Here is a 57,671-nt window from a genome sequence, read left to right on the forward strand (position 1 = left end):
AACCGTTGATGACTTCAGAGCCATCCCAGCGGTTTTTGTTACGGTCGGCATTATAGTGATCTCCAACGAAGAAGATGCTGCCGCCCGTTTCAACATATTGTTTGAGTGCTGCTTGTTCGGATGTTTTGAAAGGAATTTGAGGCTCTGCAATAACGAATACGTTATACTCTTTCAGATCATCATAGGTAAATGGAGTTGTCTTGCGAAGTTCTTTGACATAATAACCATCATTCGCGAGTGCATTCCCGAAGTCGGAGAAACCTCCATCAATGACCCAGTCTGCAGCTCCAGCCGTTTGGCCGTGAGAGTTGTCGAACAATACTTTTTTACCTGCATTTTGGTTCACAACCTTTGCCTGGATGAACGGTGCCGGGTCTGTCGGTCCTTCCGCATGAACCGATGCATCTCCGTTCCATAATCCGACCTGAAGCGGCAAAGCCATGGACAATGCCAGGAGTGATTTTAAAAATACTCCTCGCATACCTGTTAATTTACCCAACCAAATCCCTCCCAAATATTAGTTGATTCATGAGTTCGTCCATATTCTACCACATGAAAATCTCACATAGTCATAACAATTTGTAAAAATTAACTCGATATTTGTAAAATTGGGTCTTTTGACATATCTATAGGTATTTCGGTCCTGTCTTTATTTATCCAATCTACCCTCGTATATTGATTTCGGCATAAAAAAAGCCATCTCTTATGAGATGACTTTGGCCCGAATTCGATTGACGGCATGGAAGACAGAGGATTTAATCATGCCTTCACTGCGATTCACCAGCTCTGCCGTTTCCTTAATGGAGTATCCATGGATGAGGCGAAGTTCTAATATTTTACGATGTTCGGTGTTGTTGATATGGGAGACAAGATCATGAACACCTTCGCTAATTTCAAGGTGAGAAGTATCGACGTGGTGGGTAGGTACCTCCAGACGACTGTCTCGTCTGAGTGTACGGGTCCGCCTGCGGAAGCTATCCATCGCCAGGTTACGGGCAATGCGTTTGAGATAATAGAGAAGCCGATCTTCAGGGATATCCACGGTAACGTTCATCAATCGAATGAAACAATCCTGTGCCAGATCTTCTGCGTCTTGCGGTTGTTTGACGATATGGGATAGATACCTTGTGATTTCTGATTTATAGTTGACATAAGCATCATTAATTAGTGTGCTGTTCATATGATGTGAATCCCCCTTGGATACAGATCAGGCTTGGGTCCGGTCTGGTATGAGTCTCTTATGATCCAAGTATATCGGGATGTTGTTTCCAAAAGGTTCAGAGTTGTATCGTAGTTGTAACATTTCGTGCTTCCCTCTATTCAAGCATACGGCTTGGGATACAAAATATAGGCAGATGAAGGAAATTCATAGAGCAGGGAGATTACGAGGGTATCATGAGACAAAAAGAGATTTTAATTATTGAGGACGAGGAGTCCATTCGCGATATTTTGTCCTATTCGTTACGTAAGGAAGGATTTGAGATCAAGGAAGCAGCTACGGGAAAAGAGGGTCTGGATCTGCTTCGGGATTCGAAGCCGGATCTGATTCTGTTGGACCTGATGCTGCCAGATATGAGCGGTTTTGATGTGTGCAGACAACTATCTGTGAATTCCAAGATACCTGTCATCATGATTACTGCAAAGTCGGACATGCTGGACAAGGTACTTGGCATGGAGCTGGGGGCAGATGACTATATCACGAAGCCTTTTGATATCCGTGAGGTGGTTGCGCGCATTCGGGCAATATTTCGCCGGATTGATCTCATCAGTGAGACACTGGAGAATCAATCCTATGAGGTGGTAAGGCTTGGCAAACATATTGAGATTCGCAAGGATGAACGGGAAGTGTGGAAAGACGGGGAACGCGCAGGACTCACCAATAAGGAATATGACCTGTTGTTATTTCTCGTGACCCATCATCGTAAGGTGCATACACGTTCTGAACTACTGGACAAGGTATGGGGATTTGATTTTGCGGGGGATACCCGAACCGTGGATATTCATGTACAACGGATTCGCAAGAAGTTGGATAGTGGTGCGCAGGGCATTTCGATGATTGAAACCGTATTTGGTGTAGGGTATAAGCTGAATATTCAGGTACAGACATGAAGTGGACGATCCAGTTCAAAATGGTGGTGTTATTCTCGGTCATTGTCTTTATCGGATTCTCTGTTCTGTTGATTCTGTCCAATAAGGTGGCACAGGAGAATATGTACCGGGAAGTGCATGAGGATATGGTGCAATCCAAAAGAAATCTGGACATCGCGCTGAATCAGTACTTCCTGATTCATAACAAACGCATGAGCAGAGACTCGCTCGAAGCAGGGAGTCGCGAGCTCGCGGAGCAGATTGGATCAGCCGTTGGCGGGAAGATTACGGTATACCGTCCCGATGCTTCGCCTTACGGATCTGCTGGCAGCGAGGTTAATGTTGCCAAGCGATCTGACCATCCTGATGTGGAGCAAGCCATACAATCCCGGATCGCTTACACCACCGTTGTGGATAAAGGTCGGGTCATCTCCAGTCTGTCCTTCCCACTTCAGATGGATCAACAATTGATTGGCATTGTACAGTTGGAAAAGGATTACACGGATTTGTACAAACGCAATCTTCGGTTCCAGAATACGATCAAGCTGTTTGCAGCGGTTATTTTCGTATTTGTATTTATCGGGTCCATCTTTATTTCCCGGAAAATTACACAACCCATCCGTGTACTCACGAAACGTTCTGCGGAAGTGGCTCAGGGAAGTCTGAATGCGGACATTCAGATTACAACCAAGGATGAGATCGGTGAATTGGCTTCAAGTTTCACCGTCATGATTAATCGGGTACGGGAGCAGATTGATGTGATTGAGCGAGAGCGGGACGAAGTAAAACAAGTGCAGGCGCGAAGCAAAGTCTTTTTTGACAATGTGACGCATGAATTGAAGACACCCTTAACAACGATCCTGGGGTACGCCCAGATTTTGCGGGATAACGGATTTACCGATCAGGACTTTTTTGACAAAGGCATGAATTATATTATCAAGGAAAGCCAGCGTCTCAACACGATGGTTGCGGATATTCTGGAGGTCTCTGTCTCCTCTGCGGTCATTCAGGCGTACCGTTTCGAACGTATCGATGTATCGGATATTATCCGTGAAGCTTGCGAGGATATGTCGATTAAGGCCAGTAAGTACAATATAGGGATTCATTATGAGCTGGAGGAACACCAGTATCTTCAGGGAGATCGGGATAAGCTGAAGGAGGTCTTCCTCAACGTTCTGGATAACTCGGTCAAGTACAGTGATGTGAACTCCATCATCGAAGTGCAATCCTTCCGGTTAGGTGATTCCATTGCTATTGTGATCCGTGATCAGGGAGAAGGAATTGGTGCTGAAGCGCTCCAGCATGTATTTGAACCCTTTTACCAGGATAAAGGAATCAACAGGGCCGAGAAAGGCAGTGCCGGGCTGGGACTGTCTATTGTGAAGAACATCGTTGAGCGTCATGGAGGAACAGTGGAGATGAAGAGCATCATGCGGCAAGGGACACAAGTAAATATCAGTCTTCCGGGGGAAATGAACGCATGAGACATCCTGGATTTTGGCGTAAACACCGAGACATATTGATGCTGTCCGGGCTGTTGATCACATTTGTCAGCGGGATTTTTGGGATTGGAAGTCTGTTCAGTATTGGAAATCTCAAGCCTAGAACAGTAATTTTGCCAAGTGAGCAATTCAACAGTCGTCTGGCGCCACCACCGAGCAGTACGATTCAGATCGAGTCGGCGACCAAGATTCCGAATGACTTTGCGATCTTTGATTTTGAAGTGGTAGACCGGAACACGATTATATTGAATCAATCGGAACCTTCCTATTCAGGGCTTCAGCTGTCTCTCCTGCATCTGGATGATAATGAAGTGAAGAATATTGCGAGTAATACGGATTATGGCTTTGCAATCAGTCCAAATCACAAGAAAATCATATATTCCCAGTACCGGGCGGGTCAGGCGCAGAAGACATCGTATGAGTATGTGATTGAGGATGGGAAACGTCGCAAGCTTCCGAACGACAACTCGTATTATCGAGTGTTTGTAGGGAACGAATCCTACATTGGTCAGGATGATCTGTTATTTAAACAAGTTGATCTGAGCCAGGGGACGAGTCATATCATCTACACGTATGAAGAGCTGATGGACATGTTCACAGGATCGAAACAAGGGAAAAGTTCGAATGATACGTTTATCGTAATGGATGTGTTGCAGGTTAGCGAAGATCTGAAGCAGTTTTATATGCTGGTGATGCTGAAAGACAAGTATGCCATCTATCGTGTATCGCTTGGGGACGGGCATGAAGTGAAGGCGTATGCTGCAATGGAAGACATTCTACAATTCAAGTTGCTGAAAAATGGTGACATGCTCATCCAGGGAACGATGAATAAGGTACAGGGACTATATCGGTATCGTGCAGCGCAGGAGCAATATGATCTGGTATTAAAAGGTTCTATCTGGAACTTCGAACTGGATGCAGATGAATCGCGAATAGCTTACTTTTACCCGATGGACAATCAGAATCAGAAGAGTGAGTTGCATGTTGCTTACCTGAATGACAGCAAGCTTTCGTCAGATACGGTGATCTACCGCAATATTGATAACTTTACTAATCTGAAGTGGAATAACGATGAGCTATTTGCAGTGGGCAGTACGATGGATAAAAGTGAGTTGTACCGCTTTAGTTTCAGAGCCTGGTAAGCTGTGGAAGGTATACGAATATAAGACCTTGGTCTGGTGGAGCTGGCGATATCTCCTCTGCGGACAAGGTCTTTTTGTTATGACATTTTACAAGTTGGATACAACTCCGGTCAGCCCGGATACATCTCCACCCTATAATTAAATAGAAATGTGCTACGCGAATCTTTTTGAACAACCTCTGTACATATTTAGCAAGTAGAAAGGAAGACATGTAGCAATGCTTCAAGTTGAACAATTATCCCACTCGTTCCGCAATGGCCAGGGAACCGTGCCGGTGCTTCAGGATATCAACCTGACGATTGAAGAAGGCAAGATGGTAGCCCTGCTTGGCAGTTCTGGTTCGGGGAAGTCCACGCTGCTGAATCTGATGGCGGGGCTGATGAAACCGGATCAGGGCAAGATTCTAATTGCGGGACAAGATATTGTGCGTTTCAGTGAAAATCGCCTGGCTGAGTTCAGGCGCAGTCACATCGGGTTTATTTTCCAGTCCTATGAGCTGCTGTCTAATCTTACGATCCGGGAAAATGTAGAGTTACCTTTGGTGTTCATGGGCATCAGCCCTTCGAAACGCAAAGCAAAAGCATTGAAGTTGCTGGAACAGGTTGGACTGAGTGAAAAAGCAAACTTGTTCCCGTCTCAGTTGTCGGGCGGTCAACAACAACGTGTCAGTATTGCACGCTCGCTCATTACCGAACCTTCGGTGATCTTTGCAGATGAGCCTACCGGGAATCTGGATACCGAGACGGAGGAAGAGATTATTGCGATTTTGCAGCAGCTTAACCGGGATATGAATACCACCTTTGTCATTGTGACACATGAAGCAGAGGTCGCGGAGCAGATGCAGGTCGTACTGACACTGCAACATGGCATACTGGTCGAAGAAGCAGTAAGGGAAGTTTGAGGCAAAAGGAGAGGAAATGTGAGAATACGGGATGTAGTACGTATGGCCTGGGGACAGATCATTCGCAGAAAAATGGTCACACTGCTGTGCATGATGGGGCTGTCCATCGGCTCTGCCGCCATGATCATTGCACTTAGCGTGGGGCAGTCCGTACAGACCTACAGCGAGAAAACATTGAACGACAATTACAAGATGGATGAAATCACGATTACACCCAATGAGGGCATACGTACTGGCAACGGCAAGGGGAATGGTCAGACATCGAAGTTTGAACGGGGAGCATTGACGTTGGAAAAGATTCAGATTATCCAAAGACTTCCTCATGTTGTTGCCGTGGCTCCCATGTTAAAGCTGGATTCGCTGGAAATGGTGCTTCCGGATGGTCGCAGCACGTATGTTGAGGTCATTGGTACCCAGCTGGAGACCTTGGGCGGGTTTGGATACAAGTACGCTGAGGGACGTGGGGCAGAGGATGGTCGTATGGCGGTAACCAGTTATGGGGCTGCATTCGGACTCGTGGACCCCAAAGTAACTCAGAAGTTATTCGAGCAGTTGAATGCTGATCCGTATAACACTGAGCTTTTGGAGCAGTTTACGGAAATGTCCGCCAAGCAGGATCAGCTGGTTCAGCAGCTGGTTCAGTTCCGATATGAAGATTATGCAAATGCGAGCAAAACCAAAATGAGTGGCTCTATACGCGTGTCTGGAGAGTTGACGAAGCCTTCCAACATGGATGAGATGAGTGCTCAAAATGATAAAAAGGTATTTCTGCCGCTCGATACAGCTCGTGCATTGCAGGATGAGCTTGGATTACAGCAGGCCGACAGCAGTGCGGCCAAACATCTTAACTCGGCTCTGGTCAAGGTTGAGGACAAACGTTATGTATCTCAGGTGGAAGAACAGATTAAAAAGCTGACGTTAAACACACAGAGTAATCTGTTCCAGGAGGAAGCGATGGCAGGTCAATTGGCGATGTACCAGAAAGCGGCATTGGGGATCGGTGGTTTTATCATGCTGCTGGCCTCATTATCCATTATTGTAGCGATGATTATGTCTACGCATCAGCGTCGTAAACAGATTGGTGTGATGAAGGTGCTGGGTGCAAATCTATGGCAGATCCGCCAGATGTTTATTACGGAAGCAGCGATGCTTGGATTGATGGGCGGCGTGGCTGGTGTTGGGATTGCCTTTGCTGCCCTCGGCGGGGTGAACAGCCTGCTGGCGAGTCAGATGGCAGATCAGATGAATGGTCCGATGACCGTCGTTATTCAGCAGTCGGCTCTGCCACTTGGCATCGTTTTTGCTATTCTGGTTGGCATTGTATCAGGTATATATCCGGCAATCAGCGCATCTCGGACCAATGCATTAACTGTGATCAAATCAATGTAATTTTATCAGTGAAAGGGAAATTGGGCACATGAAGAAATGGATTAAAATCATTATCACTGTTGTACTTTTGGCAGGTGCAGGGTACTGGCTGTATGAAAAATACAAGCCAAAACCGGAGGCGCCTATAGAGATTCCGCCCCCGATTACCTTTGATGTGACACAGGAAACGATGACGCAATCGATACAGGTGAAGGGGAAATCCGTATACACCGATCAGACCGATATCTTCGCTCCGTATGCTTCCAACATCAAGCAGTGGCACGTGAAAAGTGGTGAGCAGGTGAGCAAAGGGGATATCCTGTTTACTCTGGACACATCCACATTACTAACGGAAGTAGAACAACTGCAGAGCGATCTGGAGAAAGCCCAGTTGGAAAATAAGATGAATCAGGTTAGCCTGGATCAGGCGAATATGAGCGAGGCGCTTGGCGTGACGGAAGAGGAGCGCAAGAAGGCATTTGCAGATCGAGAAGGTAAACGCCTGACCAATGAGTTGAATCAAAAAGCGCTGGTCCTCAAGGAGAAGGAGATACAGAAAAAGCAGGCAGTAATAAGTAAGTCTGTTGTGTATGCTTCTGCTTCCGGTATATTTCAGATGAATGAAGAGGACAGCAAGACACGTGCAGTGACGGAAGGACAGCTAATCGGGTCCATTACAAATATCAGCAAACTGAAATTCATGACGATTGTTGGTGAAGAAGAAATGTTCAGGCTTAAGGTGGGGATGCCGGTTAAGGTACGAATGACAGCGCAGAAAGACCTGGAATTCACCGGGAAGGTGAGCAAGGTATCCAAATTCGCCCGCAAGAGTACCGATACGGACCTCAAGCAAGCTTCCCAGTTTGACGTGGTCATTGATCTGAAGCCGGACGCCAGAATGTATGGAGGCGTGAGTCTGGAAGGGGATATTGAGACGATGCGTAAGGATAAAGTGACGGTTGTGTCCAGCCTGGCGATCATGCGAGATCAGACCGAACCTTACGTACTGTTAGACAAAGGGAACGGACAGACAGAGCCGCTGACCATCCAGGCTGGAATGGAATCGGGGGACAAGACGGAAGTGGTTAGTGGCTTGAAACCGGGAGACATTGTCGTTTTGCCCTAGACGTAGGAATTTAAGAACAAGGCATCGTATGTAGTGACGATCTAGATGAGCGGGTTTATTCGGCATTGAAAAACACGAGGTTCATTGTGGCAGATTGCCAGGATGAACCTCGTGTGTCTTTTGGAGCAAGGGATGTCCAGAATCCTGCCTGAATTATGGGAAAAAATATAATTAAATTTATATAATTCAATTTACAGTAATATTTACATGACGTATAATCAGAACATAAGGAGGTGACACCGAACATCATGTTTGTAGATGGATAGGCGAAGGCCTTTTTTTTAACTGCTTAAAGAAAGCGCTTACCCAATTTGGGATTCAGACATCCCGTAAGTCATTGTTCACACTTCTTCATGTCTAACACACGTTCAACCACACCCACCATATTATACTCATTCACATGATTAGCCCTCACACACCATTTGTTTGCTCAAGATTCCAGTCATACAACCATTTCTTTTGGAGGTGATACAACCAACTCATCCGAACGTTCTCTTCGTGCTAAGCATCATAATGACACAGAGGATCAGACATGAGTACAACCCAATCTAACTAAAGGAAAGGTGGAACTATGAAGACTAAATTGAAAACCAAATCGAGAGGTAAGAAGATCCTGCGCAAAGGTGTAAAGCAAATGTTGGCAGCAACGCTGCTCGCTGCGGGGATTTTCCCTGGATTGTCTCCAGGCTTGACTCAGGCGGCTGAAGCACATGTGGATAATCCATTTGTAGGGGCAACCGCTTATCTGAACCAGGACTACTCGGCTCTCGTGGATACGTCCATTGCGCTGACCAACGATGCATCGTTGAAGGCCAAGATGGAGACAGTCAAATCGTATCCAACCGCAGTATGGATTGACCGGATTGCTGCAATCTATGGCGGCTCGGACAACGCTGGTCGCAAAAGTGTAGAGCAACATCTTGATGCCGTTCTCGCTCAAAAGAAACCGGGTACGCCAATAACGGCTTCATTTGTTATTTACAATCTGCCCGGACGGGATTGTCATGCACTTGCATCGAATGGTGAACTTCCACTAACACAGGCAGCACTGCAGACGTATAAAACGGATTATATTGATGTCATAGCAGATATCTTCGCAGATCCGAAGTATCAGGATATTCGTATTATTGCTGTCATTGAACCGGACAGTCTGCCTAACCTTGTAACCAACCTGAGTACACCAGCTTGTGGTCAAGCCAGCTCAACAGGTATCTATGAGGCGGGTGTGAAGTATGCATTGGACAAGCTGCACGCCATTCCGAATGTGTACAACTATCTGGACATCGGCCACTCCGGCTGGCTTGGATGGGATAACAACCGTTCTGCAGCAGTCGCGCTGTATACAAGTGTTGTGCAAGGAACAGCCGCAGGTCTGAGCAGTGCAGATGGCTTCATTACAAATACAGCAAACACTACACCGCTGGGGGAGCCGAACCTGTCTAACCCTGATCTCAATATCGGTGGACAACCGATTAAATCGGCCAAGTTTTATGAGTGGAATCCTTATTTTGACGAAACCGATTTCACTGCTGCGCTGTATGCCGATTTCGTACAAGCTGGCTGGCCAAGCAGCACAGGTTTCCTGATTGATACTAGCCGGAATGGGTGGGGCGGGGTAGACCGTCCAGCATCTGCTACGGGCAGCAACATCAACGATTATGTGAATTCCGGACGTGTAGATCGCCGGGAGCATCGGGGGAACTGGTGTAATGCCAGTGGCGCAGGTATTGGTGAAGCACCTAAGGCTGCACCAGGACCAGCGCATCTGGATGCTTATGTATGGGTGAAACCTCCGGGTGAATCCGATGGCTCCAGCTCCGAAATTCCGAATAACGAAGGTAAAGGGTTCGACCGGATGTGTGATCCAACCTTCACAACTCGGGATGGTGTATTAACAGGTGCGTTGCCTAATGCTCCGGTATCGGGTCACTGGTTCCATGATCAATTCGTGGCACTGGTGAAAAACGCATTCCCTGTACTGCCTGCCAGTAACGGTGGAGGCAATCCTCCGGGCGGAACAACAGCTCCGGCAGCACCAGCAGCATTGACGGCTACTGCCGGTAATGCTCAAGTCTCCTTGACGTGGACTGCATCTACAGGTGCAACGAGTTATAGTGTGAAGCGGGCACTGAGTGCATCAGGTCCATTCACAACAATTGCAGCTAACGTGAGTGGAACATCTTACAGCAACACCGGTCTGATCAATGGTACAACCTATTATTATGTGGTAACGGCAACAAATGCAGTAGGTGAAAGTGTTAACTCTGCAACAGCAACAGCTACACCTGTTGCAGGTGTAACGGCGCCAGCTGCACCGACTGCTCTCACAGCAACTGCAGGCAATGCACAGGTGAGCCTGACGTGGACCGCTTCTACAGGTGCAACAAGTTATAATGTGAAACGCGCGCTGAGTGCAACAGGTCCGTTCACAACGATCGCGGCGAATGTGAGTGGTACGTCCTACACGAACACTGCCCTCACGAACGGCACAACGTATCATTATGTGGTAAGTGCAGTGAATGCAGCAGGGCAAAGTGCCAATTCCGCTGTAGCTTCCGCGACACCTCAAAGTGTCGTTGTACCAACGAGTGATCTTGTCGTGCAATATCGTGCTGGAGATACCAATGCTCAAGATAGCCAGATCAAACCGTATTTCAACATCAAAAATCTGGGTAGTACTGCTGTGAATCTGAGTGATCTGAAGATCCGGTACTACTTCTCCAAAGAAGGCTCGGCTGCGATGGATTCTGCCATAGATTATGCTCAAGTTGGTGGAGCCAATATCCAGCGGACCTTCACAGACTCGTATGTAGAACTGAGCTTCACATCTGGCGCTGGCAGCATTCAGGCTGGTGGACAGACTGGAGACATCCAGCTTCGCATGTACAAAACAGACTGGTCAAACTTTGACGAGACCAATGACTACTCCTTCGATCCAACGAAAACATCCTATCAGGATTGGAACAAGGTAACGCTCTACCAAGGTGGAAACCTGGTATGGGGCATTGAGCCTTAAACTTTACTTGTAACTGTCTTAACCGCGATCCTCAGTGTTTTAGAGGATCGCGGTTTTTTGCTATGCATTACAAAGAGTCATTCTCGATTGAAGTACTTGATCAACTGAGGAACGTAGTGGAGGGGACGAAATCGATTCTGAAGAAACGAAGTGTTCGCCTTTATCACCGGATTTTACCCTTGGAAAGGGGATGGAAGAAAATCCGGGGATAACAGCGATCATAAGAACGATTCGTAACCGGAACGGATATCCCTCACAGCTGCAAGTTCTTTTTCTCAAATGACTCTAAAAACACTGATTATTGATCGTTTTGGACGGATATTTGCCTAGGGTCTGGCAGGCAGGATGTCTATAATAGAACCCGATGGGCGGGATCACCACGCTCGGATTGGAAAGAGAATGGAAGGGGGACCGCACTCTGGTAGTCGGGCAAGCTGATTTCTCTTTTTTAATTTTGTAAGCGTAATCATTATGGCGAGTCTGGTCTTTTGAAGAAGGTCTGTACGAATGATCGAACGTCTAATCATCATCGATGTGTATATGCGTCACCTATTCTGTCTCAAGGAGCGTGAAGGTGGATGAACTCAGGAACAACAGTGCCGGTACATAAGGGATCGGTGTCAGGTCGGCAATCCGGTCGCAGGAAGGCAAGTATGCCACTTGCAGCCAAGGTGCTCTCTTCGGCACTCAGCGTAGCTTTGCTCATTGGAGGAACAGCTGGCGTTACGGGAGCGGAAGCTTCCAACGGTAATGGGGCGACGGAGGCTGGCCTGCAATCAAATAAGGGGGGCAGTCACGTGAAAGAGATTCAACTGGAATATCTGGATCGCGGTCTGGTGGCTGCATCGACATCCGAAGGTGTTTTTCTCAGTTGGAGATTGCTTGGTGACGAGGCCACAGGGTATAGCGACAAAGGGCTGACAGGTACGGACTTTAACGTCTATCGTGATGGCAAAAAGATCGCTACCGTCACTGACAGCACCAACTATGTAGATTCCGCGGGTAAATCGTCTTCCCGTTATGAAGTGGCAGCGGTGAACAAGAAGGGTAAGGAGAGCAAACGCAGTGCATTCGTCAAACCTTGGGCGAACGGGTATGTGGATATTCCACTGCAAAAACCCGCTGATGGCGTGACGCCTGCGGGAGAAGCTTATACGTATTCCGCCAATGACATGAGCGTGGGTGATGTGGATGGGGATGGTCAATATGAGTTTTTCGTCAAATGGGACCCTTCCAACGCCAAGGACGTATCGCAAAAAGGATACACCGGTAAAACCTATATTGATGCTTATACCCTGGACGGACAATTGCTGTACCGGATCGATCTTGGGGTCAATATCCGTGCAGGTGCTCACTATACACAGATGCTCGTTTACGACTTCGACGGGGATGGCAAAGCCGAGATGATGTTCAAGACCGCTCCGGGCACGAAGATTATCCAATATAACAAAAAAGGAAAAGTAACCTCCGAGAAATACATCACGCTTCCGAAGCAGGATCGCAAGGCAGGGTACTCAAACGAAGATGATTATCGTTTAAGTGCGGATGGTTACTACGATCATGTGGTGGATATGTTCAGAAACTGGCATAAACACGACGAGGTGGTGAAGGGGAACTGGCCTGCAACATTGGAAGAGGCTTTTGGAATGGAGAAAAAATATAACTACCCATTATCTCAGCAGGATGCCGAGAGTCTGGCCGACTACTTCATTGATGTATATGCAGTAGAACGCAGCAACCGCAATGAGCTGCGCAAGTTCGAAGGTTTTATTGTGGATGGACCGGAGTATGTTACGGTATTTGAAGGTAAATCAGGCAAAGAGCTGGAGACCATTCCCTATGAACCTGAACGTCATGATGACGGCCTGATGTGGGGCGATTATGCCATGGCACGGATCGAACCGGGGAATCGTGTGGACCGTTTCCTGGCAGGCGTGGCGTATCTGGACGGCAAGAAACCGTCTGCAATCTTTGCACGCGGATATTATACACGTTCAACGATGGTTGCCTACAATTGGGACGGCAAGAAGCTGAAAAAGGAATGGAAAGTGGACAGCGGCTGGACACCGATGAAGAACCCGTTTAATGATGGGCCACATGGTGTGGATGGCACGGATCCGCAGTATGGCTCTATTACTACTCAAGGTGCGCACTATTTCAGCGTGGCGGATGTGGATGGAGATGGCAAACAGGAGATTATCTATGGCTCGGCTACGATTGATCATGACGGCAGCGTGCTGTACAGCTCCACAGACCTGATGCCTGCCGAGAGTGCTGCACCGGGAACGATTGCCCGTCTGGGTCATGGGGACGCACTTCATGTAGCAGATATTGACCCGGATCGTCCGGGACTTGAGATTTTCATGGTTCACGAGGGTGGCCCTTGGGCGCCATACGGCTATTCCCTGAGGGATGCAAAGACCGGAGAAGTAATCTATGGTGGGTACACAGGGAAAGATACCGGACGCGGCATGGTGGGTGATGTTGATCCGACTCGTCGTGGGCTGGAGACATGGGCTGTAGGATTATGGACAGCTAAGGGTGAGAAAATCAGTGATCAGATGCCGGGCACAAATATGAATATCCGCTGGGCTGGCAACATGACGACACAGATCGTTGATGGTGCGATTGATGTTACCCCAACCATCAAAGACTGGAATCGTGGCACGGTGCTGACGGCAACAGGCACATTGACCAACAATCACACCAAAGGTACGCCTTCTCTCGTGGCTGATATCTTCGGGGATTGGAGGGAAGAGATGCTGGTGAGAACCACGGACAGTTCAGCGATTCGTATCTATCTGAGTACCGAGAAGACAGACCGCAAGTTGTACACGCTGATGCATGATGCGATGTATCGTGTGGGCATTGCCGGACAGAACAGTGGATACAACCAGCCGTCCTATCCGTCCTTCTACATGGCATCGGATATAGACTGGTCCAAAGTAACGCTGCCTAAGTTCTACACGCCAGGTAAGGGTGGGAAGTAAACAAACTGGATGAGCAATAACTAGCAATAGCAACATAACATGTGTCCATGATCAGACTGTAATGTAACGCAGCGTCGTTAGTTTTAGGCGTTGGCTTCGAAGCTTGAAAGCTCTGGAATCCCCATGTGTCTCGGCACATGGAGGTTTCAGAGCTTTTTTACATAAGGATCTGCGGGCAGAGCTTGGCGTGTTCCCAGCCATCCGTGTTACATCATTCTTTTACATCGTTGGAGTCTAGATGCTTGGTAGAAGCGAACGCTTTAATAGTGTAGTTTCCTTTATCATGGATCAATGTGGTAATGGAGCACTCGGGGATCAATTGGTTCTGCATAGCTATAAAATCGGAATGCCAGACGTTAAGCTCGCGCTCGGTTAAGGTTTGCACCAGAAAATCAGTAATGAGTCCACCATGTGCAACCACAATAATGTTACTGTTCTCTGGCTCTTCATTAGCTAATTCGGTTAGGAGGGAGGCCAGACGCTCACCAGCCTGTTTGGCCGAGTCTCCCACGGGTGGGATGTAATCTGGGTCAGACGTACATCGATCCCACATCGCAATGAATTCTTCGAATGACTGATCCGGGCAATCGCCCCAATTGGCACGTTCGCGCAGGCGAGGATCTTCGGTTATATGGGAATGGGTGTGGCGGGCAATCATACTTGCGGTTTCTTGGGCTCGTCGAAGTGGACTGGTAAGGATTTTAGTAACGGGAGAGATGGCTTTGGCAAAATGAAGTGCTGTGACTTCGGCTTGTAAAACCCCTTCCGAAGTGAGGGGAACATCCCCGATTCGTCGTTCTTTGAGACCATGTCTCACCAAATGAAAGGTGGTACTCATGAGTGGAAACCTCCTTAAGTATAGACAGTCATATATATTAATTAGATAATATGCTAATTATACGTTTATCTAATTAAATAATACAATGAGGCTTTTAACTAAGACAGTTTATATCGAACATACAGAATTGTTACAATAGAGAAAAGTGAGGATCGATCGTTGAAGGACTGGAGGTATGGATATGAGCATCACGAATCGCTGGACAGGAAGCCTGTATCAGGAGGCGTTGCGAACAGAGGATTGTGGACCGCGTTTTTACGCGTACTACTATAAGCAATGGGACAACTATCGTATGTCCTATCACCATCATGATTCGACGGAGATCATGTATATTATTTCGGGAATGTGCCGGGTGGATGTGCAGATGCCGGATGGGGGCTCGGAGCAGGCCGTTTTGAAAAAAGGACAGTTCATCATGCTCGACGCAGGTGTCCCGCACCGTTTGCTGGTGGAAGATGGTGTCCCTTGCCGGATGCTCAATGTGGAGTTTGGATTCTCAGGCTCACCTCCCGGACAGCTATCCATCCGTCAGCTAGCGCTGGAGGAGGAGGAAGTTCACACTCTACTCACTACTGCTTCGCCATATCTGGTACTGCCTGACCCGGAAGAAGTGTATCACATTATGAAAAGTCTGGTGTTGGAACTCGATCAGCGTGGTCTGCATGAGCAAGGAAGATCAACCGTGCCGATGAAGATCATTCCACCAGAGGAAAGGTCGCATCATCGCGAAGCACGCAATCTCTCGTCACCAGAACAGGGCATGTTGGTGCGTACGCTGTTTATCCAGTTGCTGGTCCGTGTTGCGCGTCTGCGCGGCGAAATGAGCCGGAGTGCGCCAGATCAGGCGGAACTGTATGTCAAACGAACCATTGAATTCATGCATCACAATATGGATCGCAACATTCAGATGAAGGATATTGCGGCAGCAGTTAATCTGCATCCAGGCTATTTACATCGCATTTTTCGTCAGCACACGCAGCGGACACCTACCGACTACCTGACGATGCTTCGCATGGAGAAGGCCAAGATGCTGCTTCAGCAGACGAATATCCCGATTTCGGAAATCTCTGACTATGTCGGAGTAGGCAGTCGTCAGTATTTTCATATGTTATTCAAAAAATATACAGGCCATACGCCAGTTGAGTTTCGCTCCTCTATGGAAAGACATGTCAGTCAGTACCCACCGGATGAATAGGCCAATAGCTGTTTATTTCGAATGCAAATGGATTATTGGATCTAACGTATAAAAGTTAGGATTTTTGACAACAAGATCTTGAACAGGTCATGATTTTGATAACGCTTCCCTATTTGCGGTTGGTACAATGATCTCATGAAGAGAGTCATTAACCGAAGCGAAAGATTCGGATTAGGGGAGGACATTGGCATGTCGTTTAAAGTGGCGTTTATCGGGGCAGGAAGTATCGGATTTACAAGGGGATTGCTGCGGGATTTGCTCACGGTACCGGAGTTTAACAACATTGAAATTGCGTTCTGCGATATTAGCCAGCACAATCTGGACATGGTGACTGAGCTGTGTCAGCGGGATATCCGTGAGAATGGATTGAATATTCAGATTCAGCCGACAACAGATCGTAAAGAAGCGTTGAAAGATGCGAAGTATGTACTGTGTACCATTCGTGTCGGGGGACTGGAAGCATTTGCAACCGATGTGGATATTCCACTGAAATATGGGGTAGATCAATGTGTTGGCGATACGCTGTGTGCAGGCGGCATTATGTATGGACAACGGGGAATCGCCGAGATGCTGGACATCTGTAAAGATATTCGTGAACAGAGCGCACCCGACGTGCTGCTCTTGAACTATTCCAATCCGATGGCGATGCTCACATGGGCCTGCAATAAGTATGGCGGTGTACGGACGATCGGACTGTGTCACGGTGTACAGCATGGTCATCATCAGATTGCAGAAGCTTTTGGCTTGAAAAAGAGTGAAGTGGATATTGTCTGTGCCGGCATCAACCATCAGACCTGGTATATTCAGGCTTCTCATGAAGGTAAAGACCTTACAGGTGACCTGCTCGAAGCCTTCGAAAAACATCCGGAGTACAGCCGCACCGAGAAAGTGCGGATCGATATGCTGCGCCGCTTTGGATATTACAGTACAGAATCGAATGGTCATCTGAGTGAATATGTGCCGTGGTACCGCAAACGTCCGGAAGAGATCAACGAATGGATCGACCTGGGCAACTGGATCAACGGAGAGACGGGTGGATATTTGCGGGTGTGTACCGAGGGGCGCAACTGGTTCGAGACTGATTTTCCAAACTGGATGAAGGATGAACCGATGCAATTCATTCCGGACAAACGGGGCGAGGAGCACGGTTCGTACATTATTGAAGGGCTGGAGACGGGACGTGTCTATCGTGGACATTTCAATACCGTTAATCATGGAGTAATCTCGAACCTGCCGGATGATGCGATCATAGAAGCACCGGGATATGTGGATCGCAACGGCATCTCCATGCCGCATGTAGGGGATCTGCCTCTTGGCCCGGCTGCGGTATGTAATGTGAGCATTTCCGTGCAGCGGCTTGCGGTTGAAGCCGCGGTGAACGGAGATGACAAATTACTTCGTCAGGCGTTCATGATGGACCCACTCGTGGGTGCCGTGTGTAATCCAAAAGAAATCTGGCAGATGGTCGACGAGATGCTGGTTGCACAGGCCCAGTGGTTGCCGCAGTACGGAGATGCGATTGCAGCTGCAGAAGCAAGACTTGCTGCAGGTGATCTGATTCCAACGAAGGAATATGAGGGCGCTGCTCGTCTCAAAGTGAAAACGGTGGAAGAGATGCAACAGGATCGCGATGCTGCGAACAAAAATGCGGGCGAATCCGATAAAGGAAAAGATCGCGAGAAAGTGCAGCAATAGATAAAGGCAGGATGTACAACAACGAAATATAAACGGAATATGAAAATTAAGAAAAATGAATAAGAAATATAAAGAGTAGACGGGGCCCTCTCCAGTATTGGAGGGGCTCTGTTTGATTCTATTTTTTCTCAACGACACGAACCACAAATGTAAAAGAAGTATCTCCCAGGCTGATCTGTGAATCTTGAGGGGAAGACCAGCGGACAAATGCTCCATAATAATGTGTCCCTGGTTCCTTGGGAAGTTGGAAGGTCCCATCCGAAGAAGTAACGTATGCATTGCGGTTGTCCACAAATTCAGAAATACTTATCTCATCCGGGGGGATATCTGTGCCCATGTCTATGGATAAATCCTCACCGGCAAAAACTTGGACCGGAGTGTTGTCTTCAAAATTTAGACTGGCGTAATCAGCGCAGGTGCCTCCCCAGCAATAACTGCCCTGTATAGCAGGAATAGAGATGCCGCTTTCGCTCTGAATAGTTGGCGTAGGCAGTTTCTGAGGTAAGTTGGGTTCCGGTTCATGAACCTGTTTTGATCCCATTTCGACTTCCTTTGTACCATGACTTGAAGTAGGATTACAGCCGGATAATATCAGCATAGTTGAAAGAAAAACCAATGTGGTCAATGTTCTTATCGTATTGAAGAATTTCATTTCATTCACCTCCCTAATATTTTCCAGACGAAAAGCGAGAGAGAATTGTTGCTAATCAATGAGTGGGTACGGAGTTGAAGGGGCTACAAAATTGGGATTTCCAATATGCGAGAAGCTGGTAGAACCGGCACAAGTGAAAGAGGTTTTTTCACAGATTGTTGACAATTAAGCTGCATGAAATAGAAGGAAATAGGCAAGAGACTCGACTCTTCTCCCATGCTATGTTATTATAAATCTCTGATAACGTGGTAACGAACTAAAGCGTTTGGGTTTTGGTTATAGACATGGAGGGGTTCGAGAGATGAGAAAAAAAGCGATTCTACTATTATTCATTAGCATATGTGTATTGATTGTGGCTGGTTGTTCCAGTTCCGCAAGCAAAGACGATAACACGATTGTTGTAGGAATTGATGACAAGTTTGCTCCAATGGGTTTCCGGGACGAGCAGAATGAAATTGTTGGTTTTGATATTGATTACGCAAGAGCTGCAGCGGAGAAAATGGGTAAAGAAATCACATTCCAGCCAATCGACTGGTCTTCCAAAGAGTCAGAGCTGAACAGTGGTCGGATCGACATGATCTGGAACGGGTACACCATTACGGATGAGCGTAAAGAGAAAGTGCTCTTCACGAAGCCGTATTTGGAAAATAGTCAGGTAGCTATTACCTTGGCAGACTCACCAATTACGAAGCTGGATGAACTCGATGGCAAAAATGTGGGATTGCAGGCACTGTCCTCCGCGGCAGATGCACTGGCAGCCAGTCCTCTGAAGGATAAAGTGAAAGCTTCCGAATTCAAGGATAACGTGCTTGCACTGACTGATCTGAAGACAAAACGTCTGGATGCGGTCATCATTGATGAAGTGGTAGCGAGATACTACATGTCCAAGGAAGAGGGAACATTCAAACTGATGGATGAATCTCTTGCACCGGAACAATATGGCATTGGTATCAAAAAAGGCAATGAAGAGCTTCTGAATCAGCTGCAAAAAGCGCTGGATGAGTTGAATGCAGACGGAACAGCGGCTAAGATCTCCACTCAATGGTTGGGTGAAGATAAGGTTCTGAAATAGGCAGGTTACACACCTGATATATAGTTAGAAACAAAACGGACCCCGTATTCCATGCTGGAGCGATTTATGCTTCGGAGGAATGCGGGGTTAACAGATTAGAGGAGACAAAATAATGAGTTGGGATTATCTATCGACCATTTTAAAACCGATGTTAGAGGGTGCACAGACCACCATTTTCATGTTCTTGCTGGCGATCGTGTTATCTGTGCCGCTTGGATTTGCAGTCACGCTCGCGATGAGAAGCCAAATTAAACCGCTGGCGTGGATTGCCCATACCTACGTCTACGTAATGCGAGGAACACCACTGCTGCTCCAAATTCTATTCTTCTGCTTCGGGTTACCGTTGCTTCCGGTAATTGGGGAATACTTGGTGTTTGATCGTTTTGTTGCGGCAGGGATTGCGTTCATTCTGAACTATGCGGCTTACTTTGCGGAAATCTTCAGGGGCGGACTGCTTTCCATTGATAAGGGGCAACATGAAGCGGCGAAAGTTCTGGGATTAACGAAGTGGCAGACAATGACCAAAGTCATCATCCCTCAGATGATTCGTGTAGTATTGCCCGCAACGGCCAATGAGTCCATTACGCTCATCAAGGATACGGCACTGCTCTATGCTGTTGCTGTACCAGAGCTGTTGTATTATGCACAAGCGGCGGTGAATCGCGACATAAAGCTGTTACCTTTCTTCGTGGCGGCGGTTATGTATCTGCTCATGACACTCGTACTCACCGTGCTGTTCAAGCTACTTGAGAAGCGGTTTTCATTTGAATAAATTAAATCTGATCAATCAAAGGACTGTCTGCATATGACACATATAATAGAAGTAAATCAGTTGAGAAAATCATTCGGTACACTTGATGTGCTGAAGCAGGTATCTTTCAACGTGGAACCAGGAGAAGTAATTGCCGTGATTGGACCTTCCGGTTCGGGTAAAAGTACAATGCTGCGCAGCCTAATTCATCTGGAGGAAATTTCGGGCGGAACGATTCGTATTCAGGATCAGACGCTGGTTGATAATGGTCGTTACGCGGGTGCCGCAGATATTCGCAAGATGACGGATCGCATGGGCATGGTGTTTCAGCATTTTAACTTGTTCCCGCATCTGACTGTGCAGGCTAATCTGGAACTCGCACCGAAGACTTTGAAAAAAGAAAATTCAAGCGTCATTCGGTACCGCAGTCTGGAATTACTCGGCAAAGTAGGGCTGTCGGACAAGGCCGATGTCTATCCAGCCAATCTGTCTGGTGGACAGAAACAACGTGTTGCCATCGCTCGCGCACTGATGATGCAGCCTGACATTCTCCTGTTCGATGAGCCGACGTCGGCACTCGATCCGGAGCTGACTGGAGAAGTGTTACGCGTAATCAAACAACTGGCACAGGAAAACATGACGATGATGATTGTTACGCATGAGATGGGCTTCGCCCGTGACGTTGCGGATCGTGTATTCTTCATGGATAACGGTGAGATCGCAGAGGCGGGGCCTCCAGAACAGATCTTTGGCAATCCAAAGCTTGCACGTACCCGGACGTTTTTGCAGCGGGTGGAAGTGGAAGGATAGAGAAAACTTCAAATTTAATAAATGTCCATAGAACGCAATCCTATGAGTAATAAGGGATTGCGTTCTTTTTTTGAAAGTAATGCTTATGTCCACAGGTATATGTTCCAGATCATCAATACCAGGGTCAACACGATATAAGTTACTACATTCCAACGTGTTCGAATTCGATAAGTGGTGTAACTCATGATTCCAAACAAAACAATACTAAAACATAATACAGCTACATTATTTTGATAAAAAGCAATAAGTACAAGTATCAAAATCATAAGTATATTCATGACTTTATCGATTTTCATCTGAGTAATCCCCCAAAGATATTCAGAAAAGTATTACGACTATAATAATATCTATATGTTAGAGGTATTCTTGATTTGTATCATCACACGGATAAACGGTTCTTAAATTCATATCCTTGAAGTACAATCTACAAGCTTATGGATTTATATATGCGTGTCCGGGGATGATGGAAATAAAATAAATCTAAAGGTAATTCATAATTAACACAATATGGATATTATTTTTCCTATTAATCAATTATAATGAACATACTTAAAGAATAGGGAGGATTTACCTTGGAACATCGCGAAAATGATGTGGATCGTTATTATAATGACACATTGCCACCACCGCCTTATGTAGTACCAAAGACCAATAGTAAGTCAATTGTATCACTAGTTTTGGGGATTCTGTCCGTCACGATTCCTTACGTGGGAATTTTAATCGGCATCATCGCGATTATATTTGCATCTTTAGCCTTCAAAGAGATCAGAGTTCGCATGGAGCAAGGCAGAGGATTAGCCATTGCTGGACTTGTTTGTGGAATCATCGGTACAGCGATGTATGTATTACTTATTTTGCTCGTGCTATTGTTTAGTTTCGCTATCTCAAGTTCTGAAATTTACTCTACATACTAGAAATATGAAGTTAGCAAACTTAGATTGTAGCTAAAACTAAAAAAAGCAAAGGCGTACCTTAGCCGACACCCCTTGTTGTCCAGAAGAGGGTGGAGCTTAGGTACACGCCTTTGCTTTTTATTTTACTTTTTATAGGTCAAGTACGACCTCACCGCTAACGTCCTCAACCTCACGGGTGCGATGCACCATGAAATACGTTAAGGTTCCTCCAAGCCCAATCACAGCAAAGATGCACAGAATCCCGATCTGATCCCAAGCCACGCCGAACTGTCCACTTGAGATGACTGCTTTATAACCCGTTACCGAATAGGTCATAGGCAGCCAAGGGTTGAATACTTTCAGCCAATTTGGAATTAGTTCGAGCGGGAAGGTGCCCGCGCTGGTAGTAAGCTGGAAGATCAGCATCAGAATCGCGAGGAAACGACCCGGATTCTCCAGCCAAGTTACCAGTGCCTGAATGATGTACATGAAGCTTAGGCTGGTAACAAAGCTGAACAAGAGGAACAATGGAACGCTCTGAACATTCAGACCCAAGCCATACAAGACCAGCCATGAAGCAAGCAGGGACTGTACAGCACTCATGAGTGTAAAAGCCAGCGTTTTACTCACAAAACGATTCCAGCCACTTGCGTCACTAACCGTACTGCCGCGTGTTGGCACTACCAGTGTGGCAATCAATGCCCCTACAAATAGCCCGAGTGACAGGAAGTATGGCGAGAATCCTGTACCATAGTTAGGAACCTCGTTATATTTATGCTCATCGACCTGAACAGGCTCTGCATACATGGTTACCAATTCATCGGTCTTTTTCACACTACCCGTCTGCTCAGCCGCTTCATTCAGCTTGGTGGCAAGTTCGCCAGAGCCGTCCGTTAGCTTAAGCGTACCTTCTTTTAACTGACCGGCGCCGTCATCGAGCTTATGTGAGCCATCTGCCAAGGTTGAGATTCCGTCTGTAAGTTGGCTTACACCCGCAACCAATTTGTCTGCACCAGCATTCAATTGACCTGAACCATCCGCAAGTTTGGCTCCTCCAGCGGCAGCCTCAGATAATTTGGAATTGAATTGTTGTAGACCAGTCGCAAGCTTTTCTTGTCCGGCGGATAACTGCGTAGCTCCTTGTACCAGTTGTTGTTCACCCTGTACCAACTGACTGCTGCCTTGATGCAGTTGTTGCTGTGCAGCATACAGGTTTTGGCTGCCTGCGACCAATTGCTGTCCACCCTGATACACTTGTTCGCTGCCAGCGGCTACGGCCTGGCTGGCTGCCAGTAGCTGCTGCACAGCAGGACTTGCGGCCAGTTCCGGGCTGGCTTCAGCTAATTGGGCGAGCCCTTGTGCAACTGCTTTGGCACCCTCGCTAACTTTGGCGCTACCCTCAACAGAACTTTGCAGCCCAGCCGTCAGCTTCGCACTGCCTTCCTCGGAAGCCGCCAGTCCTGCATCCAACTTAGCTACGCCTTCCTGAGCAGACTGAAGCCCAGCCTGTAGCTGTTTGCTACCTGTCTCAGCCTGGGCTGCTCCATCACTCAGCTTCGTGCCTGCTGCTGCCAATTGGGACAGTCCACTGGACAGGGCGCTTGCGCCAGTATGAAGATCACCTGTGCCTTGGGCGAGAGTGGACGTACCTTCCTTTAACGGAACTACGCCTGTTTCCAGCTTATCGGTTCCTGCGGCCAGTTTAGAGAGGTTCTCTTTTAATGTAGCAGCACCCTCATCCAGCTTAATCGCACCATCATGAATCTGACCTGCACCATCCCCGGCATCCGCCAAACCGCCAGAGATTTTTTCGACCTGATCCAATAGCGTTTCGGTATACGATTCTGTGACTTTGGCAGCGACCTTGGAGCGAATTTGTTTGACCGCCGTGCCGCCAATCTGACCCGCGAGGAAGTTGTATCCTTCATTGGGTTCATAGATCAGGTCTGCTGGCTCAGGGTGCTCATCCATCAGGGTCGTTGCTTTGGTGGAAAAGTCCTCCGGAATCACAATCGTCATATAATACGTGTTGTCTTGCATACCTTTTTCTGCTTGTTCACGAGTCACGAATTGCCAGTCGAAATCATCACTTTTCTTCAATTCATCGACCAGATTCTGACCGACCTCCAGTGATTTGTCGTTGTAGACTGCGCCCTGATCCGTGTTGACCACGGCCACAGGTAACTCATTCATTTTGCCATAGGGGTCCCAGAATGCGTTCAGGAACAGGCCGCTATATAGCACCGGAATGAACAGTACAACGAGAATCGGAATAAATACTTTTGGTTTCTTGAAGGCGGACTTCAGATCCTGCCCAAATACGTGGAATGATTTCATCATGTTCTCTCCCTATCCTTACGCTAATCCGTTTGTTCTATCTCTATTATGTGTTGAATCTAGTGGCATGCCTTTCTCGAGGTGGGGATAAGCCATTCTTGAGAAAGAGGCCCACAAAATCCTTGATCTGATCTTTATGCAACGTAGGATGTGCTTTGTTCCAATCTGAGGTTAAGGTGACATACAGCTTCAAGAGGACAAAAGAAACCAGCTTGGGATCGTCCCCGCGAATCTGCTCTAATTCCATGGCACGGCTCACCTGACGCTCCAGATATTCAAGAATGGCTGTCTCCACTTTCTGCAAACCTTCTTTGGCTTGCGGCGTACCAAACTCGTTAACCTCCTGAAAGAGCTTGATTAACAGCTCATGTTCCTCCCGGTACTCCAGCAAAGAATCCATGCTCATATGCACGTTATCCAGAAAGGAATTCTCTTCCTTCACGGTCTGCTCTGTAATCTGTCTCATATCCGCAATGATTGAGCGCAGAATCTCGCTGAACAGTTCTTCTTTATTTTCGAAAAAAGTATAGATCGTTCCCTTGCCCACATTGGCAAGTCTCGCAACCTGCTCCATCGTTGTGGCCTTATAGCCAAACAAGGCAAAGGATTTCTCGGCAGAATCCATCACCTGTTGCCTTCGATCTATCGTTTTCATCGCATATACACCTCCTTGTAGATTGAAAGGATAATAGTAAGGTAAATCCTTTATTGACCGTTTTACTATTACGGTCAGTTGGTCGTTAACAAATGTAGCACTTAAACAGGGAATAAGGATGTGAGCTTTGTCATAATGTGGGCTGGGGGATGAAAACAATAAATGAGTAGAGGAAAGTACGGATGAGGAGTTACTATAATATGGAAAAGTGTTATATATATCAGTTATAGAGTTGAATAGCTATAATAGCAAAGGGTGGCGAAGAAACAGTAAATATTAAAATACAGCAAAGAATGAGGAGTACGTATGGAACACGTTTTATGGACGATCTATCTTGGATTGCTTGGCACAGCATCACTCTCGTATCTTATTAAAGGAAAGTATAAGTCTAAACTTAGCAAAATCGATTTTGTCGTATCCGTTATTACATGGATAGGGTTGTTAGGATATGTAACGGAAACGGCTATTTTAAATCCTTCTTTGTGGAAATTTATTACTGTGACAGCTCTGTTATGGGATGTATTATTCGCAATGCTTTTAAAGGATAACGAAGGGGAAGAGATTTTGGATGGATTACCAATTATGACGAGGAGAGTTTGGATGTTGATAACATTAGTTATCGCGATTGGACCTCTATATTATGGGCTGTTTAGATATGCTTTCTCTTAAGTGGAGAACTTCTTATATATTTTATTAACAATGTAACTTAATGGTACAATTCTGCGTCCAAACTCTAAGAGTCAGATTATATATTAGAGTGAGAGGAGGTCTACTTTGAAATATTTCTCCTACCTCCTGATGATGTGTCTTGTCCTAATGGGTTGTTCCGATTCATCATTGGAAAGCAACGATACAGCACCAGACCGAATTCAAAGAGAAGGACAGACGATGACGGCAACCAGGCAATTGGGTGAATATGAACTCCGATTAAGTGTCCAACAATTTGGTGATCACGACTTCACTTTTAAACCGGGGATAAGGTATAGGGGACAAGATGCCAACCACGAGATTTTCCATTCGAAACAGCTTTTCGATATTGATCTTCAAATGGATGGAAAGACGCTTCTCCCGCCGAGGTCAAGTACCAGTGAAGAATTGGCAACCGAATTAAAGAAAGATAGCTGGTATTCAGAAGAAGTTGAAATAATCCTTACACCGGAGCAGGTTCAATATATATCGAATGGGGAGGCCGATCTTATTCTTAATGCTGGATTTCGATCCGAACAATCTGGCTACAATGACGAAAAAAAGATGATTATAAGTGGGGAAGACATACTGTTTAAACAAGTAGATGCTGATCAAAAGGAATAAAACACCTGGTAACAACAAAAAACCAAGGCTTTGAGTGTAGTCACTCATGAGCCTTGGTTTTTACTGTGTCGTATTCTTGTTATCTGTATCCTATTGCTTCTATTCTGCGCGTACTTTAAAGAATGAGATCAGTTCTTGAAGTTGCTCGGATACAACCGAGAGTTCATCGGAGGCACTCACAATGGCAGCCATGGAGGCTTCCTGCTCATCAATTGACTGCTCAATTTGTTTACTGCTGCTTGCTGCCTTGCTGACATTGGCAGACAGTTCATCGGCCGTGGCAGACATTTCCTGTGTGCTTGCCGAGATTTCTTCAGTAGAACTGGAGATATCCTGAATCTGGTTTGCAACTTTATTCGTAGCAGTCAGAATATTCTCGAAGAATACACCAGTCTCTTGGGTAACTTCCAAGCCTTTGGTGACTTCCTTGGAACCCAACTGCATCGCTTCGGAAGACTGCATGATATCCCGTTGAATTTCTTCAATTAACTGTCGAATTTGCTTCGCTGATTCCTGCGATTGCTCTGCCAGGTTACGTACCTCACCTGCAACCACCGCAAAACCTCTTCCTTCTTCACCTGCGCGGGCTGCCTCGATTGAAGCGTTAAGTGCAAGCAAGTTGGTTTGTCCAGCAATCTCCGTAATCACGTTAACAATGTTGCTAATCTGGTTCGAGTTATTTTCCAAAGACTGAATCGAGTTTGACGTATTTTGCACCGCACCCGAGATCAGGCGCATCTGCTCAATGACTTGTTGCATCACCACATTACCTGTGCTGGAGCGCTGCTCCATGCTGAGTGCTTCATCTGCCACATCAGCTGAACTGCTGGCGATCGTCTGCACTACCGTTGACATCTCTGTCATGGCACGTGCGTTCTCCACAGTGGCTTTGTCTTGTGACACCAGTCCAGTAGATATTTCTCGAATATTGGTGCTGATGGATTGAATGTTCACATTATTTTTCTCGGAAATGCCCAGTAGTTGTTTGGAAGATTCCGAGAGGTGATGTGAAGCATTCTGTACTTTATAGATGGTTGTATTGAAGCGATGGATCATCGCATTAAACTTCTCGTTGATGATACCCAGATCATCTCGCCCGGTATCGATGGTTACGTCCAGATTACCCGTGCTGACTTCTTCGATACCTTTCATCAGATTGCGGATCGGAAGCAACGTTCTTTTCAGCAAAATGAATTGCAACACCATGAACAGGATCAGGAAACCGATCAGGAACATCAAACCGTACGTAAGCAGTTTGTTCAGACCTTTTGGAACGGCACTTGCATCTACATCGAAGTAAAGAGCAGCGTACATGGAGCCATCTGCGTTATTAATCGGATAGATCAGAGTGGTCCAGGTTCCGTACTCATCCGTGTAGAAATCACTGAAGGCAGGCTTTCCGTCCTTTTTCATCTGTTCCAGCACTACGACGTTATTCTGAGGCAGCGGGTACATGGCACCTGCAGGCAGATTACCTTCCTCGAATGGTTCCAACAGATTCGTTGGAATCGCGATGATGGACGTTCCGTTTCCTTGCTCAAGTTCTGAACCAAAAATGTACGCTTGCGCGATGTTTGGATAGAATTCATGGATGGAATCGAGATAAGCTTTCATTTCCAGCTGTACAGGACCGGAATAGCTTTTTTCCTTAGCCGCTTCTGCCACTTTGGCAGTGTCGAGATCATCGTACCATTTCTGGGTGATGACGGTAGCCTGGTCGTGCAACTGTTCAACCAAGATATTTTTTTGCAATTGATACGCGGCAGTAATCAGTATTACACCGATCAACATGATGCTGCCGAATGAAATTACCAAATTTTTGATGAAGAAAGGCATGGTACTCCAGCGAAGCTTATTAAACAAGATGGTTCACTCCTTCTACGATTGTGACGAAGGACTTATCCTGGGTGTTGTACACGCTATGTAATTGTTGGCTTAAAAACTGTGAAATCGTCCCTAAAACACTGTCTGATCAAATTCTCTTTTGTTTCTAAAAGCTTTTCGTAATGAGTTTTCCTATTCACGTATATGAACTCCAGGTAAGTTCTACTCTTCAGATATATCGTTATATAGGCATATTAATGTTAGATATTTGCAACAAAATAGGACTTATGAACCGGTTCCAAGGTTATAATTGCGCTTTTTTTCATTATGTTTCTTGTATATCCATGAGAATTTCATAGTGATACATACTATTTATTTTTGTGGTTTATCGCGTTTAAGATTCACTAAAGGTTCATCCCCTAACATGTTTACATAAGCCACAGTTGCTTAACAGAAACCAAGAAGGAGGATTCATCACTTGAATATTTTATTACGAAAAGCTGCAGTAACGGCATTATCCGTGACCATGGTAACGTCATCTTTTGGGCTGATCGGAAGTCCGAATGCAGCATATGCTGCAGAAAGTACAGCGACAACCACGAGTGCAGGCGTGACGCAAGCTTATGAATCGTTGTTCCAGACGGATAACGTCATTGATGTGAATGTAACGATTGATGATGCAGACTGGAAGAGCATGCTCGAAAGTCCGCTCGATAAGGATTATAAGAATGTTAGTGTGGAAGTGGACGGCAACAAGCTGGACAACGTCGGTTTCTCCACCAAGGGCAATCTGACCCTGAAAGCCGTAGCCTCAATGGAAGATTCGGACCGTTACAGCTTCAGACTGAAGTTTGATAAATACGACAAAACACAAACGCTGCTTGGACTGGACAAAATGGTACTGAACAACAACTACGCCGATCCTTCGTATATGCGTGAAGTTCTTCATTATGAAGCACTGCGCAGCATTGGCATGGATGTACCAATGACGAACTATGTTAATCTGTATGTTAACGGCGAGCTGGTGGGTTTCTATACTGGTGTTGAAGCAGTGGATGATAGTTATCTGGAGCGCAACTACGGTGAGGATTACGAAGAAGGCGTCCTCTATGATACGGATGAGAAGAGTTATCTTCAATATGAAGAGGGCAGTGACTACAGCACAATTACCAAAGACTTGGGTACGGATAAGGACAAAGCCAAACTCAAAACCTTCATCCAAACGCTGAACGAGATGCCAGAAGGTGAAAAAGGCGATATTGAAAGTGTACTGGACGTGGATTCGGCACTTCAATATATTGCAGGCAACATGGTTTTTGGCAACTATGACAGTTATAACGGCGACAAAGGACACAACTACATGCTCTACAGTGATGCCGCTGGCAAGTTCACCGTTGTTCCTTGGGACTTTAACATGTCCTTCAACGGATACTCGGGTGGAGGCGGACGTGGCACAACAACCGGATCAACCACGACCAACACCAACGCAACAAACGTATCTGTGGACGAGCCCGTACTGGGCATTAGCATGGAAAATGTACCGATGATTAATAACCTGCTTGCTGTGCCGGAGTATAAAGAAAAATATTTGAGCTACGTCAATGAACTGACGGACTATATGGAAGGCATTCAGGATCGTATTACTGGCCTTGCCAATGAGATTCGTCCTTATGTAGAAGCAGATCCTACGAAATTCTATACGACAGAACAATTTGAATCCAACATTGCTTATTCTGCAAATGCAGATGCAGCAGGTGGTATGGGCGGTACTCCACCAGAAGGATTTGAGGGAATGACCCCACCTGAGGGTATGGAAGGCATGACGCCGCCTGAAGGTTTTGAAGGACTGACACCTCCAGATGGGACAACACCTCCGACTCAGCCGGGTGCTACAACTGGGAACGGTACAACAGATGCAATAACGGATACAGATAATACGCAGACACGCCCTGGCGGTAACTTTGGCGGCGGAGGTATGGGCTCCATGGCAGCTGGATCACTGACGACATTTGCACTGAACCGTCTTGTGAATCTGCAAGAGCAACTCGGACGTGAAGTAACGCCTTTGCCTGAGACTTCGGAAGAGACAGGATCGAATACCTCATCCGGAACAAACGACAAAACCATTACCGTAACACTCGATGGTAAATCGATAACATTCCCGGATCAGGACCCGCTGCAGCAAAGTGGCCGAGTGATGGTGCCTGTGAACGCAATCCTCGAAGCGATGGGTGCAGAAGTGACTTGGGACAAAACGGCGAAGACGGTAACAGCGGTTCTGAATGATCAGACCCTTGTGCTCAAGATCGGAAGCAGCACCGCAACCGTAAATGGAGAGACACTCGAAATTGATGCACCAGCGATCATTCAAAACAGTCGCACACTCGTGCCTGTACGCTTCATCTCAGAAGGACTGGGACTTACCGTGGACTGGGATCAAACCGCTGCACAAGTAAGCCTTACATCCAAATAAGAAATATCTCCTGTAGAATAACGTTATTGTATGGAGAATAAGAAAAGGGATTCGATGGTCAGATCGAATCCCTTTTTGCTCTGCTTTTTCAGGTTAGACGGAGCGAACATCCAGCAAAAACCGGCCTCGTCCATGTCTGGCCTCACTTTTGGTGCGCTTGATTCGCTTCACTTAAAGGGAAGATGGAATCAATCTCTGAACGGAGGGAACCGTTAGCGATTAGCTGAGCGATTGTGTACAGATCCTCTGATGTCGGGAATTTGGAATTAAACTTGGCTGTAACGCCATACTGCGCTGCTTTTTCGGCAGTTGAGTTAACGATACCAGTTTGCCCCCAGGTACTTAAATATGTGGTTGGCAACATAAATGAGCGGAAATATTTTTAGTACTACCTTCTATATGAATTTAGACATATCCAATTTCTCTTTCTAGATTGTTTAAATTACCAGACAGCAGATCATTCTCACATAATTACGGAGAAAGAGGAAAAACTTTGATTTTTAATTTCAATTACTGTGATAAATGTCACTGAAATATTATAAATATTGCGAACACTCCTACCGATAAGACTATAGTGATATTCGAAACGGAATCGAAATTGGCTTGAATATCCCCACAATTACATAGGGAAAAGGGTGGCTCACACACATGCGAAGCATGAGCATCGGTACCAAAATCAGTTTGATCGTTATCAGTATATTTATCGTCTTCTCATCAGCCGTGGCGGTAAGTGTAATCCTGGAGATGAGGCAGGGGATCACGACGTTTGCTACAGAGAAGGCAAAGCGAGATTTGGAGATGGCCAATAGTATCATTACATATAAGCATCCAGGAGATTGGGCCATTAAGGACGGACAATTATTCAAAGGGGATACCGCATTGGAAGGCAACTTTGAACTTGTGGATGAGATTGGAGAAGCATCCGGGGACACGGTAACGATCTTCCGAGGTGACGAACGTGTTGCTACGAATGTTATGGTGGACGGGGAGCGCGCTGTCGGCACGAAGGTATCTGACGAGGTCGCCCAGACCGTTTTGCAGCAAGGAGAAAAATACTTTGGTGAAGCCGTGGTTGTGGGTCAGAAATATAAGACGGCCTATGAACCAATCAAAAACGCATCCGGAGAGATTATCGGAATTTTCTATGTTGGTGCTTCTCAATCGTTAATTGATGTGATTATCTCCTCGTTCCTCAAGACGTTCCTGATCGTATTCCTGCTTGCGATGTTAGTCGCAATTACCCTGATCCTGCTGTACGTTCGCAGGGTGAGAGCAAGAATCGAACGGGTCTCTGTGGCGATTAAACGTGCGGGGACGGGCGATTTTACACAGCCTGTTGTGGACAACGTCCAAGACGAGATTGGTATGCTGGGTACGGGATACAATGAGATGAGAAGTAATCTGCAGGTCATCATTCAGGGTGGACTTCAGGCTGCAGAGAAAGCAGAGCATTCGACCGGGCTGCTACTGAAGATTGCGGATCAAACGGCCAAAGAATCATCGCAAATAGCATCCTCCGTTGAACAAGTCGCACAAGGAGCCGAGAGTCAGACAATTAGTACGGAAGAAAATCTGCAGGCCATGGAAGAAGTGGCGATAGGCGTACAACGTATGGCGGACAAGGCCTCCAGCATCTCGGACGCTGCTTTGTATTCACGCAAACAGGCAGAAACCGGAGGTGAAACGGTGCAACTTACCGTTCAGCAGATGTCTACGATTGAATCTTCCGTTACCACAACGGATGAAGTCATTCGTATGCTGGAAGGGAAGTCGGCACAGATTAGCCAGATGGTTTCCGCCATTCATGAGATTGCAAATCAAACGAATCTGCTCGCCCTCAATGCATCCATTGAAGCGGCAAGAGCAGGGGAACATGGCAGAGGATTTGCCGTCGTATCTACCGAGGTTCGTAAACTGGCTGAACAAGCCGGAGACTCTTCAGATCGTATTGAAGAACTGGTCGAAGCCATGGAACAAGATATGCAGCAATCGCTATCGGCCATGTCGAGAGTGAAGGACGAAGTACAGGAAGGACTGCGCTTGACCCGGGAAACGGAGCAAAACTTCAGCCTGATCCGGGATACAAACCTACGTATTGCTACAGAGATTGAGGACATGGCTGCGACAAGTGAAGAGATGTCCGCAGGCGTGGAGCAGATTGTAGCTTCTGTGCATGAGATCGCTCGCCATGCGCAAACGGCTAGTACCAATTCACAACAGGCTGCCGATTCTGTCCATGAACAGCTCAAGTCGGTAGAGCAGATCAAGGCATCTGCGGCTATTTTGTCTGATGTGTCGACAGAGCTGCAGACCTCACTTAGTCCGTTTAAGATTTAAGATCTGTTACAATAGGGAAAAGGAGGGACTACAATATGGCCCCTGATAAAACAAAACTTTTCCCGAATGAGAATATCCGTACGGTATGTTACATTCAAAACCTGCCGCCGCGTTCCAACGTGGACATCGGTGATTATACGTATTATAGTGATAACACAAATCCGCCAGAGCAATTCTATGACCGGATACAGCATCATTATGACTTTATTGGTGATTGCCTGGTCATTGGCAAGTTCTGTGCAATTGCGGAAGGTGTGACATTCATTATGAATGGTGCGAATCATCGGATGGAGGGGATGACCACGTATCCATTCAATATTTTTGGTGGAGGATGGGAGCGTGTGACACCTACACTGGAACAACTTCCATATAAGGGTGACACGGTACTGGGGAACGATGTATGGCTTGGACAACATGTGACGATCATGCCTGGTATTAAGATTGGAGACGGGGCAATCGTTGCCTCCGATTCAACCGTTGTTAAGGACATTGAACCCTATACGATTGTTGGTGGTAATCCAGCCAAAACTGTTAAAAAGCGTTTTGACGAAGAGACGATTGCACTGCTGCTGGAATTGAAGTGGTGGGATCAGGATGAGGAATGGCTGGATACGCATTTGGAACGCCTTGTCTCTACATATGATCTACAGATCGTGCGCGAACTTCTGAACAGCAAATAGGATGGTTGTGTATAAAAGACAAAAAAGCTGGTACCTGACGGAGCCGGCTTCCAAGCAAATCAGGCCCTGGACCGTTTTTAGCGGATCAGGGCCTCTTGTTGTCCAAGATGAAATGTTAATTTAGCGGGTGGGTGGTCGTAGGTTGCAATCAGACTGTACTGATGGGGGCTTTAAATGAGTATGAGCTTCTGCATGATCCGAGTTTGTCTGTTTGCCTGAATAAAAGTTAATGATATCATCAACGGTAGTAAACACGACATTTAAATCCATATTATCATTGTGTGTTTGAATAAAAACCTCTTTTCAATGGGTTGTTACGTTTGTTACGTGGTTTAGTTTAAAGCTTCTTTCATGCTTAAGCCTGCTGTGAATACAGGAACTTTACCTGCAGGTAGTTGAATTTCTTTGCCTGTTCTCCGACTTCTTCCCGTTCTTGCCTCACGCTTTTGTACTTCGAATTTCCCAAATCCAACCACTTGAACTTCTTTACCTTCTTTGAGAGCTTCGAGAATCGAATCCAGTACAACGGTTACAGCTTTTTCAGCATTCTTCTTGGAGAAACCGCCAGCCTTAGCTACTTCTGTGATCAATTGTTCTTTATCCATGGGGAATACCTCGCTTTCATTCTTGGGATGTGAAACTTTGCTGTGACACCTATGAGTAAATAAAAAGCTGCCTTATTAATAAGGCAGCTTTCATATAATTAAAGTTTAGTAACGTTCTCAGCTTGTGGTCCACGGTTACCTTGAGTTACTTCAAATTGAACGCGTTGACCTTCGTCCAAAGATTTGTAACCTTCACCTTGAATTGCACTGAAATGAACGAATACGTCTGTTCCTTCTTCAGTTTCGATAAAGCCGAATCCTTTATCCGCGTTGAACCATTTCACTGTACCTGTTTGCATGTGATTCCTCCAAAAAATAAGTTTTTAGCCGATCATTATGACGAGTATAATTTAAAATTGACACTCACCTGGTGCATTTAAACCACGAACTTGATGTCCGCTAATGTATCGATTAATATTATAATACCATGTCCGCTAATATAAGTCAAGATTTGGAGGTATTTTCTAATGAATCAGTCATCAGGCATATCGGTGCAGCGGGAACCGACGATAGAAGAATTCATTCATATGCTTACCAATGAGGATGGATTGCATCCCAAAACCGTGAAGGAATATGCAAGTGATCTGAAGCACTTTATCGAATGGTACAAGGAAAGCACCATGCTTAGCGAAGAAATGACATTGCGAATCGAAGACGTAGATACATCCACTTTAGTCAACTATCGCGAAGATGCACACAAAGTTATGTTATTGAAGCCAGCCACCATTAACCGGAGGTTGATTACGCTGAAGCGTTTTTTCAAATGGGCTGTCTTGGAATCCAGGCTCAGTCATGACCCTTCCAAACCATTAAAATTCATTCCGGAAGACAAAGTCAGTCCACGCCGAATGACATCTGAAGAAGAGCAGGCATTCCTCGCGGCAGTGGAGAACGGTAACTCCCTTCGTGATCAGACCATCTTGACCCTTATGTTTCACACAGGCTTGCGAACGATGGAGGTATGCAACCTCAAGCCTCATGATATCGAACTAGGTAGACGAAGCGGTCACCTGACAGTTAGAGCCGATAAACGCAACGTGCAACGTATGATCCCTTTGAATATGCAGTGTGTTGTCATGTTGAATCAGTATTTATCTGATCTTGATACCGATCCTGCTTACCTTTTCCCTTCAGAGAAGACAAACGATCGTTTAACGGAGAGAGCATTGCGCCACCTGATTAAAAAAGTAATGATAGCAGCAGGGCTGGAAGGACTGAGTTCACACGACCTGCGTCATCGTTTTGGCTACGCCATGGCTGAGCATACGGCACTGCACCGCTTGGCCGAGATAATGGGACACACCAACCCAGATACAACAATGATTTATTTTAAAGCATTAAGTTCGAATTTTCGTAGAGAACAAGAATGATGACTCTGAATTATAGTCAGAATCAAAACACCTCTTATTAGAAGTACTTCGAAATTTCCCGTGTTTGTATTACTTTAACCTACGCTTAGCATTCATATACTATCCTACCCATTTCACTTAGGCAGTGCCCGACAGGGTTGCCTTACCTCTATTAAAGAAAGCGATTACATATCCCTGATAATATTGTATATTATGATGGCAACCTTGGAACAGCTCAACATGATCCCTTTGCATTTTTGCTTCAATTCGGTGGGCAATAAGAAATCAAATGATTCACAATGCTACATATATTATTCGTTGCTAGGGCATAAGGCTCGTCATAAAAGGGAGGAATCCAAACGTGTACCGGGTACTGCTGGTGGATGATGAAGAAGATGTGCGTGAAGGACTTGTTGTAGAGGTCGATTGGGAAGCGCTCGATCTGCGGATTGTCGGTTTGGCTGAGAATGGGCGGGAAGCATTGGAGATGGCGGAGCGGGTAGAGCCGGATATTGTGGTGACGGATATCAGCATGCCATTCATGAATGGTCTGGAACTCGCGCAAAGATTGAGGAAGCGTAATCCACTCGTGAAGGTGGTCATTTTGACTGGATATGATGAATTTGATTATGCGAGGCAAGCCATCTCGTTAAGTGTGGATGAATATCTGCTGAAGCCGTTCTCGGCAGGACACCTCACCGAATTGCTCACAAGACTGCGCGCCCAGATGGCGGCTGAAGTAGCCGAGCGTGAAGATGTACAGCAACTGCGTGAGCACTATCATACCAGCTTGCCCTTACTGCAGGCAGATCTGATGGCGACCTTGCTCCATCGGCAGAAATCTTCGACATATATTCAGAGTAAAGCCAAACAATGCGGATTGGATCTGACAGGAGAACGTTATGGTGTGTCTGTATTGACACTGCATATGGAAGGAGATGTGCAGCAGGAGAAACCTGAGGGAGTATTCAACGAGCTATCACAGCGACATAATCAAACTACATCTGAGGTAGCGGATCAGTCTGAGATATTCGTTCCCGGAGTCTCCTTGCGTCAATCTGAGGATGCCGAACTGAAACGCTTTGCTGCACTTAACATTGCGGCAGAAGTCTGGGCGGAGCATGGGGCTGGTCATGCCTTTATGCATCAGGAGACGATTGTCCTGCTCTATGTGGATCGTTCGGGCGGTACAGATGGAGCAAAGCGGCAACAGAAGGCATTGGAAAATGTGATGCGCAGCATCAACCACTACTTACGTATCCCGGCTACGGTGGGATCTGGTCAGATTGTGGATACCCTTGCGGATGTGAATCAGGCCTATGAAGATGCCCTGCTGGCATTGGATTATCGGCTTGTGCCCGGGACGGATTCAATCATATACATCGCGGACGTGGAGCGACAGACAGCGGGCAAACTGCGCTTCGACGAGTTGAAGCAGCAGACGCTGACACGTTGTCTGAAGGCTGGTACGCAGGCAGAGCTGGAGGAAGCACTTGCGATCATTTTCCGGGAAATTACCGTGGAGCACGGGCGAAGTGATATTCAGCTTTATTTAATTGAAGTATTAACAACGGTATGGAAGGCAGCACAGGCATCAGGGGAAGAAATGGAAGACATCTTTGGTGCAGGGTTCCAGTTGTATGCGGATTTGTTCCGATTGCCGGGTCTTACTGAGGCACAGAAGAAGGTACGGGAGGTCTGTCTACTCGTACAACATCGCATTGCCAGCGGTCGCCAGCATGTATACAAGGATATTGTTGAGCAGGCATTAGTCTTCACCAAAGAGCATTATGCCGACCCGGACCTGTCCATTCAGAAGGTGTGCGGACATCTGCATATCAGCTCCGGTTATTTTTGTGGCATTTTCAAAAAAGAAGTGCAACTTACCTTCCTGCAGTACCTGATGCAGATTCGAATGGAGGCAGCGCGTGAACTGCTTCGCTCGACAGAGCTGAAGTCATTTGAGATTGCGGAGCAGGTTGGCTTTGCTGAACCCAATTACTTCAGTTTTTGTTTCAAAAAACATATTGGCGTCTCGCCCAAAGAATATCGTAAACAGGCTTCTCAGACGGCAAGTGAAGGTTCGATCCGATGAAGTTCTTTTCGAGATGGGTGAAGTCCATGGGACCTCAATTACGCTCCCGGCTGCGTTCGTCCAGAGTCAGCAGTATCCGGTTTATTATTACGTGGTCCTTTTCCGTTTTCATCGTCTTGGTGCTGACCATCATGGCGATGCTTCTGCATGACAAGTTCACGCAGGCTGCCGAGCGAAGTGCGGAACTCACGACGAGACAGATTGTGGATCAGGTCAGTTATAACCTGGAGGATTACGTCCGCAGCATGTCTCATCTGTACCGTGCCATTGAGGAACACATGCTGCGTGACGGGACATGGGAAGGGGAACTGGTGGACAAACAGCTCGACACACTGCTCAGCAGTCGTGAAGATATCATCTCTATTACTCTGCTTGATTCCACGGGGAAATTGCTTAAGAACCGACCTACAGCCGAATTAAAACCGAGTGCCCATGTGACACAGCAAGGGTGGTTTCAGTCTGCGCTTCGTGTGCCGGATCACCTGAGTTTCTCGTTACCTCATATTCAGAACATGTACACAGGCCCATATAAATGGGTCGTTTCCATGAGCAAAGGCATAACGATACGGCAAAATGGTCAGGATCGGCAGGTTATCCTGCTGGTCGATATCAATTTCAAACAGATGGATGAACTGAGCCGTCGGGTCAGTCTGGGGCAAAGAGGATACGTGTATATCATCGATGAGAGTGCAGGCAATATCGTGTACCATCCGCAGCAGCAATTGATGTATATGGGACTCAAAAGCGAGAATATCGAACAGGCTTTAGTGGCTTCCGGCAGTTACGAAGATGAAGCAGATGGACAGAAAAGGCTGAATACCGTGAAGTCCGTTGCCAATATCGGGTGGAAAATCGTCGGTGTTGCCTATCTGGATGAGATTATGACAACGCGTCAGGAAGTGAACGGATATCTCATTCGTGTATTGGTCGTTGTACTGGTGCTGGTCATTCTTGTCTCGCTGTTCTTATCCTCCAGTCTGACTCGTCCGATTCGGCGAATGGAACGTAAGATGAAGGCCGTGGAGCGCGGGGATTTTAACGTGGAGTTGCCTACTACTGGGCCGCTGGAAGTGGAACGTTTATCCCGTCGCTTCAACCTGATGGTCAATAAAATCCGAACCCTGATGGATGAGATCATCCACGAACAGGAACAGAAGCGGCGTCTGGAACTGGAAGCCTTGCAGGCCCAGATTAATCCGCATTTTCTATACAATACGCTGAATTCCGTGGTTCGCATGGTAGGCATGAGCCGTAATGAGGAAGTGATCACGATGATCACGTCTCTTTCGCGCCTGTTCCGCATCAGTCTCAGTCAAGGTAAAACGATTATCACGATCAGGGAAGAGCTGGAGCATGCGCAGCATTATTTGACGATTCAGCAGATGAGGTTCAAGCGCAAATTCAACTTTACGATTAAGGCCGATGATACGCTCCTGGAATGCCTTACATTAAAGCTGGTGCTACAACCCCTGATTGAGAACGCCATTGTTCATGGCATTGAGTACCACATGGACGAAGGACGTATTGAGATCGATGTTTATCGTGAGGACAACAAGCTGGTGTTTCGCATTACAGATAATGGGGTCGGCATGACGGAAGAACAGATGTCGGGATTACTAAGTGGTCGTCCTGTGGTCAAAAGCGGTGCAGGCTCCGGCGTAGCGGTGCGCAACGTCCATGACCGAATCCGGCTCTATTATGGGGAGGGATTCGGACTTGAATTTGCAAGTGAGCTGGAAGAAGGCACCACCGTCTGGATTCGGATCCCCATTCAATCGCAGCAGAAGGAGGGCGAGCCTAATGGCAGACAATAAGGAGAATAGGAGCGATATCCACAGCCACAGAGTTGTATGGTCATACATTCGTACGTTTTGGAAAAAGGTTGCTGCGAGCTTCCCTGGAATCCGGAAACGTCGGTTAGTAACCCTGACAGTTGCAAACTGCTGTCTGCTCATATGCTGCGCCTGTGGCTTATCGAATCCCGATGCTACGGCAGTAACGCCACGTATCGCGCTGATTACGCCAGCTGGAACAGGGGAACTTGCAGAAGCCATCCGGCTTGGTGCCGAAGCGGCTGCCAAAGAGAGTGGAGCGGAACTGATGACCGTGGAGGCATACCCTTACGAGGGTCATATGTACACACCTGCCATTCCGGACTCCGTGGGTAGTCAGTTACAGGTTAAGCAGGCCAAAGCGGGACGTGGAACGTTGTCTCGCAGTGTGCGGGAGCAGGCTCAGGTGGAAGCCGCGGCATTGGCTCTGAAGCAGGGAGCATCAGCTCTATTAGTCGATCCTTTGAGCGAGAAGGCGCTTAGCGACATTGTTCAGGAGGCGCAGGCAATGAATTCAGATGGAGCCATCATTCCGGTCATTGTGCTTAACGATGAATTTCCTGTGAAAGGCATTACCAGCATCATCTCCATGGATAACATTGAGGCCGGGAGACAGGCGGGTCAGGCCATGGCGGAGCTCCTGGAAGGGAAAGGGCATGTAGCCCTATTGGGTCCAGACCCCGTTAATTCTGGTCTGATTCAGAGAGAGCAGGGGGTTATGGAAGCCTTGGAACAGTATCCTGATATTCAAGTGGAACCCAAATCGATATGTAATACACGGGATGGTTGTTGGCAGACTGCAAAGCAATTACTGGACCAGCAGGAGGTGGATGGCTTCATTACTCTTCAGGAACCTGCTTCTCTTGGAGCAGCAGATGAACTGAATCGACGCAAATCTACGGACAAGGTGAGGATTGTTGGATTCGGCAGTGAACAACAGCAACTGGAGCAATTGCAAGAAGGGGTCTTTGATCATCTCATCGTCCAGAATGGATACAGTGCAGGTTATCTGGGATTGAATCAAGCCGTTGCGCGGCTGAACAATCAACAGGTGCAAGCGAGAGTGTTGCTTGAGACCAAGCTGGTTAGTACCGACAATATGTTCTGGATGGATAACCAGAAGCTGTTGTTTCCTTTTGTACAATGAATGAATGTTGGAACGAATGCTGAATGAAGAAATTAAAGTGTTTGTTAACTTGAGGAAGATTTCGATAGAACAGGTGAAGATATTGTATTCGAATTTGATGTAAACCCTTTCATAATAAAGACATCGGTAAAGCCGAATGAACTTGGGGGAGGTCATTAGGATATGAAGAAAACATGGATGACACTGTTAATTACGGCATGTATGGTTGTGGCGGCGGGTTGTAGCAGTGGCGGAGACAGTGCAGGTGGAAGTACGGGAACAGATACAGGAGGCCAGACAGCAGCCGGTACGGAAACGCCCAAGATTGGTGTTGCCATCTACAAATTCGATGATACATTCATGACGGGTGTACGTAATGCGATGACCGCAGCAGCGGAAGGTATTGCGACCCTGGATATCGTGGATAGCCAGAATGCACAGCCGACCCAGAATGAGAAAGTTGATCTGTTTGTGTCCAAGAAATACAATGCAATGGCCGTGAATCCGGTGGATCGGACGGCGGCAGGGGTCATCATCGACAAGGCCAAGGCAGCGAACATTCCAGTGGTATTCCTCAACCGTGAGCCAGTGGCGGAAGATATGAACAAATGGGATAAGGTGTACTACGTAGGAGCAAAAGCGGAGGAGTCCGGTACAATCTCCGGTCAGTTGATTGTGGATTACTGGAAAGCACATCCGGAAGCGGACAAAAACGGCGATGGCAAGCTGCAATACGTCATGCTGAAAGGGGAACCCGGTCACCAGGATGCAGAGCTTCGGACCAAATATTCGGTTCAGGCGATCCAGGATGCCGGTATCGAAGTGGAAGCGCTGGCGGAAGACACGGCGATGTGGGATCGGGTGAAGGGGCAGGAGAAAATGCAGGCGTTCCTGGCTTCCCATGGCGACAAGATTGAAGCTGTTCTCGCAAACAATGATGACATGGCCTTGGGGGCCATTGAGGCATTGAAAGCAGCCGGATACTTTAAGGATGGCAAATCCATGCCGGTTGTAGGTGTGGATGCAACAGCTCCAGCCATTCAGGCTCTACAGGATGGCACGATGCTGGGCACGGTGCTTAATGATGCCAAGAATCAGGGTGCAGCCACGGTGGCACTGGCTTCCGTACTTGCCAAAGGTGAGACACCAACGAAGGAAAATACCAAATACGACATTACAGATGGTAAATACGTCTGGATTGCATACAAAAAGATTACAAAAGACAACATTGCCGACGCCCAATAACAGCACGAGACAGGGACGTCCGACATTCGGGTAGCGTCCCTTTTTTGCCGGTCATATGGAAGGGAGGAACCAAGATGGAGTCACCTTACCTGCTGGAGATGAATGGAGTTTCCAAAGCATTTCCGGGTGTGCAGGCACTAAGTCAGGTCACATTGAAAGTGAAGCCGGGGACGGTTCACGCCTTGATGGGAGAGAATGGAGCGGGCAAATCCACACTTATGAAATGTCTGTTCGGGATGTATCACCCGGATGAAGGAACGATACGCATCGAAGGAAAGGATGTGGATATTCCGAATTCCAAAGCGGCACTTCAGCAAGGGATATCCATGATTCATCAGGAGCTGAATCCGGTCCCGCATCGTCCGGTGATGGAGAATATCTGGCTGGGTCGTTTTCCGATGAGGGGAATACTGGTGGACGAGAAACGAATGTATACCGATACGCTGGCTCTGTTCAAGGACTTGAACCTGGATATTGATCCGAAGGCTCAGGCAGGAACATTGTCTGTCTCCAAGATTCAATCCATGGAAATCGCCAAGGCGGTCTCGTTCAATTCCAAAGTCATCGTCATGGATGAGCCAACATCTTCCCTGACAGGCAAGGAAGTGGACCAGCTCTTCGCCATTATTAATGAACTGCGCAGTCGCGGTGTATCCATAATCTACATTTCCCACAAGATGGAGGAGATCCTGACGATCTCGGATGAAGTGACCATCATGCGTGATGGCTTTGTTGTCGGGACATGGGATGCTGCTGATCTAACGACAGATCTGATCATTACGCGTATGGTTGGCCGTGATCTGGACGAACGTTTCCCGGAACGGACGAACGTACCCGGTGAAGTGATATTAAAAGCCGAGGGTCTGACATCAAACCAGTCCAAATCGTTTTGTGATGTATCCTTTGAGCTGCGAAAAGGTGAAGTGCTCGGCATTGGCGGCTTGGTTGGAGCACAGCGGACAGAACTGATTGAGTCCTTGTTTGGACTGCGCGGACTCGCTTCAGGTACCATTTCGATTCATGGGCGCAAGGTGAAGATTAACTCCCCCGCAGCAGCGAAGCGTCATAACATTGCGTTGCTCACGGAAGAACGAAGGGTTACAGGGATATTCCCTGTATTGTCAGTGTATGAGAACACGATCATTGCCAGTCTGGGGCGCTATCGAAATCGCGTGGGCTTGCTGGACGAGAAGAAGGGCCGGGAAGAGGCACGGGAACAGACGCAGAAGTTCAGAACCAAAACGCCTTCAGTTAACACGCTGATTCGCAACCTGTCTGGCGGTAATCAACAGAAGGTTCTGCTGGCCCGCTGGTTGCTGACCGACCCGGAGATTCTGCTGCTGGATGAACCGACACGTGGAATCGATGTAGGGGCCAAGTTCGAGATTTACACCATTATTACGGAACTGGCTCGTCAGGGCAAAAGCATTATCATGATTAGCTCGGAGATGCCCGAACTGCTGGGGATGTCGGATCGCATTATGGTGATGAGCGAAGGGCGTCTCACCGGAATCGTGGACGGAGCAGATGCAACAGAGCAGGATATTATGAGGCTGGCCGCGCAGCAGCGGATGGCTTAGTCAGGAGGGAAACAGATGAACACACAGATGATCAATCAAGTGAAACAATATGTAACACAGCGCGCCATCTTTATCGTACTGATCCTGCTCATTATTGGTATTGCGATTGCCGATCCGAATTTTCTGGCCTTCTCCACACTGCGGGACATCTTACAGCAGTCCTCCACACGGGCCATTATTGCGCTTGGTGCAGCCTTTATCCTTGTCACGGGCGGGGTGGATCTGTCCGCTGGACGAGTGGTTGGTCTGACGGCTGTTGTATCAGCATCGATGCTGCAAATTGACGAGTATGCCAACCGCTTCTTCCCCGATCTGCCCCACTTATGGGTGGGTCTGCCGATCCTTGTCGGGATTACCGCGGGTCTGTTTGTGGGATTGGTAAATGGACTCATTGTCGCCAAATTACATGTGCCTCCTTTTATCGCAACGCTGGGTACAATGGTTGCCGTGTACGGACTGAACTCCATTTATTTTGATACGGAACCTAATCAGTCACAGCCGATCGGAGGATTGAGACCCGATTTTACCGTTATTGGCTCTGGATACATTGATCTGGGCGGGGGTTATTCTATCCCGTATATTGTCCTGATTGCTATTGCGGTGGCATTAATCTGCTGGGTGATCTTTAACAAAACACGTCTCGGCAAAAACATGTATGCGATCGGTGGCAACATTCAGGCAGCGCATGTATCCGGGATTCATGTAGCTCGCAACCTGGTTGCCCTGTATGCCATTGCGGGTGCATTGTATGGTCTGGGTGGTGTGCTTGAGGCAGCACGTACAGGTGGAGCAACAAATAATTACGGTAATATGTATGAGCTGGATGCGATTGCCGCATGTGTGGTAGGCGGCGTATCAACGGCAGGAGGTATTGGAACGGTACCCGGGGTTATGGCGGGTGTGCTGATCTTCGGGGTCATTAACTATGGTCTGACGTTTATCGGTGTAAGTCCATACTGGCAGTTGATTATCAAAGGGTTGATCATTGTTGCTGCGGTGGCTTTTGATATCCGTAAGTATATGGCGAAGAAATAAGATCAACGTGAAAGGTTACACCGTTGTACTCCGAGTGCAGTACCATCTTCCGATCGCCCTTATCCCCTGATTTTCTTGATTCCCTATATTAATAGGGGAAAATCCGGTGATAAATGCGAACGCTATCGCTTCTTCAGATTGGTTCTGCACTCTACGTTATGGTGTGAAAATTCCATTCATCTTATATGGAAAAAGCAGCAAAGAAGCCAGCCCTCGGGATATAGAGAGCTGGCTTTAAGCGTTATGCATTTACAAACCAATCTACAACAGTAATTATAGGGCCAATAATACAAAATACTAGCATAAATGCGGCCACATTACGGGCAACACTTGTGCCAAAATGCGCACGATATTTTTTGGCAATCAAGAAGGTCGGAATCCAGAAGAGGGCTGCTACTACAAAAGGAATGTGAAGTCCTTGAGTTCCGTTGCTATAGATAGGCATGTTTATTAAGTTGAACAGGTAATGGCTGATCATAAAATTTGCTTTGCCCCATGGAAAGTTAAAGGCGAGACCCATCAATAGTACGAGTAGAGAAAGCGTTCCAAGGCCCAGTGGTTTTCGTTGTGTTGTCATGTGATATCCTCCATAACTAAGTATTTATCCTAAATTAATCCATTAATGTATTGTACCACAATAATGATCTATGCGAAGAGGAATTGCTTCACTTTTGTTGATTACAATTACATCATATGTCCTATTGCCTTCATAATTTATACATTCGTGCGAATTTGACGAGCCTCCACTAATCGACAACATCAGCTAATCATAATCGCTATAATACATGTACATAAGTTGTTTGATGTGAGTTTTATGTCAAAGGGGGCGAGGCTGTTTGCTTAGTTACACGATGAAAATGGTGATATTCCCGCTAGGTTGTCTGCTTGTCATTCTGTCCTCTTATGTTCTCAGGCTTACCCCTCATATGGCAATAATGTCGCTTTCAGCGACATTATTGGTAGCAAGTATTTATGGGGAGAGACGATATCCTGTGCTGCGGAAGTTTCAGTGGATTTTTCTCGGGATATTCCATTATTACAGTCAATTGAACTGGTGTAACATGCTGTATTATATGCTCATTATTTCAATGATCCAGGACAAACCACGGTTGGCGCAGACCTTGCCGATTTCATTGCTGCTTATGCTGCAATATACGGTGATTCGGCTTTCGTATGTGCCTGTAGATACATATGCTTTGCTGGTTTCATTATTTGACCTGTTAACCTCGGTTGTTATCATTTTTTTGTATCATACCTTAATCAACAGTGAGGTCGAGAAGCGCAGGCTTCGGGAAAAAAATCGGTTCCTGACCCTTCATGATCCGCTTACCGGACTGTTGAATTACGAAGGTTACATGGAGGTGCTGCATAAGACAGTAGAAGAGCGTCGGTCTTTTCTGCTTATTCTTTTGAACGTTAATAACTTTAGCGGTTTTAAAAAAGATTCAGAAGATCCTTGGTGTACGGTAATTACTGGTACAGGCGAGATGATCAGCAATCATTTCACCGAGGCCTATGGCGTATCCCGGTATGCAGGAGACCGATTTGCGGTCGTTTTGCCGGAGATACAGGATGTGGAAGAACGAATGTCGTCACTGCTATCCGTGCAGCTTCAAGGACTCCAGGTAAGCTACAGCATCTCTCTGTACCCGGAAATGTCAGATTCGTTGCAGCACTTTATGACGGTAGCCGAGGATAGGCTGCTTCAACAACAGCGCAGCAAATGGCTGAAAAATGAAGAAGAAGTATTTCGTTCCGAAAGACTAAGGGCCGTGGGTGAACTGGCCGCGGGTATGGCTCACGAAATTCGGAACCCACTTACGGCAATTCGAGGATTCCTGCAGCTGTCACGTGGACAAGCGTTTAATATCGCGCCATGGTATGAAGTGATCATGGGTGAGGTGACGAGAGTAACCGATCTGACGGCTGAATTTTTGCAGTTTTCCAAACCACATGCCAATCACATGAAGCCGGAACAATTGGGGCACTGCCTTGAACGAGTAATGTCTTTGACCGAGTCAGATGCGGCATCCCGAGGGCATCGAATAACGCTTGAAATGACTAATGAGCCAGTTGTGATCATCATGGATCGAGATAAAATTGTGCAGGTATTGATCAATCTGATTCGTAATGCTTTTGAAGCAATGACAGACCCTGGTGAGGTTCATATGGATTTGTTGCAGGACGGAGACGCAGTACTCATTTCAATTACAGATACAGGAAGCGGCATTCCGGAAAATTCGCTATCCACAATCTTTAATCCCTTTTATACAACCAAAGAAGAAGGTACGGGACTTGGACTTGCACTCTGCCAGAAAATCGTTCAGGATCACAATGGTAAAATTACCGTCCATAGCGAAATGGGGATTGGTTCGACCTTCACGCTTCATCTGCCAATGGAGACGTAAATCGTATAACTGACCCAGAGATAGCAATTAAATAGTCATTAGACAAAAACATAAAAACGCTGCATGGGTCCTGAAGAACCCCATGCGGCGTTTATTATTTCGATTGACTAATGTGTGGAGTCCACATCGGTTCAGATCAGACTATATTGGGTTGAACTAATCATTTACACGTAACGGAGAGGACAGAAAAAACCTGAAAAAGCGGAGCGTTCGCCTTTATCCCCGGATTTTCCCCTTGTGAAAAGGGAATCGATAAAATCTGGGGATAACAGCGATTGGAAGGTTATTCTGTCATCGTAGTGTCTGTGTAAACAATCATTAGTTCGACTTATTGAGCTGTCCCTGATGTAACTGATAGTAGAATCCTTGTTGCTGCATCAACTCGTCATGGCTTCCCCGTTCAGCGATCTGTCCATCATCAATGACGAGAATCTGATCGGCTTCACGAATTGTGCTCAGTCTGTGGGCGATGACAAAGCTGGTGCGGTCTTTCATTAAAGTGCGCATCGCTTCCTGGATCTTCATCTCTGTACGTGTATCAATGCTGCTCGTTGCTTCATCCAGAATAAGAATGGCCGGATCAGCCAGAATTGCCCGAGCAATGGTCAGCAGTTGTCGTTGTCCCTGACTCAGGTTGCTTCCCCCGGAAATGATGGGGGTATCGTAGCCCTGTGGCAGTTTGCGGATGAACGAATGTGCATTCGCCAGCTCAGCCGCTTGCCTGATCTGTTCTTCCGTTGCGTCGGGCTTGCCGTAGGCGAGATTGTCGCGAATGGTACCCGAGAACAGGTAGGCATCCTGAAGTACAATGCCGAGTTGCCGACGAAGTTGATCCTTCTCCAGTTCCGAGATGTCACATCCATCAATGGTAATCCGTCCGCCTGTAATCTCGTAGAAACGGGGTAACAGGTTGATAATGGTTGTTTTACCTGCACCGGTCGGTCCAACAAGTGCAATCATCTCCCCAGGTTTTGCAGTAAAACTAACCTTCTTCAGAATGTCTCGCTCCGTACTGTACCCGAAGGAGACGTCTTCAAATACCACTTTACCTTGAATCTGATCCAGTTGTTTCTTCTGTTCTTCCACGTATTCACCAGGCGTATCCATGATGTGGAATACACGTTCAGCACCTGCAATTGCAGCCTGAATCAAATTATACTGATTGGCTAGATCGTTGAGTGGCCGCTCAATCTGGCGGGAGTAAGCGAGAAAGCTGACGATCAGTCCGATGGATGTTAGATCATGATAAGCCATCCATCCACCTACAGAAGCCAGTATGGCAAACCCGATATTGTTCATCACGTTCATTGTAGGTCCAACCAAACCCGAAACGGTCTGGGCCTGTGTGCTGGATGTGCGCAGTTTCTCGTTCAAATTCTGAAAATGTTGATGTGCCTGATCCTGACGGTTATAAGCCGCTACGACTTTTTGTCCAGCAATCGTTTCCTGAGCATACCCATTAAGCTCACCAAGCAATTTCTGCTGGGCGGTGAAGTGTTTGCGTGTTCTTGACGCGATCAGGCGAGTGGCGATGGTAATCAAGGGTACAGTCACTAGACTGAGCAGGGTAAGCCGAACATCCAGTGCAAACATGATCGACAAGGAGCCAACGAGCAGGATGGCACTGGACATCAATTGGGTTACGCTTTGATTCAGCGTTGTAGATACGTTATCGATATCATTGGTGGCCCGGCTCATCAGATCCCCGCTTTGATTTTTATCAAAAAAGCTGACAGGCAGCTCTTGTAGTCGGGAGAACAACGCATGTCGCAGATCTTTAACGGTCAGTTGGGACACACCAATCATGACATAGGATTGAGCCCACATCAGGAGCGAACCAAAGACATAAACACTCAGCAAGAGGAGACATTCCTTCAGTAAACCCGCTGTTACTTTGGGAACGATATGTTCGTTAACGGCGCGGCCGAGAAGATAAGGCCCTGCCAGATTGAGCAGTGTGCCGAGAGCGGTTAGAACCAATGCAGCAATGACTCCTTTGCGATGACGTCCCATGTACGACCATACCCGAATCAGAGCATGGCGAGCATTTTTGGCTCGGACTTTGGGAACAGGTCCTCTTCCCGCTGGTCCGGGTCTTCCGATCGGAGGCACGACGGTTTGTTGAATGGAGGAAGATTCAGGTTTAGCCAAATTGAACATCCTCCTTCCGTTGCTGCGAATAATAGATCGCTTGGTAGTGTGATGAATGAGCCATAAGGTCATCATGTGTGCCCCTGGCAACGATCTGTCCTTCATCAATGACATATATACAGTCTGCATCCTTCACGGAAGAGATCCGCTGTGCAATCAAAAAGGTCGTGCTGTCTTTCATCAAGGATTGCAAAGCCTTCTGAATACTCGCTTCCGTGCGCAGATCCACAGCACTGGTGCTATCATCCAGAATGAGCACTTCCGGTTGCATGAGCAGGGCGCGTGCAATGGATATACGCTGTTTCTGCCCACCGGACAGATTGACGCCGCGTTGCCCCAGTTCCGTGTCATACCCGTCTTTCAGTTTCATAATAAAATCATCCGCTGCTGCAGCTTGTGCCGCAGCACGCAATTCAGCATCCGTTGCACCGGGCCGGCCGAAGCAAATGTTATCCCGGATGCTACCGCTGAACAGAATGGATTCCTGTAGCACAATGGATATACGGCTGCGAAGATCCTGAAGATCCCAGTTGCGAACGTTCACTCCATTCACGAGCACTTCACCCTGCGAAGCATCGTATAGACGGGGAATCAGCTGCACGAGCGAGGTTTTGCCTGAACCTGTTGAACCGATCAGAGCCACTTTCTCACCCGGGCGAGCCTTCAGGTTAATGCCGGTGAGTGCATGATCTCCGTCATAACGGAAAGATACGTCTCTGAACTCCACTTGACCGTCTGTGCGTGAGGAAAGGGAAGACGTTTGGTATTGGGATTGATCACGGGTAGTCGGGGGTGACTGCACATTCCCGGAGTTGTCGGTTCCCGATTGAATATCCGGCTGTGTATGTAACACCTCGTTGATCCGTGCAGCAGATACCTTGGCGCGGGAGAAACTCATCATCATCATACCGATGGACGTGAGGGACGAGAGTACAACCGTGACATAGTTGATAAAAGCAATCAGATCTCCAGCAGCAATATCGCCTCCGACTACCTGGAAACCTCCAAACCACAGCACCGCTACAATGGTAGCGTTCAGCATCAGGCTGAGCACGGGTGCATTCAGCGTTACAATACGCCAGGCTTTGACGGCGGTTGTAGTGTAATCTTCGTTGGATTGCTTGAACCGTTTTTTCTCCAGACGTGCACGTGCAAACGCCTTGACGACACGAATGCCGGCAAGATTCTCCTGAAGCACAGCGTTGACCTGATCAAGCTTGCTCTGCACACTGGCGAACAGCGGATAAGACGCTTTTATCAGGATAAATAAAATAATAAACAGTACCGGTACAGTCAGAATAAGAATGAGTGCCAGCTTCACACTGATCGTAAACGCCATGATGATACTACCGATGATCAGCATTGGTGAACGGATAAACATCCGCAGCAGCATCTGTACAAAGGTCTGCATCTGCGTAATGTCACTGGTCAGACGAGTGATCAGAGATCCTTCCTGAAATGTATCCAGATTGCGGAAAGAGAAGGTTTGAATATGGTCAAACAGTTCCTGACGCAGATCCGTGCCGTATCCCACGGCAGCTTTGCTTGAATAGAGTGTACAGCCTGCGCCGCCAACCCAGCCGATTAACGCAACAAGTAGCATGATCAGACCTGTAGTCACGATATGGGGCAGGTTCCCTGCAAGCACACCATCATCCACGATGCTTGACATCAGCTTGGGCTGGAGCAGGTCCATGGTTACCTCAAGTACCATGAGCAGCGGGGCGACGATCGCCGCCGACTTATACGGGGTCAAGAATCGTTTTAACGTCCACAATTAGGAAATCACCTCAGTTTTCATTACGTAAGTGAATCAATTGGTGCGATGTTGCCAGTCTGCATCAACTCAGGATTCACGCAGGTTTTGGAGCATACGCTGTGCAAGCAGAGACATGATCCTGGATTCTTCCGGTGTAAAATCTTTCTGGGCCTGCTGTTCCAACTCCTGAATCACTTCTCTCAATTCTTGTAACGCGGAGCGCCCCTGATCCGTCAGATAGACCCGCAGACTGCGCAGATCTTTCGGGTCTGCTTCGCGTCTCACATAACCGGATGTTTCCATGCGCTTAAGCATGACGGTCACCGTTGCGGGGCTGCGCTGAAGTTGTTCGGCCAGATTTTTCTGGGATTGGCCATCTTCCCGTTCAAGCTGGAACAACAAAGGGGGCTGCCCCGGGTATAACTCGGGGTGGTTCACAAGTTTCTCATGAACCTTGTAACGTTTCAGTTTCACGAGTTCGGATAGCTGTCCCATTAACCGATCGTTTTGGACTGGGTTCATATCATCTACTCCATTTCTACCTTCATTCCATCTTCTTGATACTGAATACCAGACTTTTTGAATACGCACATTTAGTTAGTCGACTAACTAAATCTTAAGTTTGATTTGACATATCGTCAAGTGAATACAGATCATTTATTTTGGACTGGAAATATTGACCTAAGATAAAATGATGTGATAAATTGATATTATCTAATTGTTAATAACATAATGTTAATAACAGAATGGAGTTCGTTTATTATGACTTATGAAGGTTCCTCTGGAGGAAAAGCTCCCGATTACCGGGAGCATCAGGATCAGGCACATATCAGTGAACAACAGTTTCTGGAAACGTATAATGCTGGTGATTACGAACGTCCTTCCGTCACCGTAGACATGTTGGTCTTTACGATCCGCAGTGAGGCACAGGAGAACTATCGCAAGCTTGCGGAACCCGAACTCCAGTTACTGCTGATCCGACGAGGCGGCCATCCTTATCTGGGACAGTGGGCGTTACCGGGCGGATTTGTCTCCATGCAGGAATCATTGGAAGATGCTGCTCGTCGGGAATTGTTGACGGAGACGGGGCTGGATGATATTTATCTGGAGCAACTGTACACCTGGGGAGATGTGGAGCGAGATCCGCGTACACGGGTCATCAGCTGTTCCTATATGGCGCTGGTGGATAGCAGCGAGTTGGAGCTTCAGGCTGGCGATGATGCCAGTGAGGCCAATTGGTTTCGGGTGGAGCAGCGACTTCTGGAAGAGAAACGGCATATCCATGAGCGTGGACGTGTGACAGAACGCAGGCTGCAGTTGATTTTGACCAATGGAACAGAAGAGTTATCGGCAATTGTTGAGACGAAAGAAACGATAGAAGGAAAAGTGCGGAGCCATCGTTTGACGTTGGGTGAGGTTCAGGGAATTGCATTTGATCATGCCAAAATCATTCATTATGCGCTTGAACGTCTGCGATCCAAGATCGAGTACACGGATATTGCATTTAATCTGATGCCGGAGACGTTTACGCTGACTGCGCTTCAGAAAGTACATGAGATCATCAGTGGCAAAAAACTGCTGGCTGCCGCTTTCCGGCGCAAAATCGCCGATTGGGTCATTGAGACGGGAGAGTATGCGAGCAGTGCCGGTCATCGACCATCACGTTTATACAGATTGAATCCAGAGAGACAGAACTTATAGAAGATGGTGTGCATCACTGAAATCGAATGAAGTCATTCAAGATGTTTACGGGATGATTGCATACATGAGGAGCATGTAAAGAGGGGATATGGATGGAAAAGTTTACGTTTTTCTGGCGGACTGCATCTCCGTTCTCACAGTGGCACCCGGCGGATTTTACCGTGAACGGGATTCACTACACGAGTGCGGAGCAATACATGATGTACCAGAAAGCGCTGCTGTTTGGCGATCAGACCATCGCAGACAAGATTCTGAAGGCAAGCTCTGCTTCGGTACAAAAAAAGCTGGGCAGACAGGTCGCAGGCTTCGACCGGACTTTATGGGAAGCTGAGTGCCAGCGCATTGTCTACGAGGGTAATTTGGCCAAATTTACACAAAACGAAGAACTGCTAACCGTGCTGCGTGCCACTCGTGGAACGACCCTTGTGGAAGCAAGTCCGGATGATCGCATCTGGGGTGTAGGGCTGGCGGAGGAAGACCCGCGTATTCGTAATCGAAGAACATGGCGGGGAACCAACTGGCTGGGTGAGATTCTGACCCGTCTAAGAGAAGATATAGGAAGTGATTCAGATGAGTGATCAACAACAGGATAAGAACAATAGCAGCAATAACAAAAATAGCAACGGACGTAATAGCCACGACAGTAAACTCGGTAGATCAACTGGTAATGGTGGCTCCAATTCACGTTCCATGCGGGCTAATATCGCACAGCAGACGTTGGCTATTTTGGATGAAGGGCAGTACGTAAATGGGTATGATCGCAAGGTTGAGATAGGTACCGATGTGCAGCAAGCCATCCGAAATTCGGCGTTATACCGTCCAGCAGAATTGTCCGCGCTCAGAGAAAAGCTTCGTACAGAAGCTTACGTTGCAATCCAACCCACGGCCCCATCATCTGAAGTTGAGGCTGCACCGGGTCGCATTGAAGTTACTGGCGAGACTACACTTGGAGCGGCTTCACGTTTGACGGTAGCTGAAGGAAGAGAAGATGTGGTCTGTTTGAACTTTGCATCGGCGAAAAATCCTGGCGGCGGTTTCCTTGGCGGAAGTCAGGCACAGGAAGAGAGTCTGGCCCGAGCGACAGGACTATACCCGTGCATCGCCCAAATGGATGAAATGTACGATTACAATCGCAAACAGCGATCGGGTTTCTATTCGAATTATATGATCTATTCACCGGATGTTCCGGTGATTCGTGATGATGAAGACAGGCTGCTGGACAAATATTATGTATCATCCTTCATCACTGCGCCAGCGGTGAATGCGGGTGTGGTGAAAGAGCGTGGAGAAGCGGATGATCTACAGATTGAGTCCGTGATGAAGGAACGTATCCTTTATATTCTGGACGTGGCTGTTACGAATGGTCATCGGACGATTGTTCTCGGTGCATATGGTTGTGGCGTATTTCGTAATGAACCGGCAGTGGTGGCGAAGTATTTTCATGATGTGTTAGTGGGAGAGGGATTTAAGGACTCCTTTGAACGAATTGTATTTGCGGTATATGATCGATCCGCAGGTCAGAGAACTTTAAAGGCATTTCAACGTTTTTTGGCAGAGGCCTAATAAAAAAATATGGGATATAGATTGAATGAGAGCGCTTGATAAAGGAGAGGAATGCGATGCAGTTTCATGAGAGACAACAGGATTTATTTGAACTCGGGGATGATTACACGCTTGCGCACTGCATATCAGCCGATGCAAGGATGGGCAAGGGCATTGCGGTGCAGTTCCGGGAGCGATTTGGTTTGGAAAATCTTCAAGAGCAGGCCAAACAAGAGCCGCTTGAGATTGGACGATGTTATCCGGTAGGGCGGACGCTGAATCTGGTCACCAAGGCTAAGTTCTCCAATAAGCCGACGTACCAATCGTTGACTAATGCGGTAGAATCCATGCGGGATGTATGTGTGATGGAAGGCATTACGAAGCTGGCTATGCCCCGAATAGGATGCGGGTTGGACAGGCTGAAATGGGAGAAGGTAAGTCCGATTATCCAGGAAACTTTTGCCGATACGGATGTTGAGATCATTATCTGTATACTATGAGCGCACTTGGTGGAAGAGGATGGAGTGCAGCTTGCTGGCAGAGCCAAAGCAAAAAAAACCTCAGCTTTGGGGGGAATAGAGCGTAAGTATGGTTCTTACCTACGCTGTTCCGATCTCAAAGTGAGGTTTTTTTGTTGTTTTTTATAAATGATGGGTATCAGATGTACAGGAGACTTTATTTTTTGGAGAACATTTCTTTGGCTTCATCCATGGCCATTTTATTACCGATAGATGAGTAATCCAGCCAAGGCTGTGCACCAATCGGGTAGACGTGACCGGCTTTGACTGCTTTCAGACCTTGCCAGATCGGATTGTTTTGCAGCTCCTTAAACATTTCTTTGGCTTCATCATCCGAATTCACAACCACAAAGATTGCATCTGCATCATAGTCCGGTAATATTTCACGGGAGACGACTTGATACGGTTTAGTCGAATCGATATCTGTGATCCCTTTGGCAGGAGTCAGACCGAGATCCTCATACAAAATGGGACCCATGGGACGGCGTGTACTGAACACACGTAATTCTTTGGCAGTAACACGGATCGCCATCACAGTACCATCACCGATCGTGTCATGAATCAGAGATTTCACTTCTTCCGTTTCGGTCGCGTAGTCCTGAATGTATTGCTCGGCTTCCTTCTCGCGATTCACGAGTTTGCCAATCTCTTTCAGATGGTCGCGCCATGTACCGTCATCCAGATTGAAGACATGCACCGGAGCAATTTTCTCGAATTTGGCAATATCATCACCGGAGAATTCTTCGTCCAGATAGATCACATCGGGTTTTAGGGCAAGCAAAGCTTCCATATCCGGGTCTTTAACCGGACCAAGTGGCGTTGTATTTTGAAGTTGATCAGCAACATGGGACAGGAAGCCTTTGGCTTCGCCACCAATAACGGAACCAACCGGAGTAATACCGAGAGACAGCAGATCATTGGTCAGATGGATCGACATGGAGGCAATCCGGGGCTCTCCTGAACTTGCACTGTTGTCCTGATTGTTGCTTGAAGTATCCGTGGACGAACCGCCAGAAGCAGATGATGAATTGTTAGCCGTTCCACAGGCTGCGAGCACAAGCACCAGACAGATACTCATGACAAGCATAAGATTTTTCTTTAACATGGGTAGTCACATTCTCCTTGAACATCTCTTGGATGTCTTTATTGTTTTTTTGAAAAAAAGATTACTTGCTTCGTACTAAAAGGTACAAAAAGTAAGGTGCACCAATCGCAGCAACCACCACGCCTGCCGGAATGGCATTAGGCTGAAAGATCGTTCGTCCAATCGTATCGGCGGTCACCAGAATAACCATACCGATGAGCCCGGCAGCAGGGATCAGATGCCGATGCATCGGACCGACAAGCCTGCGCGCCAGATGTGGTGCCGCCAGACCGATAAAGCCGATCCCACCAGCCATCGATACACTGACGGCAGACAAAGCCACGGCACAGAGCAGCAAAATAACACGCTGGGATCGGACAGGTGTTCCGATACTGGTTGCTGCAGCATCTCCAAGATTGAAGGCATCAAGCGTTTTGGATCGACTCCAAATGTACGAGATACATAACACCACCCAAGGAAGCAACGCTTGCACATGAATCCAATCCCGGCCCCAGACGCTTCCTGCGAGCCAGCGTGCGGCAAAGGAATAGGTGTCTTCATCCAGACGCAGGGATAGGTAAAGTGTCAACGCATGGAACCCGGCCGCTACCGCGATTCCCACCAGAATCAGCTTAATGGGTGATACGCCGTTGTGCCGATCATAAGATAACAGCATGATGATCAGGGCGGCGGCAACACTGCCTGCAAAAGCAAACAACGGAATCAGTAAGGCTACAGAGCCATCCATTGTAAAGGAGAGACTAACAAACACCATTAGTCCAAATGCTGCCCCCGCATGTAATCCCAGAATACCCGGGTCCGCCAGTGGATTGCGGGTGATCCCTTGCAAGGCCGCTCCGGCAATACCAAGTCCCGCTCCGGCCAATACAGTTACCAGGATGCGAGGAAGTCGGTAATCAAACAGTACAATCTGATCATCCGAACTGCCATTACCAAGCAAAGTCTGTAACACAGCCACTGGAGAGAGACGAATGGTTCCCGTGTTCAGGCTGATTACAATAACGGCAATGGCGATGCAGAGCAGCGTGATACTGACAACTATTGAACGTTTACCTCGTGAGGGTGTATTAAAATTCATCGCTACAAGGCCCTCCTTTCTTTACGGGCCAGATAGAGGAAGAATGGTACACCGACAAAAGCGACCATAATGCCTACCGCGAGTTCCTCGGGGGGATTCACGATGCGTGAGCCCAGATCAGCGAGCACCAGTAATATCGCTCCCAGCAGAGAAGACATCGGAATGATGAGTCGATAATCCACACCCACCAGTTTGCGTGAGATATGGGGGATGACAAGTCCGACAAATCCAATCGAGCCTACTGCCGACACGGACACACCAGCCAGCACAACAACTGCTGCGAGGGCGAGAAACTTCGTCCAGCGCAGGTTGATCCCGAGATTAATCGCCACTTCTTCACCGAGTGACATAAGTGATACACGCCGGGCGAGTGGCATAATCAGTACTAGTGTGGCGAGCAGCACGGGAAGAATCAGCTTCAGATGCCGCCATTCTATTCCGCCAAAACCTCCCGCATACCAGAAGGCCAGATCCTGACTCAGGTCAAAATAAATGGCAACTCCTGTGCTGAGCGAGGTTAACATGGCTGCAATAACCGCCCCGGCAACGGTCAGTCTGATGGAATTCAGACCACCCGGTGCTGCCATTCCAAGCAGGAAGATTAGCAGTGTGCCCAGAACAGCCCCCACGAATGATAAAACCATGATCCATCCATATGACAGTCCGGGCCAAAAGGCAAAGCTCAGTGCTACGACAAAAGTGGCTCCAGCATTGATGCCCAGAATGCCCGTGTCTGCCAGCGGATTACGCGTAATACCTTGCATTAAAGCTCCTGCAACGGCAAAGGCAGCGCCGATAATAACCGCGGCAAGGACACGAGGCAGCCGCAGCTCATGAATAATCTGATGTGGTGTCAAAGCTGGGTTGTACTGAAATATGGCAGCCC

The 57,671-nt window shown here is 47.2% G+C and carries 47 protein-coding genes (2 of these 47 only partly in view); 31 read left to right on the forward strand and 16 right to left on the reverse strand.

Annotated elements, in window-relative coordinates; genetic code table 11:
- Both V6669_RS05315 and V6669_RS05320 read right to left on the reverse strand, forming a co-directional pair.
- On the reverse strand, positions 1-442 hold the beginning of the coding sequence (locus V6669_RS05315) for a DUF5689 domain-containing protein (RefSeq protein ID WP_338594847.1). 2,306 nt of this gene lie to the left of the window's left edge; 442 of the gene's 2,748 nt are visible here — the first part of the coding sequence; it begins with the start codon at positions 440-442; its stop codon lies off the left edge, out of view.
- 261 nt (positions 443-703) lie between these two features.
- On the reverse strand, positions 704-1,180 hold the full coding sequence (locus V6669_RS05320; RefSeq protein ID WP_338591444.1) for an RNA polymerase sigma factor: 477 nt from the start codon (positions 1,178-1,180) through the stop codon (positions 704-706).
- 215 nt (positions 1,181-1,395) lie between these two features.
- Between V6669_RS05320 and V6669_RS05325 the strand changes: the two genes are divergently transcribed.
- The 8 genes from V6669_RS05325 (at position 1,396) to V6669_RS05360 (ending at position 14,133) form a co-directional block, all read left to right on the forward strand.
- Positions 1,396-2,109 (forward strand): response regulator transcription factor, encoded by a 714-nt coding sequence (locus V6669_RS05325; protein ID WP_210109649.1) that lies wholly within the window; start codon positions 1,396-1,398, stop codon positions 2,107-2,109.
- On the forward strand, positions 2,106-3,572 hold the full coding sequence (locus tag V6669_RS05330) for a HAMP domain-containing sensor histidine kinase (protein ID WP_338591450.1): 1,467 nt from the start codon (positions 2,106-2,108) through the stop codon (positions 3,570-3,572). The genes V6669_RS05325 and V6669_RS05330 overlap by 4 nt, the downstream gene beginning before the upstream one ends.
- A complete protein-coding gene (locus V6669_RS05335; protein WP_338591452.1) occupies positions 3,569-4,732 on the forward strand; it encodes a hypothetical protein in 1,164 nt (387 codons plus the stop codon). Before V6669_RS05330 ends, V6669_RS05335 begins: the two co-directional genes overlap by 4 nt.
- Positions 4,733-4,949: 217 nt before the next feature.
- Positions 4,950-5,633 carry an ABC transporter ATP-binding protein gene (locus V6669_RS05340; RefSeq protein ID WP_338591454.1) on the forward strand — a complete coding sequence of 228 codons (684 nt, stop codon included), beginning with the start codon at positions 4,950-4,952 and terminating at the stop codon, positions 5,631-5,633.
- An 18-nt stretch (positions 5,634-5,651) separates the two neighbouring features.
- On the forward strand, positions 5,652-7,022 hold the full coding sequence (locus V6669_RS05345; RefSeq protein ID WP_338591457.1) for an ABC transporter permease: 1,371 nt from the start codon (positions 5,652-5,654) through the stop codon (positions 7,020-7,022).
- Positions 7,023-7,050: 28 nt separating this feature from the next.
- The gene (locus V6669_RS05350; RefSeq protein ID WP_338591460.1) at positions 7,051-8,127 is read left to right on the forward strand and encodes an efflux RND transporter periplasmic adaptor subunit; all 1,077 of its coding nucleotides are present in this window, start codon (positions 7,051-7,053) and stop codon (positions 8,125-8,127) included.
- 571 nt (positions 8,128-8,698) lie between these two features.
- Positions 8,699-11,143 (forward strand): glycoside hydrolase family 6 protein, encoded by a 2,445-nt coding sequence (locus tag V6669_RS05355; RefSeq protein WP_338591463.1) that lies wholly within the window; start codon positions 8,699-8,701, stop codon positions 11,141-11,143.
- A gap of 653 nt (positions 11,144-11,796) precedes the next feature.
- Positions 11,797-14,133, forward strand: coding sequence for a rhamnogalacturonan lyase (locus V6669_RS05360; RefSeq protein ID WP_338594848.1), 2,337 nt, complete (start codon positions 11,797-11,799; stop codon positions 14,131-14,133).
- A 211-nt stretch (positions 14,134-14,344) separates the two neighbouring features.
- On the opposite strand, the gene V6669_RS05365 is transcribed toward V6669_RS05360, so the two are convergent.
- Positions 14,345-14,971: a histidine phosphatase family protein gene (locus V6669_RS05365; RefSeq protein WP_338591467.1), complete on the reverse strand. Its 627-nt coding sequence runs from the start codon at positions 14,969-14,971 to the stop codon at positions 14,345-14,347.
- Positions 14,972-15,152: 181 nt separating this feature from the next.
- On the opposite strand from V6669_RS05365, the gene V6669_RS05370 reads away from it, so the two are divergent.
- Together V6669_RS05370 and V6669_RS05375 are read left to right on the forward strand one after the other, a co-directional pair.
- Positions 15,153-16,166, forward strand: coding sequence for an AraC family transcriptional regulator (locus tag V6669_RS05370; RefSeq protein WP_338591469.1), 1,014 nt, complete (start codon positions 15,153-15,155; stop codon positions 16,164-16,166).
- A gap of 189 nt (positions 16,167-16,355) precedes the next feature.
- Positions 16,356-17,861 (forward strand): alpha-glucosidase/alpha-galactosidase, encoded by a 1,506-nt coding sequence (locus V6669_RS05375; RefSeq protein WP_338591471.1) that lies wholly within the window; start codon positions 16,356-16,358, stop codon positions 17,859-17,861.
- Positions 17,862-17,979: 118 nt separating this feature from the next.
- On the opposite strand, the gene V6669_RS05380 is transcribed toward V6669_RS05375, so the two are convergent.
- On the reverse strand, positions 17,980-18,513 hold the full coding sequence (locus tag V6669_RS05380) for a hypothetical protein (protein ID WP_338591474.1): 534 nt from the start codon (positions 18,511-18,513) through the stop codon (positions 17,980-17,982).
- A 301-nt stretch (positions 18,514-18,814) separates the two neighbouring features.
- Between V6669_RS05380 and V6669_RS05385 the strand changes: the two genes are divergently transcribed.
- The 4 genes from V6669_RS05385 to V6669_RS05400 all read left to right on the forward strand — a co-directional run bounded on the left by V6669_RS05385 (position 18,815) and on the right by V6669_RS05400 (position 22,060).
- Positions 18,815-19,585 (forward strand): amino acid ABC transporter substrate-binding protein, encoded by a 771-nt coding sequence (locus V6669_RS05385; protein ID WP_036606344.1) that lies wholly within the window; start codon positions 18,815-18,817, stop codon positions 19,583-19,585.
- Positions 19,586-19,697: 112 nt separating this feature from the next.
- Complete coding sequence (locus tag V6669_RS05390; RefSeq protein WP_338591479.1) at positions 19,698-20,357, forward strand: amino acid ABC transporter permease; 660 nt, start codon at positions 19,698-19,700, stop codon at positions 20,355-20,357.
- Positions 20,358-20,390: 33 nt separating this feature from the next.
- Positions 20,391-21,146, forward strand: coding sequence for an amino acid ABC transporter ATP-binding protein (locus V6669_RS05395; protein ID WP_338591481.1), 756 nt, complete (start codon positions 20,391-20,393; stop codon positions 21,144-21,146).
- 572 nt (positions 21,147-21,718) lie between these two features.
- Positions 21,719-22,060, forward strand: coding sequence for a DUF4190 domain-containing protein (locus tag V6669_RS05400; RefSeq protein WP_105600913.1), 342 nt, complete (start codon positions 21,719-21,721; stop codon positions 22,058-22,060).
- 129 nt (positions 22,061-22,189) lie between these two features.
- Here the strand turns inward: V6669_RS05400 and V6669_RS05405 are convergent, their stop codons facing one another.
- A complete protein-coding gene (locus V6669_RS05405) occupies positions 22,190-24,376 on the reverse strand; it encodes a YhgE/Pip domain-containing protein (protein WP_338594849.1) in 2,187 nt (728 codons plus the stop codon).
- A gap of 46 nt (positions 24,377-24,422) precedes the next feature.
- On the reverse strand, positions 24,423-25,031 hold the full coding sequence (locus tag V6669_RS05410) for a TetR/AcrR family transcriptional regulator (protein WP_338591486.1): 609 nt from the start codon (positions 25,029-25,031) through the stop codon (positions 24,423-24,425).
- A gap of 306 nt (positions 25,032-25,337) precedes the next feature.
- Here V6669_RS05410 and V6669_RS05415 point away from each other — a divergent pair, with 306 nt between their 5' ends.
- Together V6669_RS05415 and V6669_RS05420 are read left to right on the forward strand one after the other, a co-directional pair.
- The gene (locus V6669_RS05415; RefSeq protein ID WP_036606359.1) at positions 25,338-25,700 is read left to right on the forward strand and encodes a hypothetical protein; all 363 of its coding nucleotides are present in this window, start codon (positions 25,338-25,340) and stop codon (positions 25,698-25,700) included.
- 105 nt (positions 25,701-25,805) lie between these two features.
- Positions 25,806-26,342 carry a hypothetical protein gene (locus tag V6669_RS05420; protein WP_338591490.1) on the forward strand — a complete coding sequence of 179 codons (537 nt, stop codon included), beginning with the start codon at positions 25,806-25,808 and terminating at the stop codon, positions 26,340-26,342.
- Positions 26,343-26,441: 99 nt separating this feature from the next.
- Here V6669_RS05420 and V6669_RS05425 read toward each other — a convergent pair whose 3' ends face one another.
- Positions 26,442-28,178 carry a HAMP domain-containing methyl-accepting chemotaxis protein gene (locus V6669_RS05425; RefSeq protein ID WP_076329480.1) on the reverse strand — a complete coding sequence of 579 codons (1,737 nt, stop codon included), beginning with the start codon at positions 28,176-28,178 and terminating at the stop codon, positions 26,442-26,444.
- Between the two features lie 466 nt (positions 28,179-28,644).
- On the opposite strand from V6669_RS05425, the gene V6669_RS05430 reads away from it, so the two are divergent.
- The 3 genes from V6669_RS05430 to V6669_RS05440 all read left to right on the forward strand — a co-directional run bounded on the left by V6669_RS05430 (position 28,645) and on the right by V6669_RS05440 (position 33,656).
- Positions 28,645-30,639: a CotH kinase family protein gene (locus V6669_RS05430; protein ID WP_338591493.1), complete on the forward strand. Its 1,995-nt coding sequence runs from the start codon at positions 28,645-28,647 to the stop codon at positions 30,637-30,639.
- 648 nt (positions 30,640-31,287) lie between these two features.
- Positions 31,288-32,976, forward strand: a complete 1,689-nt coding sequence (locus V6669_RS05435) for a methyl-accepting chemotaxis protein (RefSeq protein ID WP_338591495.1) — start codon at positions 31,288-31,290, stop codon at positions 32,974-32,976.
- Between the two features lie 35 nt (positions 32,977-33,011).
- A complete protein-coding gene (locus V6669_RS05440; RefSeq protein WP_338591497.1) occupies positions 33,012-33,656 on the forward strand; it encodes a Vat family streptogramin A O-acetyltransferase in 645 nt (214 codons plus the stop codon).
- 332 nt (positions 33,657-33,988) lie between these two features.
- On the opposite strand, the gene V6669_RS05445 is transcribed toward V6669_RS05440, so the two are convergent.
- Both V6669_RS05445 and V6669_RS05450 read right to left on the reverse strand, forming a co-directional pair.
- Entirely contained in the window at positions 33,989-34,261 is a 273-nt protein-coding gene (locus V6669_RS05445) for an HU family DNA-binding protein (protein WP_124117202.1), read from the reverse strand.
- Positions 34,262-34,359: 98 nt separating this feature from the next.
- Complete coding sequence (locus V6669_RS05450) at positions 34,360-34,560, reverse strand: cold-shock protein (RefSeq protein WP_017690333.1); 201 nt, start codon at positions 34,558-34,560, stop codon at positions 34,360-34,362.
- Between the two features lie 168 nt (positions 34,561-34,728).
- Here V6669_RS05450 and V6669_RS05455 point away from each other — a divergent pair, with 168 nt between their 5' ends.
- From V6669_RS05455 to mglC, 7 genes are all read left to right on the forward strand, one after another.
- Positions 34,729-35,631, forward strand: coding sequence for a tyrosine-type recombinase/integrase (locus V6669_RS05455; RefSeq protein ID WP_338591505.1), 903 nt, complete (start codon positions 34,729-34,731; stop codon positions 35,629-35,631).
- Positions 35,632-35,971: 340 nt separating this feature from the next.
- Positions 35,972-37,705: a response regulator gene (locus V6669_RS05460; protein WP_338591507.1), complete on the forward strand. Its 1,734-nt coding sequence runs from the start codon at positions 35,972-35,974 to the stop codon at positions 37,703-37,705.
- Between the two features lie 26 nt (positions 37,706-37,731).
- On the forward strand, positions 37,732-39,519 hold the full coding sequence (locus V6669_RS05465) for a sensor histidine kinase (RefSeq protein ID WP_338591509.1): 1,788 nt from the start codon (positions 37,732-37,734) through the stop codon (positions 39,517-39,519).
- Positions 39,506-40,684 carry a substrate-binding domain-containing protein gene (locus tag V6669_RS05470; RefSeq protein ID WP_338591511.1) on the forward strand — a complete coding sequence of 393 codons (1,179 nt, stop codon included), beginning with the start codon at positions 39,506-39,508 and terminating at the stop codon, positions 40,682-40,684. Before V6669_RS05465 ends, V6669_RS05470 begins: the two co-directional genes overlap by 14 nt.
- Before the next feature lie 162 nt (positions 40,685-40,846).
- Positions 40,847-41,908: a galactose ABC transporter substrate-binding protein gene (locus tag V6669_RS05475; RefSeq protein WP_036672480.1), complete on the forward strand. Its 1,062-nt coding sequence runs from the start codon at positions 40,847-40,849 to the stop codon at positions 41,906-41,908.
- 74 nt (positions 41,909-41,982) lie between these two features.
- A complete protein-coding gene (locus V6669_RS05480) occupies positions 41,983-43,488 on the forward strand; it encodes a sugar ABC transporter ATP-binding protein (RefSeq protein WP_338591515.1) in 1,506 nt (501 codons plus the stop codon).
- Between the two features lie 15 nt (positions 43,489-43,503).
- Entirely contained in the window at positions 43,504-44,523 is a 1,020-nt protein-coding gene (mglC, locus tag V6669_RS05485) for a galactose/methyl galactoside ABC transporter permease MglC (RefSeq protein WP_017690326.1), read from the forward strand.
- A gap of 241 nt (positions 44,524-44,764) precedes the next feature.
- On the opposite strand, the gene V6669_RS05490 is transcribed toward mglC, so the two are convergent.
- Positions 44,765-45,100: a hypothetical protein gene (locus V6669_RS05490; protein ID WP_338591518.1), complete on the reverse strand. Its 336-nt coding sequence runs from the start codon at positions 45,098-45,100 to the stop codon at positions 44,765-44,767.
- A 259-nt stretch (positions 45,101-45,359) separates the two neighbouring features.
- On the opposite strand from V6669_RS05490, the gene V6669_RS05495 reads away from it, so the two are divergent.
- Positions 45,360-46,931 carry an ATP-binding protein gene (locus tag V6669_RS05495; RefSeq protein WP_338591521.1) on the forward strand — a complete coding sequence of 524 codons (1,572 nt, stop codon included), beginning with the start codon at positions 45,360-45,362 and terminating at the stop codon, positions 46,929-46,931.
- Between the two features lie 318 nt (positions 46,932-47,249).
- Here V6669_RS05495 and V6669_RS05500 read toward each other — a convergent pair whose 3' ends face one another.
- The 3 genes from V6669_RS05500 to V6669_RS05510 form a co-directional block, all read right to left on the reverse strand.
- Positions 47,250-49,091 (reverse strand): ABC transporter ATP-binding protein, encoded by a 1,842-nt coding sequence (locus V6669_RS05500; RefSeq protein ID WP_338591524.1) that lies wholly within the window; start codon positions 49,089-49,091, stop codon positions 47,250-47,252.
- Positions 49,075-50,859 (reverse strand): ABC transporter ATP-binding protein, encoded by a 1,785-nt coding sequence (locus V6669_RS05505; protein ID WP_338591527.1) that lies wholly within the window; start codon positions 50,857-50,859, stop codon positions 49,075-49,077. Before V6669_RS05505 ends, V6669_RS05500 begins: the two co-directional genes overlap by 17 nt.
- Before the next feature lie 69 nt (positions 50,860-50,928).
- Positions 50,929-51,363, reverse strand: coding sequence for a MarR family transcriptional regulator (locus V6669_RS05510; RefSeq protein ID WP_249911652.1), 435 nt, complete (start codon positions 51,361-51,363; stop codon positions 50,929-50,931).
- A 240-nt stretch (positions 51,364-51,603) separates the two neighbouring features.
- Between V6669_RS05510 and V6669_RS05515 the strand changes: the two genes are divergently transcribed.
- From V6669_RS05515 to V6669_RS05530, 4 genes are all read left to right on the forward strand, one after another.
- The gene (locus V6669_RS05515) at positions 51,604-52,542 is read left to right on the forward strand and encodes an NUDIX domain-containing protein (RefSeq protein ID WP_338591530.1); all 939 of its coding nucleotides are present in this window, start codon (positions 51,604-51,606) and stop codon (positions 52,540-52,542) included.
- A gap of 92 nt (positions 52,543-52,634) precedes the next feature.
- Positions 52,635-53,120: an NADAR family protein gene (locus tag V6669_RS05520; RefSeq protein WP_338591532.1), complete on the forward strand. Its 486-nt coding sequence runs from the start codon at positions 52,635-52,637 to the stop codon at positions 53,118-53,120.
- Between the two features lie 112 nt (positions 53,121-53,232).
- The gene (locus V6669_RS05525; RefSeq protein WP_338594850.1) at positions 53,233-54,105 is read left to right on the forward strand and encodes a TIGR02452 family protein; all 873 of its coding nucleotides are present in this window, start codon (positions 53,233-53,235) and stop codon (positions 54,103-54,105) included.
- Positions 54,106-54,161: 56 nt separating this feature from the next.
- On the forward strand, positions 54,162-54,584 hold the full coding sequence (locus tag V6669_RS05530) for a macro domain-containing protein (RefSeq protein ID WP_338591534.1): 423 nt from the start codon (positions 54,162-54,164) through the stop codon (positions 54,582-54,584).
- 175 nt (positions 54,585-54,759) lie between these two features.
- On the opposite strand, the gene V6669_RS05535 is transcribed toward V6669_RS05530, so the two are convergent.
- The 3 genes from V6669_RS05535 to V6669_RS05545 form a co-directional block, all read right to left on the reverse strand.
- Positions 54,760-55,707 carry an iron-hydroxamate ABC transporter substrate-binding protein gene (locus V6669_RS05535; RefSeq protein ID WP_338591537.1) on the reverse strand — a complete coding sequence of 316 codons (948 nt, stop codon included), beginning with the start codon at positions 55,705-55,707 and terminating at the stop codon, positions 54,760-54,762.
- Positions 55,708-55,768: 61 nt separating this feature from the next.
- On the reverse strand, positions 55,769-56,785 hold the full coding sequence (locus tag V6669_RS05540; protein ID WP_338591539.1) for an iron ABC transporter permease: 1,017 nt from the start codon (positions 56,783-56,785) through the stop codon (positions 55,769-55,771).
- Between the two features lie 2 nt (positions 56,786-56,787).
- A protein-coding gene (locus tag V6669_RS05545; protein ID WP_338591542.1) for an iron ABC transporter permease crosses the window boundary here: on the reverse strand, positions 56,788-57,671 show its 3' portion. 190 nt of this gene lie beyond the right edge of the window; only the last 884 of its 1,074 coding nucleotides appear in the window; its start codon lies beyond the right edge, outside the window; the stop codon is at positions 56,788-56,790.

The organism is Paenibacillus sp. Y5S-9 (assembly GCF_036894235.1).
Lineage (GTDB): Bacteria > Bacillota > Bacilli > Paenibacillales > Paenibacillaceae > Paenibacillus.

What these genes read in the sequence shown, in the direction of transcription:
- V6669_RS05470 (WP_338591511.1), top strand. Translation starts at nt 39,506, where the DNA reads ATGGCAGACAATAAGGAGAATAGGAGCGATATCCACAGCCACAGAGTT.
- V6669_RS05325 (WP_210109649.1), top strand. Translation starts at nt 1,396, where the DNA reads ATGAGACAAAAAGAGATTTTAATTATTGAGGACGAGGAGTCCATTCGC.
- V6669_RS05435 (WP_338591495.1), top strand. Translation starts at nt 31,288, where the DNA reads ATGCGAAGCATGAGCATCGGTACCAAAATCAGTTTGATCGTTATCAGT.
- V6669_RS05335 (WP_338591452.1), top strand. Translation starts at nt 3,569, where the DNA reads ATGAGACATCCTGGATTTTGGCGTAAACACCGAGACATATTGATGCTG.
- V6669_RS05440 (WP_338591497.1), top strand. Translation starts at nt 33,012, where the DNA reads ATGGCCCCTGATAAAACAAAACTTTTCCCGAATGAGAATATCCGTACG.
- V6669_RS05355 (WP_338591463.1), top strand. Translation starts at nt 8,699, where the DNA reads ATGAAGACTAAATTGAAAACCAAATCGAGAGGTAAGAAGATCCTGCGC.
- V6669_RS05475 (WP_036672480.1), top strand. Translation starts at nt 40,847, where the DNA reads ATGAAGAAAACATGGATGACACTGTTAATTACGGCATGTATGGTTGTG.
- V6669_RS05450 (WP_017690333.1), bottom strand. Translation starts at nt 34,560, where the DNA reads ATGCAAACAGGTACAGTGAAATGGTTCAACGCGGATAAAGGATTCGGC.
- V6669_RS05385 (WP_036606344.1), top strand. Translation starts at nt 18,815, where the DNA reads ATGAGAAAAAAAGCGATTCTACTATTATTCATTAGCATATGTGTATTG.
- V6669_RS05350 (WP_338591460.1), top strand. Translation starts at nt 7,051, where the DNA reads ATGAAGAAATGGATTAAAATCATTATCACTGTTGTACTTTTGGCAGGT.
- V6669_RS05455 (WP_338591505.1), top strand. Translation starts at nt 34,729, where the DNA reads ATGAATCAGTCATCAGGCATATCGGTGCAGCGGGAACCGACGATAGAA.
- V6669_RS05445 (WP_124117202.1), bottom strand. Translation starts at nt 34,261, where the DNA reads ATGGATAAAGAACAATTGATCACAGAAGTAGCTAAGGCTGGCGGTTTC.
- V6669_RS05540 (WP_338591539.1), bottom strand. Translation starts at nt 56,785, where the DNA reads ATGAATTTTAATACACCCTCACGAGGTAAACGTTCAATAGTTGTCAGT.
- V6669_RS05425 (WP_076329480.1), bottom strand. Translation starts at nt 28,178, where the DNA reads ATGCCTTTCTTCATCAAAAATTTGGTAATTTCATTCGGCAGCATCATG.
- V6669_RS05395 (WP_338591481.1), top strand. Translation starts at nt 20,391, where the DNA reads ATGACACATATAATAGAAGTAAATCAGTTGAGAAAATCATTCGGTACA.
- mglC (WP_017690326.1), top strand. Translation starts at nt 43,504, where the DNA reads ATGAACACACAGATGATCAATCAAGTGAAACAATATGTAACACAGCGC.
- V6669_RS05480 (WP_338591515.1), top strand. Translation starts at nt 41,983, where the DNA reads ATGGAGTCACCTTACCTGCTGGAGATGAATGGAGTTTCCAAAGCATTT.
- V6669_RS05465 (WP_338591509.1), top strand. Translation starts at nt 37,732, where the DNA reads ATGGGACCTCAATTACGCTCCCGGCTGCGTTCGTCCAGAGTCAGCAGT.
- V6669_RS05515 (WP_338591530.1), top strand. Translation starts at nt 51,604, where the DNA reads ATGACTTATGAAGGTTCCTCTGGAGGAAAAGCTCCCGATTACCGGGAG.
- V6669_RS05405 (WP_338594849.1), bottom strand. Translation starts at nt 24,376, where the DNA reads ATGAAATCATTCCACGTATTTGGGCAGGATCTGAAGTCCGCCTTCAAG.
- V6669_RS05340 (WP_338591454.1), top strand. Translation starts at nt 4,950, where the DNA reads ATGCTTCAAGTTGAACAATTATCCCACTCGTTCCGCAATGGCCAGGGA.
- V6669_RS05530 (WP_338591534.1), top strand. Translation starts at nt 54,162, where the DNA reads ATGCAGTTTCATGAGAGACAACAGGATTTATTTGAACTCGGGGATGAT.
- V6669_RS05370 (WP_338591469.1), top strand. Translation starts at nt 15,153, where the DNA reads ATGAGCATCACGAATCGCTGGACAGGAAGCCTGTATCAGGAGGCGTTG.
- V6669_RS05510 (WP_249911652.1), bottom strand. Translation starts at nt 51,363, where the DNA reads ATGAACCCAGTCCAAAACGATCGGTTAATGGGACAGCTATCCGAACTC.
- V6669_RS05375 (WP_338591471.1), top strand. Translation starts at nt 16,356, where the DNA reads ATGTCGTTTAAAGTGGCGTTTATCGGGGCAGGAAGTATCGGATTTACA.
- V6669_RS05365 (WP_338591467.1), bottom strand. Translation starts at nt 14,971, where the DNA reads ATGAGTACCACCTTTCATTTGGTGAGACATGGTCTCAAAGAACGACGA.
- V6669_RS05390 (WP_338591479.1), top strand. Translation starts at nt 19,698, where the DNA reads ATGAGTTGGGATTATCTATCGACCATTTTAAAACCGATGTTAGAGGGT.
- V6669_RS05330 (WP_338591450.1), top strand. Translation starts at nt 2,106, where the DNA reads ATGAAGTGGACGATCCAGTTCAAAATGGTGGTGTTATTCTCGGTCATT.
- V6669_RS05500 (WP_338591524.1), bottom strand. Translation starts at nt 49,091, where the DNA reads ATGTTCAATTTGGCTAAACCTGAATCTTCCTCCATTCAACAAACCGTC.
- V6669_RS05535 (WP_338591537.1), bottom strand. Translation starts at nt 55,707, where the DNA reads ATGTTAAAGAAAAATCTTATGCTTGTCATGAGTATCTGTCTGGTGCTT.
- V6669_RS05415 (WP_036606359.1), top strand. Translation starts at nt 25,338, where the DNA reads ATGGAACACGTTTTATGGACGATCTATCTTGGATTGCTTGGCACAGCA.
- V6669_RS05380 (WP_338591474.1), bottom strand. Translation starts at nt 18,513, where the DNA reads ATGAAATTCTTCAATACGATAAGAACATTGACCACATTGGTTTTTCTT.
- V6669_RS05410 (WP_338591486.1), bottom strand. Translation starts at nt 25,031, where the DNA reads ATGAAAACGATAGATCGAAGGCAACAGGTGATGGATTCTGCCGAGAAA.
- V6669_RS05360 (WP_338594848.1), top strand. Translation starts at nt 11,797, where the DNA reads ATGCCACTTGCAGCCAAGGTGCTCTCTTCGGCACTCAGCGTAGCTTTG.
- V6669_RS05490 (WP_338591518.1), bottom strand. Translation starts at nt 45,100, where the DNA reads ATGACAACACAACGAAAACCACTGGGCCTTGGAACGCTTTCTCTACTC.
- V6669_RS05525 (WP_338594850.1), top strand. Translation starts at nt 53,233, where the DNA reads ATGCGGGCTAATATCGCACAGCAGACGTTGGCTATTTTGGATGAAGGG.
- V6669_RS05520 (WP_338591532.1), top strand. Translation starts at nt 52,635, where the DNA reads ATGGAAAAGTTTACGTTTTTCTGGCGGACTGCATCTCCGTTCTCACAG.
- V6669_RS05320 (WP_338591444.1), bottom strand. Translation starts at nt 1,180, where the DNA reads ATGAACAGCACACTAATTAATGATGCTTATGTCAACTATAAATCAGAA.